This is a genomic window from Sphingobacterium lactis, from assembly GCF_011046555.1.
Classification (GTDB): domain Bacteria; phylum Bacteroidota; class Bacteroidia; order Sphingobacteriales; family Sphingobacteriaceae; genus Sphingobacterium; species Sphingobacterium lactis.
Map to the genome: position 1 here is coordinate 346,028 of NZ_CP049246.1, position 57,671 is coordinate 403,698.

At 44.3% G+C, this 57,671-nt stretch carries 56 protein-coding genes and 1 other RNA gene (2 of these 57 running past the window's edge); 21 read left to right on the forward strand and 36 right to left on the reverse strand.

Annotation, left to right across the window (positions count from 1 at the left end):
- A protein-coding gene (gene tgt, locus G6N79_RS01515) for a tRNA guanosine(34) transglycosylase Tgt (protein WP_103904847.1) crosses the window boundary here: on the reverse strand, nt 1-611 show its 5' portion. 520 nt of this gene lie to the left of the window's left edge; 611 of the gene's 1,131 nt are visible here — the first part of the coding sequence; it begins with the start codon at nt 609-611; the stop codon falls past the left edge of the window.
- 135 nt (nt 612-746) lie between these two features.
- On the opposite strand from tgt, the gene G6N79_RS01520 reads away from it, so the two are divergent.
- The 3 genes from G6N79_RS01520 to G6N79_RS01530 all read left to right on the forward strand — a co-directional run bounded on the left by G6N79_RS01520 (nt 747) and on the right by G6N79_RS01530 (nt 3,390).
- A complete protein-coding gene (locus G6N79_RS01520) occupies nt 747-1,883 on the forward strand; it encodes a glycosyltransferase (protein ID WP_103905067.1) in 1,137 nt (378 codons plus the stop codon).
- 21 nt (nt 1,884-1,904) lie between these two features.
- Nucleotides 1,905-2,540, forward strand: a complete 636-nt coding sequence (gene rsmG / locus G6N79_RS01525) for a 16S rRNA (guanine(527)-N(7))-methyltransferase RsmG (RefSeq protein WP_103904848.1) — start codon at nt 1,905-1,907, stop codon at nt 2,538-2,540.
- A 475-nt stretch (nt 2,541-3,015) separates the two neighbouring features.
- Nucleotides 3,016-3,390 carry a hypothetical protein gene (locus tag G6N79_RS01530; RefSeq protein WP_103904849.1) on the forward strand — a complete coding sequence of 125 codons (375 nt, stop codon included), beginning with the start codon at nt 3,016-3,018 and terminating at the stop codon, nt 3,388-3,390.
- Nucleotides 3,391-3,734: 344 nt separating this feature from the next.
- Here G6N79_RS01530 and G6N79_RS01535 read toward each other — a convergent pair whose 3' ends face one another.
- Nucleotides 3,735-3,965 (reverse strand): hypothetical protein, encoded by a 231-nt coding sequence (locus tag G6N79_RS01535; protein ID WP_103904851.1) that lies wholly within the window; start codon nt 3,963-3,965, stop codon nt 3,735-3,737.
- Nucleotides 3,966-4,057: 92 nt separating this feature from the next.
- On the opposite strand from G6N79_RS01535, the gene dprA reads away from it, so the two are divergent.
- The 5 genes from dprA (at nt 4,058) to accD (ending at nt 8,043) form a co-directional block, all read left to right on the forward strand.
- Complete coding sequence (dprA, locus tag G6N79_RS01540) at nt 4,058-5,158, forward strand: DNA-processing protein DprA (protein ID WP_103904852.1); 1,101 nt, start codon at nt 4,058-4,060, stop codon at nt 5,156-5,158.
- A gap of 11 nt (nt 5,159-5,169) precedes the next feature.
- On the forward strand, nt 5,170-6,690 hold the full coding sequence (locus G6N79_RS01545; RefSeq protein WP_103904853.1) for an MFS transporter: 1,521 nt from the start codon (nt 5,170-5,172) through the stop codon (nt 6,688-6,690).
- 1 nt (nt 6,691) lies between these two features.
- Nucleotides 6,692-6,919, forward strand: coding sequence for a DUF6814 family protein (locus G6N79_RS01550; RefSeq protein WP_103904854.1), 228 nt, complete (start codon nt 6,692-6,694; stop codon nt 6,917-6,919).
- An 81-nt stretch (nt 6,920-7,000) separates the two neighbouring features.
- Nucleotides 7,001-7,098: signal recognition particle sRNA small type (gene ffs / locus G6N79_RS01555), an RNA gene on the forward strand.
- 99 nt (nt 7,099-7,197) lie between these two features.
- On the forward strand, nt 7,198-8,043 hold the full coding sequence (gene accD / locus G6N79_RS01560; protein ID WP_103904855.1) for an acetyl-CoA carboxylase, carboxyltransferase subunit beta: 846 nt from the start codon (nt 7,198-7,200) through the stop codon (nt 8,041-8,043).
- A gap of 758 nt (nt 8,044-8,801) precedes the next feature.
- On the opposite strand, the gene G6N79_RS01565 is transcribed toward accD, so the two are convergent.
- The gene (locus G6N79_RS01565) at nt 8,802-9,152 is read right to left on the reverse strand and encodes a hypothetical protein (protein WP_234993129.1); all 351 of its coding nucleotides are present in this window, start codon (nt 9,150-9,152) and stop codon (nt 8,802-8,804) included.
- Between the two features lie 104 nt (nt 9,153-9,256).
- Between G6N79_RS01565 and G6N79_RS01570 the strand changes: the two genes are divergently transcribed.
- Nucleotides 9,257-9,592, forward strand: a complete 336-nt coding sequence (locus G6N79_RS01570) for a MerR family transcriptional regulator (RefSeq protein ID WP_103904857.1) — start codon at nt 9,257-9,259, stop codon at nt 9,590-9,592.
- Nucleotides 9,593-9,594: 2 nt separating this feature from the next.
- Here the strand turns inward: G6N79_RS01570 and G6N79_RS01575 are convergent, their stop codons facing one another.
- Together G6N79_RS01575 and G6N79_RS01580 are read right to left on the reverse strand one after the other, a co-directional pair.
- Nucleotides 9,595-10,089 (reverse strand): metallophosphoesterase family protein, encoded by a 495-nt coding sequence (locus G6N79_RS01575; RefSeq protein ID WP_103904858.1) that lies wholly within the window; start codon nt 10,087-10,089, stop codon nt 9,595-9,597.
- A complete protein-coding gene (locus tag G6N79_RS01580) occupies nt 10,089-10,793 on the reverse strand; it encodes a tRNA1(Val) (adenine(37)-N6)-methyltransferase (RefSeq protein ID WP_103904859.1) in 705 nt (234 codons plus the stop codon). The genes G6N79_RS01575 and G6N79_RS01580 overlap by 1 nt, the downstream gene beginning before the upstream one ends.
- Nucleotides 10,794-10,914: 121 nt before the next feature.
- On the opposite strand from G6N79_RS01580, the gene G6N79_RS01585 reads away from it, so the two are divergent.
- Complete coding sequence (locus tag G6N79_RS01585; RefSeq protein ID WP_146060563.1) at nt 10,915-11,307, forward strand: hypothetical protein; 393 nt, start codon at nt 10,915-10,917, stop codon at nt 11,305-11,307.
- Nucleotides 11,308-11,320: 13 nt separating this feature from the next.
- Here G6N79_RS01585 and mutS read toward each other — a convergent pair whose 3' ends face one another.
- Complete coding sequence (gene mutS / locus G6N79_RS01590) at nt 11,321-13,927, reverse strand: DNA mismatch repair protein MutS (protein WP_103904861.1); 2,607 nt, start codon at nt 13,925-13,927, stop codon at nt 11,321-11,323.
- Between the two features lie 141 nt (nt 13,928-14,068).
- On the opposite strand from mutS, the gene mtgA reads away from it, so the two are divergent.
- Nucleotides 14,069-14,812 (forward strand): monofunctional biosynthetic peptidoglycan transglycosylase, encoded by a 744-nt coding sequence (gene mtgA / locus G6N79_RS01595; protein WP_103905069.1) that lies wholly within the window; start codon nt 14,069-14,071, stop codon nt 14,810-14,812.
- A gap of 45 nt (nt 14,813-14,857) precedes the next feature.
- Here the strand turns inward: mtgA and G6N79_RS01600 are convergent, their stop codons facing one another.
- The 8 genes from G6N79_RS01600 to G6N79_RS01635 all read right to left on the reverse strand — a co-directional run bounded on the left by G6N79_RS01600 (nt 14,858) and on the right by G6N79_RS01635 (nt 25,970).
- A complete protein-coding gene (locus G6N79_RS01600; protein WP_103904862.1) occupies nt 14,858-15,208 on the reverse strand; it encodes a VOC family protein in 351 nt (116 codons plus the stop codon).
- A gap of 5 nt (nt 15,209-15,213) precedes the next feature.
- Complete coding sequence (locus G6N79_RS01605) at nt 15,214-16,215, reverse strand: isoaspartyl peptidase/L-asparaginase family protein (protein WP_234993130.1); 1,002 nt, start codon at nt 16,213-16,215, stop codon at nt 15,214-15,216.
- A 145-nt stretch (nt 16,216-16,360) separates the two neighbouring features.
- Nucleotides 16,361-17,698, reverse strand: a complete 1,338-nt coding sequence (locus tag G6N79_RS01610) for a DUF5125 domain-containing protein (RefSeq protein WP_103904864.1) — start codon at nt 17,696-17,698, stop codon at nt 16,361-16,363.
- Entirely contained in the window at nt 17,695-19,188 is a 1,494-nt protein-coding gene (locus G6N79_RS01615; RefSeq protein WP_103904865.1) for a glycoside hydrolase family 30 protein, read from the reverse strand. Before G6N79_RS01615 ends, G6N79_RS01610 begins: the two co-directional genes overlap by 4 nt.
- A 10-nt stretch (nt 19,189-19,198) precedes the next feature.
- Nucleotides 19,199-20,719 (reverse strand): RagB/SusD family nutrient uptake outer membrane protein, encoded by a 1,521-nt coding sequence (locus tag G6N79_RS01620; RefSeq protein WP_103905070.1) that lies wholly within the window; start codon nt 20,717-20,719, stop codon nt 19,199-19,201.
- A gap of 16 nt (nt 20,720-20,735) precedes the next feature.
- Nucleotides 20,736-23,708 (reverse strand): SusC/RagA family TonB-linked outer membrane protein, encoded by a 2,973-nt coding sequence (locus tag G6N79_RS01625; RefSeq protein WP_103904866.1) that lies wholly within the window; start codon nt 23,706-23,708, stop codon nt 20,736-20,738.
- Between the two features lie 200 nt (nt 23,709-23,908).
- Nucleotides 23,909-25,567 carry a DUF6377 domain-containing protein gene (locus tag G6N79_RS01630; protein ID WP_103904867.1) on the reverse strand — a complete coding sequence of 553 codons (1,659 nt, stop codon included), beginning with the start codon at nt 25,565-25,567 and terminating at the stop codon, nt 23,909-23,911.
- On the reverse strand, nt 25,554-25,970 hold the full coding sequence (locus tag G6N79_RS01635) for an RNA-binding S4 domain-containing protein (RefSeq protein WP_103904868.1): 417 nt from the start codon (nt 25,968-25,970) through the stop codon (nt 25,554-25,556). Before G6N79_RS01635 ends, G6N79_RS01630 begins: the two co-directional genes overlap by 14 nt.
- A 102-nt stretch (nt 25,971-26,072) precedes the next feature.
- On the opposite strand from G6N79_RS01635, the gene G6N79_RS01640 reads away from it, so the two are divergent.
- From G6N79_RS01640 to G6N79_RS01665, 6 genes are all read left to right on the forward strand, one after another.
- Nucleotides 26,073-26,897, forward strand: a complete 825-nt coding sequence (locus G6N79_RS01640; RefSeq protein WP_200818742.1) for a 2,3,4,5-tetrahydropyridine-2,6-dicarboxylate N-succinyltransferase — start codon at nt 26,073-26,075, stop codon at nt 26,895-26,897.
- 4 nt (nt 26,898-26,901) lie between these two features.
- Entirely contained in the window at nt 26,902-27,483 is a 582-nt protein-coding gene (locus G6N79_RS01645) for an L-threonylcarbamoyladenylate synthase (RefSeq protein ID WP_103904869.1), read from the forward strand.
- A 1-nt stretch (nt 27,484) separates the two neighbouring features.
- The gene (locus tag G6N79_RS01650; protein WP_103904870.1) at nt 27,485-27,964 is read left to right on the forward strand and encodes a DUF4920 domain-containing protein; all 480 of its coding nucleotides are present in this window, start codon (nt 27,485-27,487) and stop codon (nt 27,962-27,964) included.
- A gap of 69 nt (nt 27,965-28,033) precedes the next feature.
- On the forward strand, nt 28,034-28,876 hold the full coding sequence (folP, locus tag G6N79_RS01655; RefSeq protein WP_103904871.1) for a dihydropteroate synthase: 843 nt from the start codon (nt 28,034-28,036) through the stop codon (nt 28,874-28,876).
- 6 nt (nt 28,877-28,882) lie between these two features.
- Nucleotides 28,883-30,181, forward strand: coding sequence for a branched-chain amino acid transport system II carrier protein (gene brnQ / locus G6N79_RS01660; RefSeq protein ID WP_200818743.1), 1,299 nt, complete (start codon nt 28,883-28,885; stop codon nt 30,179-30,181).
- A gap of 153 nt (nt 30,182-30,334) precedes the next feature.
- Entirely contained in the window at nt 30,335-30,874 is a 540-nt protein-coding gene (locus tag G6N79_RS01665) for a hypothetical protein (RefSeq protein ID WP_103904873.1), read from the forward strand.
- Between the two features lie 48 nt (nt 30,875-30,922).
- On the opposite strand, the gene metG is transcribed toward G6N79_RS01665, so the two are convergent.
- Nucleotides 30,923-32,989 carry a methionine--tRNA ligase gene (gene metG / locus G6N79_RS01670; protein ID WP_103904874.1) on the reverse strand — a complete coding sequence of 689 codons (2,067 nt, stop codon included), beginning with the start codon at nt 32,987-32,989 and terminating at the stop codon, nt 30,923-30,925.
- 221 nt (nt 32,990-33,210) lie between these two features.
- Here metG and G6N79_RS01675 point away from each other — a divergent pair, with 221 nt between their 5' ends.
- The gene (locus tag G6N79_RS01675) at nt 33,211-33,606 is read left to right on the forward strand and encodes a DoxX family protein (RefSeq protein ID WP_103904875.1); all 396 of its coding nucleotides are present in this window, start codon (nt 33,211-33,213) and stop codon (nt 33,604-33,606) included.
- A gap of 165 nt (nt 33,607-33,771) precedes the next feature.
- Here G6N79_RS01675 and G6N79_RS01680 read toward each other — a convergent pair whose 3' ends face one another.
- From G6N79_RS01680 to G6N79_RS01765, 18 genes are all read right to left on the reverse strand, one after another.
- A complete protein-coding gene (locus G6N79_RS01680) occupies nt 33,772-34,266 on the reverse strand; it encodes a GNAT family N-acetyltransferase (protein ID WP_103904876.1) in 495 nt (164 codons plus the stop codon).
- Entirely contained in the window at nt 34,241-34,543 is a 303-nt protein-coding gene (locus tag G6N79_RS01685) for a type II toxin-antitoxin system TacA family antitoxin (RefSeq protein ID WP_103904877.1), read from the reverse strand. Before G6N79_RS01685 ends, G6N79_RS01680 begins: the two co-directional genes overlap by 26 nt.
- Before the next feature lie 349 nt (nt 34,544-34,892).
- Nucleotides 34,893-35,351, reverse strand: coding sequence for an ABC transporter ATPase (locus G6N79_RS01690; RefSeq protein ID WP_103904878.1), 459 nt, complete (start codon nt 35,349-35,351; stop codon nt 34,893-34,895).
- A gap of 12 nt (nt 35,352-35,363) precedes the next feature.
- Nucleotides 35,364-35,900, reverse strand: coding sequence for a DUF420 domain-containing protein (locus G6N79_RS01695; protein ID WP_234993131.1), 537 nt, complete (start codon nt 35,898-35,900; stop codon nt 35,364-35,366).
- Between the two features lie 8 nt (nt 35,901-35,908).
- The gene (locus tag G6N79_RS01700; protein ID WP_234993132.1) at nt 35,909-36,547 is read right to left on the reverse strand and encodes an SCO family protein; all 639 of its coding nucleotides are present in this window, start codon (nt 36,545-36,547) and stop codon (nt 35,909-35,911) included.
- 95 nt (nt 36,548-36,642) lie between these two features.
- Nucleotides 36,643-37,020 carry a cytochrome C oxidase subunit IV family protein gene (locus tag G6N79_RS01705; RefSeq protein ID WP_103904881.1) on the reverse strand — a complete coding sequence of 126 codons (378 nt, stop codon included), beginning with the start codon at nt 37,018-37,020 and terminating at the stop codon, nt 36,643-36,645.
- Nucleotides 37,021-37,052: 32 nt separating this feature from the next.
- Nucleotides 37,053-37,790: a cytochrome c oxidase subunit 3 gene (locus tag G6N79_RS01710; protein WP_103904882.1), complete on the reverse strand. Its 738-nt coding sequence runs from the start codon at nt 37,788-37,790 to the stop codon at nt 37,053-37,055.
- 9 nt (nt 37,791-37,799) lie between these two features.
- On the reverse strand, nt 37,800-38,402 hold the full coding sequence (locus G6N79_RS01715; RefSeq protein ID WP_103904883.1) for a cytochrome c oxidase subunit 3: 603 nt from the start codon (nt 38,400-38,402) through the stop codon (nt 37,800-37,802).
- Nucleotide 38,403: 1 nt separating this feature from the next.
- On the reverse strand, nt 38,404-39,312 hold the full coding sequence (gene cyoE, locus G6N79_RS01720) for a heme o synthase (RefSeq protein ID WP_103904884.1): 909 nt from the start codon (nt 39,310-39,312) through the stop codon (nt 38,404-38,406).
- A gap of 15 nt (nt 39,313-39,327) precedes the next feature.
- A complete protein-coding gene (locus G6N79_RS01725; RefSeq protein ID WP_103904885.1) occupies nt 39,328-40,386 on the reverse strand; it encodes a COX15/CtaA family protein in 1,059 nt (352 codons plus the stop codon).
- Between the two features lie 50 nt (nt 40,387-40,436).
- On the reverse strand, nt 40,437-42,311 hold the full coding sequence (locus tag G6N79_RS01730; protein WP_394341692.1) for a cytochrome c oxidase subunit I: 1,875 nt from the start codon (nt 42,309-42,311) through the stop codon (nt 40,437-40,439).
- 25 nt (nt 42,312-42,336) lie between these two features.
- The gene (locus G6N79_RS01735; protein WP_103904887.1) at nt 42,337-43,692 is read right to left on the reverse strand and encodes a cytochrome c oxidase subunit II; all 1,356 of its coding nucleotides are present in this window, start codon (nt 43,690-43,692) and stop codon (nt 42,337-42,339) included.
- Between the two features lie 41 nt (nt 43,693-43,733).
- A complete protein-coding gene (locus G6N79_RS01740) occupies nt 43,734-44,969 on the reverse strand; it encodes a quinol:cytochrome C oxidoreductase (RefSeq protein ID WP_103904888.1) in 1,236 nt (411 codons plus the stop codon).
- 19 nt (nt 44,970-44,988) lie between these two features.
- On the reverse strand, nt 44,989-45,627 hold the full coding sequence (locus G6N79_RS01745) for a c-type cytochrome (RefSeq protein WP_234993133.1): 639 nt from the start codon (nt 45,625-45,627) through the stop codon (nt 44,989-44,991).
- Entirely contained in the window at nt 45,611-46,147 is a 537-nt protein-coding gene (locus G6N79_RS01750; RefSeq protein ID WP_103904890.1) for a DUF3341 domain-containing protein, read from the reverse strand. The genes G6N79_RS01745 and G6N79_RS01750 overlap by 17 nt, the downstream gene beginning before the upstream one ends.
- A 5-nt stretch (nt 46,148-46,152) precedes the next feature.
- A complete protein-coding gene (gene nrfD, locus G6N79_RS01755) occupies nt 46,153-47,634 on the reverse strand; it encodes an NrfD/PsrC family molybdoenzyme membrane anchor subunit (protein ID WP_103904891.1) in 1,482 nt (493 codons plus the stop codon).
- Nucleotides 47,635-47,661: 27 nt separating this feature from the next.
- Nucleotides 47,662-50,673, reverse strand: coding sequence for a TAT-variant-translocated molybdopterin oxidoreductase (locus tag G6N79_RS01760; protein ID WP_103904892.1), 3,012 nt, complete (start codon nt 50,671-50,673; stop codon nt 47,662-47,664).
- Nucleotides 50,674-50,713: 40 nt separating this feature from the next.
- Nucleotides 50,714-51,997 (reverse strand): cytochrome c3 family protein, encoded by a 1,284-nt coding sequence (locus tag G6N79_RS01765; protein ID WP_103904893.1) that lies wholly within the window; start codon nt 51,995-51,997, stop codon nt 50,714-50,716.
- A 242-nt stretch (nt 51,998-52,239) separates the two neighbouring features.
- Here G6N79_RS01765 and G6N79_RS01770 point away from each other — a divergent pair, with 242 nt between their 5' ends.
- Nucleotides 52,240-52,701, forward strand: coding sequence for a methionine-R-sulfoxide reductase (locus tag G6N79_RS01770; RefSeq protein ID WP_103904894.1), 462 nt, complete (start codon nt 52,240-52,242; stop codon nt 52,699-52,701).
- Here G6N79_RS01770 and G6N79_RS01775 read toward each other — a convergent pair.
- A complete protein-coding gene (locus G6N79_RS01775; RefSeq protein ID WP_103904895.1) occupies nt 52,670-53,695 on the reverse strand; it encodes a LacI family DNA-binding transcriptional regulator in 1,026 nt (341 codons plus the stop codon). The genes G6N79_RS01770 and G6N79_RS01775 overlap by 32 nt on opposite strands.
- A 157-nt stretch (nt 53,696-53,852) precedes the next feature.
- Between G6N79_RS01775 and G6N79_RS01780 the strand changes: the two genes are divergently transcribed.
- Together G6N79_RS01780 and G6N79_RS01785 are read left to right on the forward strand one after the other, a co-directional pair.
- Nucleotides 53,853-56,105, forward strand: coding sequence for a GH92 family glycosyl hydrolase (locus G6N79_RS01780; protein ID WP_103904896.1), 2,253 nt, complete (start codon nt 53,853-53,855; stop codon nt 56,103-56,105).
- An 80-nt stretch (nt 56,106-56,185) separates the two neighbouring features.
- On the forward strand, nt 56,186-56,512 hold the full coding sequence (locus tag G6N79_RS01785; RefSeq protein WP_103904897.1) for a DUF493 domain-containing protein: 327 nt from the start codon (nt 56,186-56,188) through the stop codon (nt 56,510-56,512).
- Nucleotides 56,513-56,552: 40 nt separating this feature from the next.
- On the opposite strand, the gene G6N79_RS01790 is transcribed toward G6N79_RS01785, so the two are convergent.
- Complete coding sequence (locus G6N79_RS01790) at nt 56,553-57,416, reverse strand: hypothetical protein (protein ID WP_103904898.1); 864 nt, start codon at nt 57,414-57,416, stop codon at nt 56,553-56,555.
- Between the two features lie 215 nt (nt 57,417-57,631).
- Nucleotides 57,632-57,671, reverse strand: the 3' end of a protein-coding gene (gene pnp, locus G6N79_RS01795) for a polyribonucleotide nucleotidyltransferase (protein WP_103905072.1). The gene runs 2,117 nt beyond the window's last position; the window shows 40 of its 2,157 coding nt (coding positions 2,118-2,157); the start codon falls outside the window, past its right edge — the gene reads right to left on this strand; it ends in the stop codon at nt 57,632-57,634.

Below are 57,671 nucleotides of genomic sequence, written 5' to 3' on the forward strand. Positions count from 1 at the left end.
TTCTCGCGCAAATCCTTGTACACGGAGCCTTGAACGATAGGAAATAGGGTTTGGTCATATCCGTACAGTGGTTCTGTGGAATCGAAACGGTCACAGCACCGCTTTAACCAACGGTGGGTCATATCCAGGGATCTGCGCGCATACCGATAATCACAAGGGTATGGTGTACACTCATCAAAGGCCATAATGATATCCGCACCGATAATGCGCTGGGTATCCATCACGTTTTCTGGTGTGAAGAGGTGCTTGGAACCATCGATGTGCGACCGGAAAGTTACGCCTTCTTCCTTGATCTTGCGCACTTCCGTTAAAGAGTACACTTGGTAACCTCCCGAATCTGTTAAGATTGGGCGATCCCAATTGATAAACTTATGCAAGCCTCCCGCCTTATTCAACACGTCCAATCCCGGACGAAGGTACAGGTGATAAGTATTCCCCAGGATGATCTGGGCCTGAATATCATTCACCAATTCCTGTTGGTGAACGGCCTTTACCGTACCTGCCGTACCAACCGGCATAAAAATAGGCGTCTGAATTGTTCCGTGGGCGGTTTCAATCTCTCCCGCTCGTGCGCGTGAAAATTTATCTTGTGCTTGAAGCGTAAATTTCATAGTTCTCCTTAATCAGGCGCAAAAATACTATAAAAATCTCAGCACGCATTATTTCCCGAACTTAATTCGCATTTCTTAACAATTCAACCACTATTTACTCCGATAAGCCTTATCTTTGGCGCTACTTTTATGCGCATGGAACACCTACAGGATATCGATATTAGGCTCCTCCCTTATGGGATTGTGGTGCTATTCCTGCTTATCCAGCTCTATTTTATCATCTTTGTCTATGGCAAACTCTCGCGGTACCAGGTGGCATCCTTTCAGGTTCAGCCCAACTTCCCGCCGGTTTCCGTCATCATCTGCGCACATAACGAACAGGACAACCTTCGGGAAAACCTCAGCAGTATCCTCGAACAGGATTATCCGGAATTTGAAGTCATTGTCGTGAACGATTGTTCCTTTGATGACACCAAATGGGTCCTACAGGAATTTGCCGCAAAATATCCGCACCTGCGCATTATCGAGATCAAAGAACACATCAACCTCAAGCACAGTAAGAAATTTGCCCTAACGATGGGAATCAAGGGCGCAAAACATGAATACCTCCTGATGACCGATGCAGACTGCTTGCCCAACAGCAGCAACTGGCTGAAGGAAATGGCTGGAGCTTTCCAGGGGCGCACTGAAATCATCCTTGGCTATTCGCCCTATTTCAAGCATCCTGGCTTCCTGAACAGACTGATCCGATTCGAGACCACACATACTGCCATGAGTTACCTTTCTTATGCCCTATTGGGTGACGCCTACATGGGGGTTGGCCGGAATCTTGCCTACAGCAAGGCCCTCTTCTTTAAGGCCCGTGGGTTTACGGAGCACATGCACATCAAGTCGGGAGACGATGACCTTTTCGTCAATGCCAATGCTACCAAACAGAACGTACAGATTTCCATTTCCGAGGATGCCATGATGTATTCGGCACCCAAGATGACTTGGAAGAGTTATTACAAGCAGAAAGCACGGCATGCCGGCGCTTCGGTAATCTACAAGGGACGTCACCAACGCATGCTCGGCACGCAGTTGATAACCGCGGTTCTTTTCTACATCAGCGTGATCGCGGCGATTGCCATCAGCCCGGCGTATTGGTATATTGCCGTAGCAGCCTATCTCTTGCGCTTGAGCTGTCAATTCCTCGTTTTCCGATCCATCTACCGCAAGCTCGCTGTATCGGATTTGTTAGCCTGGTTACCGATTTTAGATCTATATTATTATTTTTACATCTGTTTTAACGGATTGTTCAATCGTTCCAAGAAGCAGGTTTCTTGGAAATAGTTCACCCTTAATTATCATCTCGTGAATCCAACTGTCGATATTATCTACCACTATTTTCCGAAGCTTTCGGAAACGCAGAAGCAGCAATTTGCCCAATTAGCAGAAGTATATCCCCTGTGGAATGACCAAATCAACGTCATCTCCCGCAAGGATATCGAGAGCCTATACCTGAAGCATGTGTTGCATTCCCTGGCGATCGGTAAGTTTATACAGGAGTTGGCCCCGAAGACGCGTGTGCTGGATGTAGGAACCGGGGGCGGTTTTCCCGGAATTCCACTGGCGATCTTATTTCCGGAAGTTCAATTCCACTTGGTGGATTCCATTGGCAAGAAGATCAAGGTTGTGCGGGAGGTCGCTGCAGCCATCGGACTAACGAATTTGGAAGCCGATCACATCCGCGCCGAACAATTGGATTACAAATATGACTTCGTGGTATCCCGTGCGGTAACCAGACTAGGCGATTTTATCCCTTGGATTCAGAACAAATTCGAAAGAAAAGATAAAAACGGGATCCCAAATGGCATTCTATACCTCAAAGGCGGAGACCTTAAGGAGGAAATTAAGGAAGCACGCGTGAAGGCTGAACTACACCCAATTTCCGATTATTTTAAAGAAGATTTCTTTGATACAAAATATGTGGTCTATGTGCCCATGTAAACATGCATAGTGCGTGCTATTCATTTAAATAACTTAAATATCTTCCAGGTGCAAGGATTTTCTAAATCTTGGTACGATTTTAAATCTATTGAAATATGTTTTTTATAACTAAAAGTTACAAAAGATAATTTCAGATAGAATTAAATACCATTATTTCAAAATTGCTGCAATAATTTTAAAGCCTTATAATCGATTCGATTGTTCGAAAGAAACAAACATTCATTTTGACATAGATGTTAATCTGTAAGCTATGAAAAGTGGATTAATTTAAATTTCAGTTATCAACATAGTAGTTCATAAAGCTGCAGTTACTAAATTAGAAACTAGAGAAGGTATAGTAATGTTTATTGTTCTTTGTATTGGACATTGTCAAAATATCACTATGTTTGGTGAGGATAGGTTTTAAACGTGGACGGAAAAATAATCATGTTTATCACTTATTTACAATTAATTATAAAAATATTACAACAACACAATGGCGAATAAGCGATTTAATGCAACTTATGAAAAAATAGATGCAAGAATCAAAGTTCAATCAGATGTGTTTACTTGGACTGAAGATGGCATGCACTTTTATTTTGCCCCAGCCTTGGATTTAGTGGGTTATGGCGAGAACGATATTGAGGCGCAAAATTCGTTTGAATTAGTTCTAAAAGAATTTATCGAATACACGCATAACAAGAAGACGTTATTTGATGAATTGGAAAGACTTGGATGGACAATTAACAAGAAAAAGAAGAGGGCCCTGCCCCCTACCACTGAGCAATTAATAGACGACAATGAAGATTTCAAGCGTCTACTCCAACGAAATGATATAAAAAGTCATTCTAGATCTATTCAGTTCGCTTAGCGAATATGACTATTAGAAGCCTTAAAAATATTTCTATAGCTAAGTTTGAATCATTTTTAGTCCTAGCAGGCTGTAAATATATTAAAACTACTGGCGGACATAAAAAATATAGTCGATGTGATTTGAAAAGGCCCATCGTATTTCAGTCGCACATTGATCCAATTCCAGAATTTATAATTAAGAATGCTTTGCGACCATAGAATATTTCTAAAACTGAATTTTTTGATGTGCTGGATGGTAAACTTAGGCTTGAAAGAGTCGGAGATATTTATATAAAGAGATGATCAAAAAGAAAACAGCGACATCCCCTCCTTACCGAGGGGATATCGTCTATAAGCAGGATTCTATTTTACGATCTTCTGAATTTCAGCACCGATCAGATTAATTTCCTCATCCATACCGAACAGTGGCAATCCCGTTTCAGGGCTCAATTTCAGCCAAGTGGTCTCTGTGTCCTTGATGATCTGGACGTATTCCTTACCGTCCTTAAACACCGTGTATGTATCTTTTTCATCTGGGAATACCGAGTAGGTATTTCCGCCAATTTCAATATCAAAAGGTTCTTGCATTTCCATAGTCACTAATTTTCCCAAAGTTAATCATTTAAGTTCAACAGATTTTGAAGTTAGTCTGTCGAATCCTTATATTTAGTGCTAAGCTAACCAGTATGAATGCAATAGAGAAGATTGCTTTGACCAAAATTAAAGGGATCGGGCCAAAGACAACCAGGCTATTGCTAGCCTATTGTGGGAGTTTGGAAGAGATTTTCAGGAGTACGAAAAAGGAATTGTCATTGATTCCGGGCATCCATAAATCCAGCATAGACCTATTACTTTCGAAATCATATTTGGACGATGCAGAATGGGAATTCCGTTTTGTGGAAGAGAATGCCATCGATGTGCTGTGGTTCGAGGACGCAGCCTATCCGAATCGGCTTCGCCATTGTGAGGATTCGCCTTTGCTGCTGTATAAGAAGGGAAATTGCGACCTGAACAACAGCAAGATCGTGAGCATCGTCGGCACGCGGAATGCCACACATTATGGACGGAAGCTTACGGAGGAGCTGATTGCAGAGCTGAGACATCTGGGGGTATTGGTGGTCAGCGGTTTAGCAATCGGCATTGACCATGCTGCCCATCGGGCGGCCATGCAATGCGGATTGGAAACGACCGCTGTACTCGGCCACGGCTTGGATAAGATCTATCCCTACCAGCATGCCGATATGGCGCGGGAGATCTGTTCGAGAGGATGCTTGCTGACGGAATATGCATCAGGAACGAAACTCGACAAGACCAACTTCCCGATGCGAAACCGGATCGTAGCGGGCTTGTCGGATGTGACGGTCGTCGTGGAAGCGGCTAACCGTGGCGGTGCCCTGATCACGGCAGATATCGCCAACAGCTATAACCGAGATGTATGCGCCTTTCCCGGCGCCGTGGATTGGCCCTATTCGCAGGGATGCAATGAACTGATCCGCAGCAACAAGGCGCATCTGATCAACAATGGTCAGCAACTGCTGCAACTTATGAGCTGGGACGAGGATCGGGAAGCAGTGACCAGTACGGGCATACAACTGCCCTTGATTATGGAACTGGACGCAGACGAAGAATTTGTCTACCGATACCTGAAGGACAGCCAAGAGGTCGGCATCGATGACCTTGCCGCCTATTGCCAATGGCCGCAGAGTAAATTGGCAATCATCCTGTTGCAACTGGAAATGTCCGGACTGATACGGGCACTACCCGGAAAAATATATACAATCATATAAACCTAACACCTATGCAAGAACAAGTCAGTAAAAAAGGAATCTGGAAGGTCATCGGTGCGTCCTCCTTGGGCACGCTGATCGAATGGTACGATTTCTTTATTTTCGGTAGTCTATCTATCGTCATTTCCACCAAATTCTTTCCCGCGGACAACCCGACGGCGGCCTTTCTATCCACCTTAGCAACCTTTGCCGCCGGATTTGTGGTACGCCCCTTTGGCGCACTCTTCTTCGGTCGATTGGGGGATCTCATTGGTCGAAAATACACGTTTATGGTTACCCTGATGCTGATGGGTGGAGCTACCTTCCTGATCGGCTGTATCCCCAGTTACGAAAAAATAGGCTTCATGGCGCCCCTACTGGTGCTGATCCTGCGGTTGCTGCAGGGCTTGGCACTGGGCGGAGAATATGGCGGCGCTGCAACCTACGTTGCGGAGCATGCCCCTCCCGGCGAACGTGGCTACTGGACCTCCTGGATTCAGACAACGGCCACCTTCGGTTTATTCATCTCACTCGTGGTCATCCTCTTGACGAAGTTCTTCCTAACGGATGTCCAGTTTGATGATTGGGGCTGGCGTGTGCCTTTCCTGCTTTCCATCCTGATGGTCTATGTTTCTTACCTCATCCGTAAGAACATGGATGAGTCGCCTGAATTCAAGAAAGCAAAAGCTGAGGGAAAAACCTCCACCAATCCATTAAAGGAGAGTTTCGGCAACAAATATAACCTGAAGTTTGTCCTATTGGCGCTATTCGGTGCAGCCATGGGGCAAGGAGTGGTATGGTACACGGGACAGTTCTATTCGATGAGTTTCATGAAAACGGTCATGTTCCTCGATTCGGATCAGGCGGATACCATCTTGGGGATCGCCCTGCTGTTCGGCACGCCATTCTTTGTGGTATTTGGGAAACTTTCGGATCGATGGGGCCGTAAATGGGTGATGCTCGTGGGGATGCTGCTGGCGGTGCTGACCTATCGGCCAATCTATCAAGCAATGTACCAGATTACCGATTTCACCACGAAGGAGGAAGTCATCGGCGAAAGGAAGGTTGAACAACAAGAAATTCGAGGTGGAACGGATGATGTGACCACGCGTTATTTCACGGATGGCTCCAGTTTGAAACAGGAACACATCCTGAAAGCAGCTATTGGTGAAGATGGGCAGACAGTTGAAAAGCGCTCCGAAAAGCTTACGGCAAAGATAAGTGGCGGCAATTACGTCAAACTGGTCTTCCTGATCTTCATCCAGATCATTTACATCACCTTGGTATATGGGCCTATTGCAGCCTTCCTGGTTGAGATCTTTCCTGTTAAGATCCGGTACACCTCGATGTCGCTTCCGTACCACATCGGTAACGGAATCTTCGGTGGTCTACTTCCAGCAGTTTCGACTTACCTGGCCACAAATGCACAGGTGGCCGGCAATCCGCAGTTCTATCTGGAGGGTTTATGGTACCCCATCATCATTTCGGCGGTCTGCTTTGTTATCGGCGCAATGTACATCAACAAGAATATGGTAGCTAAAGATTTAAACTAACATGGAAAACATCAAAAAAATATTGGGCATCGTTTGGATTATCCTCGCCGTGCTGACGGCATACTTCTGTATTGCCAAGTTTGGTCTCCCGAAGATCGTCTCCGGGAAGCAGGAAGATGTCGTATTCGGCATCATCATTCTCTTTATTTTGACGCCGATCATCTCGATCGGGCTTGGGATTTTCGGTTTTTTTGCGTTAAAAGGCGAATATGGGCGTGATAAAATGTAATTTTTAAGCTGAATGTCAGCGGAATACGGCTAGAATGCGATTTTCTTTTCCAGAAGATTAAAAATTTGTTAATTTTGCCGTGGGTAAGTCCTCTACGACCAGCTCCCATTGACTCCCCCAGGTTGGGAACAAAGCAAGGGTATTTGGTTGAGCGGTGCGATAGAGGTAGCTTACCCATTTTTTATTCCCTAAATTTTCCCATTCCCGCTTCATTTCGAATTCTAAATACACATATTAGATATTTTTCGTTTATTTGTAAACCGAATTATCACTAGTCTATGAGTTGGTTTAAAAGAAATAAGGCAGGTATTCAGACTGCAACAGAAAATAAGAAAGAGGCTCCAGATGGGATGTGGAACAAGTGTCCGAATTGTAAGAAGCCCCTTTTGAATGTAGAACAAGTTGAGAATAAGTACGTTTGCCACTATTGCGATTACCATATCCGCATCGGCTCCATCGCTTATTTCTCCATCTTATTCGACAACAACGAATTCACTGAATTATTCCCGAATCTTAAAGCCGGTGACCCATTGAACTTTGTGGACACCAAACCTTATAAAGATCGCTTGGTAGATAGCCAAGCAAAAACTGGTCTGAACGATGCCCTACGCTCTGCAGTGGGTAAAGTTGATGGCCAGGATCTTGTTATTGCCTGTATGGACTTTTCTTTTATCGGCGGATCCATGGGGTCGGTCGTTGGGGAAAAGATTGCACGCTCCATCGATTACTGTATCGAACATAAACTTCCGTTTATGTTGATCTCCAAATCTGGTGGTGCCCGCATGATGGAGGCCGCGTTCTCCCTAATGCAGATGGCAAAGACCTCTGCCAAGCTCGCCCTTTTGGCGCAAGCAAAACTTCCTTACATCTGTCTATTAACGGACCCTACTACGGGTGGTGTAACCGCATCCTACGCGATGCTCGGTGATATCAATATCGCAGAACCAGGTGCACTGATCGGTTTCGCAGGACCTCGTGTCATCAAAGAAACCATCAAAAAAGATCTTCCGAAAGGATTCCAAACCTCGGAATTCGTCCTCGAACATGGGTTCCTCGATTTTATCGTCGACAGAAGACAACTCAAACAAAAGATTTCTACTTTCTTGAAAATGGTCAAGGGATAACGAAAAAAGGAAAGCAATAGCTTTCCTTTTTTCGTTATCAGTATTTAGATGTTAGTATGAAGTATTAAGACCTATGGCGGGCTATTGGGCGTGAATAAGCTGGTGCTTTGGGGATATGAGTATGGAGATGTGCGTACGGGATCTGCTGATGAGACGTTAAAATAATTTTCCTTTTTGGGATAGTTTTAAGGAGATTTAAGGCCTGACACCAAATTATGGTCTTGGTTTTTGGGGACGTACCTATTTCTTGCAATAAACGCTTATCAATCCTTTTACTTTTTGGGTAATTTCTTATGCAAATAGCTGAATTATAGCTTTTTATTTGTTTTTACATTGGATTTTGGGTTTAGGATGGGTCTGGACCTTGTTCGACATGAGAGCGTGGTGAGAGCGTACTGAGAGCGTGGTGAGAGCGAGTCCATAGCACGCTCTCACCACGGTTCCACTTCGGACGCATCTCGGATGCACCTCGAACAAGGTCCAGGCATTAGTAAAACAGGATTCCGAGGGAATGGGAAATTATGGGAATTTGAAAGTATTTGGGAATTCATCGAAAACATGAAAACGGGAGAGCGTGTCATGGGTGTAACTTTTCTTAGAAAATCATTGAAAAAGTATGAATTTGGCAACATGGACATGTTGCTGGTGTTCTGGTGTTATGTTGCTTAAATATAAGAAAATCTGATCTATATATCTATCTATTACTTTTATTTAAACGAATTGGTAATCATTTTCAGGGGTTTTTTAGCCATTACCTATCACCGGCGGATATAGCGTACGAAACTCCACAGTTTCCGTTTTTTGAGGTAGTTCAGATTGCGTTCGTTCCGAAAGGCTTCGCGCTCAAAAGATATATTGAGGTAGGCGCGCGTGAAATTGCGGTACTGTAGCAAACGACATACAAATTCCAACAGGTAGAGGACATAGAACGGCAGGATCAGCAGTTCGATTGCTTGCAGGATATGAATGCGTTCATGGTTGATCAGGACCTTATTTTCCCGGTCCAGGGGATGTTTTAGGAGGATAAATGGAAAAATAGTAATGGCCTGCGCCTTCCCCATCGAGAAGAAGCGGGTCCAAAAACTGCTTACAATTACCTTTCCTTTCATCTAAAGGATAAAATTACGAAATCACGTTTAACTTTATATCAATCATGCTTTTTTGAATATCAAACATAGATTGTATATTTGTTATTACACTAAAAGAAAAATTCATGCCGTACAAAGAACGAGAGATCAATAAACTGTATTACACAATGGGTGAGGTGACCGAAATTTTCGATGTGAATGCCTCTCAAATCCGTTTCTACGAGCGAGAATTTGATATTCTACAACCTAAGAAGAACAAAAAAGGAAACCGCTTATTTACTCAGAACGATATCGCCAACCTTAAAATTATCTTTAATCTGGTAAAGGAAAAGGGATATACATTGCAGGGTGCACGTGGGTTTTTACGCAGCAACAAGAATGAAGCCCGTGAAAACCAACGTATTATCGACTCTCTGGAGAATTTGAAGACCTTCCTATTGGATGTACGCGATAGCCTATAGGCTTATTTCGGTCCGAGTTCAATCACTTCCAGATTCTCGATACGATCCGCATGGATGTCAAAGCGCATCATGGTGCGGATCTGATGCCAACCCTGTTTTCCAGCAGCGCCAGGATTGAGGTGCAAGAGTTGCAGCTTCGGATCGAATTGCACTTTCAGGATATGCGAATGTCCTGAAATAAACAGCTTGGGCGGATTCTTCAAGATCTCAGGTTTCACCAATGGATTGTATTTTCCGGGATAGCCTCCAATATGGGTCATCCACACATCCACCTGTTCACACGTGAAACGCAAATGCTCCGGAAATTGCAACCGGATATCTTTCCCATCAATATTGCCGAACACACCTCGCAACGGCTTGAATGCTTCCAACTCTGTGATGATTTCCATGGATCCAAAATCACCGACATGCCAGATTTCATCACAGCCGTCAAAATGTTTGAAGACCGCCTTATCCAAGTAACCGTGTGTATCTGATAGTAACCCTATTTTCATGATTAAAAAGCTAAAAAGAAATCCTTAAGCAAATGCCTGTACCCCTCGGCGTGCACGGCCTTTTCCTGATAGATGACAAAGGAACTGCACCGCAGCGCTTGAGGCGAATGGGCGAAGGTCAGTATGGTGCGGAATACCTCCGAATCAGCGAAGGAGCGGATCTGCAGCTCTTCCACCAGGTGTAGCCCCACAGCATTCGCTTCGGTACTTAGCGCCTCCCTTAATTCTATCGGAACGATCAATTGCATTTTCCCCTCCTGCTGCAGCCTGGCCTTTCCAAAAGCAAACAACCCGGTAAAGAACTCCACGTCGGTATGTTTGGCCATCTTTCGCCTTTCATCCGGATTATGCAGGGAATTGATATAAAAGGGCGGATTGGAAACGATCAGATCAAATTGCAGGTCGGTTTTCCAATGGAAAATATCCGAATGGACACCATACAGTCGATCTGCAAATGGAGACGCCTCGAAATTCAGTGCTGCCCGTTGTGCGGCCGGTCCATCCAATTCCACGGCCCATACCTGCGCATGAGGGAACCGCTGCGCCAACATCAAGGCAATTACGCCGGTCCCGGTACCAATGTCCAATATGCGCTCGGGTGCCGCAGTGGAAGCCGTAGCCCCCAGCAAGACCCCATCCGTATTGATACGCATCGCACAATGCTCCTGGTTCACTGAAAATTGCTTGAATTGGAAGATATTCCCCATATCCAAAGGTAACTTAAATATATTTTTCGGCCTGATTTAATTGGTTTTATTAAAAAAATCAGAAATGCAATTAATCTAAATGAAAAAAGCCAAGTCTATCTCAATAAATAAGCAAGAAGATATGAAAAAGATAGCCTTAAGAATTTTAGCCGTAGCCATGGTATTCCTGGTGTTTACCTCTTGTTCCAAAGAATTCTTTGAACCGATCGGGGTCTACGAAGAAGAAATAAATATAAACGTAACGAAGGTCTATCAGATCAGTCCGGCAGAAATGCGCGTTGACTTCATGGTGCAGAATCTTTCGGATTATGACTACTCCCCATCCGTGGACGGTCAGTTTTTCGTGGAGTTCTCCATATTCAGCACCTCAGGCTATGAAACCTACAATGAGGTTCCCATTGATCGGCTGTATTCCGGCGAGGGCTATCGCGACTACATTATCGTACCGATTGACCCGCGTATGAATTACAACATAAACGACTTACAATATACCGTATACAATGCTGGCCGATAGACCAGCATTTTTTTTAGTTCTTCAATAGGCGCTGGATTTCATCCAATTTCATCAGCGCTTCCACAGGCGTGAGGGTATTTACGTCCAGGTTGTTCAGCATATCCCGGATCTTTTCCAGCACAGGGTCATCAATGGCAAACATCTGCAATTGGTAGGCCTGTTTCTGTATTTTACGCATGCTGTCCTTGATCTTCTCGCCACCGGTACGTTCCTGTTCCAGGCGTTTCAGGATCTCTCCTGCCCGACCGATCAGCTTCGGCGGCATACCGGCAAGTTTCGCCACATGTATACCGAAACTATGTTCGGAACCTCCGGGCACCAATTTACGCAGGAATATCACCTTATTGTTCACTTCCTTAACACTTACATTAAAGTTCTTAACGCGCGGCATGGAATTGCAGAGCTCATTCAGCTCATGGTAATGCGTGGCAAACAAGGTTTTTGCACGGCAAGCAGGGTGGTTGTGCAGGTATTCCGCAATGGCCCAAGCAATGGAAATTCCATCGTAGGTACTGGTTCCCCGGCCAATCTCATCCAAGAGGATCAAGCTCCTGTCGGAGAGGTTGTTCATGATGCTTGCCGTTTCGTTCATCTCCACCATAAAGGTCGACTCCCCCGAGCTGAGGTTATCGGATGCTCCCACGCGGGTAAAGATCTTATCGACGATACCGATCTCTGCCTCCTTCGCCGGTACGAAACATCCAATCTGCGCCATCAGGACAATGAGTCCGGTTTGGCGCAGCAATGCCGATTTACCGGCCATATTCGGCCCCGTAATAATAATGATCTGCTGCCCTTCCGGATCCAGGAACGTATCGTTGGTGATGTAATCCTGGCCAATGGGAAGGTTCTTCTCAATCACCGGGTGGCGGCCGCCCTTAATATCCAACACTTTGGAACTGTTGACAACGGGCTTCACATAGAAGTTCTTGTCCGCAATAACGGCAAAATTCAAGAGCACGTCCAACTTGGCCAACAACTGGGCATTCAATTGGATCGGCTTGATATATTCTGCGATTGCCAATAGCAATTCGGCATACAACCTATTCTCGATGGCCTGTATCTTCTCCTCTGCTCCGAGGATCTGTTCTTCATATTCCTTTAGCTCTTCAGTGATGTACCGCTCGGCATTGACCAGGGTCTGTTTACGGATCCAACCTGAAGGCACTTTGTCCTTGTGGGTATTGGTCACTTCCAAATAATACCCGAAAACATTATTGAAGGCAATCTTTAGGGAAGGTATGCCCGTAGCCTCCGATTCGCGGCGTTGAATTTCCACCAGGTAATCCTTACCGCCGAAAGCCACTTTGCGCAATTTATCCAGATCGGGATCCACGCCCTCTGCAATAACATTCCCTTTGTTCAGCGCCACTGGAGGTTCCGCCTGGACAGTCCTTTCAATCTTTTCACGGATCAATAAACAAGGATTTAACTGCTCTGCAATCACATTCAAGGCTTCCGAATCCTGGGTCTGGCACAACTCTTTTAATTTCTCCACGGCATAGAGGGCGCGCTTCAGCTGTCCGACCTCTCGCGGATTGGCTTTTTGGAGACCGATTTTACTGATCAGTCGCTCCAGATCGCCCACCTGCTTGATCTCGTGGATCAATTGGTCCCGCAACTCCCTGTTGTTATGGAAGTATTCGACCACCTGAAGACGTTCATTGATGGATTTCTCATCCTTCAACGGCATCACGATCCATCGCTTCAGGAGGCGTGCACCCATCGGTGAGGATGTTTCATCCAGCACATCCGACAGGGTAGTGGCATTCTCATTCGATGAACCGATCAATTCCAGGTTGCGGATTGTGAACCGATCCAACCACATGTAGCGGTCCTCCTCAATTCTGGAAATGTTGGAGATATGCCCCAAGTTCCGGTGTTCGGTTTCATTAAGGTAGTGGAGCGCCACTCCGGCCGCAATGATGCCCACTGGCATGCGGTCGATCCCAAAACCTTTCATGGAGTTCACCTCGAAATGTTTCAGCAGCGATTCGGTGGCATAGTCACCGGTATACGGCCATTCATCCAAGGTGTAGGTATAGAAATTATTCCCGAAGTGCTCCAGGAAATCCTTGTATTGTTTTTTGGGAAGAATAACCTCTGTAGGTTTGAAGCCCTGCAATAATTTATCCACATAACCGATCGACCCCTGTGCTACTAAAAACTCGCCGGTGGAGATATCCAGGAAGGAAACACCGATGGTTTGCTTATCGTAATAGAGGGAGGCTAAATAGTTATTGGATTTCTGTTGGACAATATTCTCATTGTAGGATACCCCTGGTGTAACCAATTCGGTTACTCCACGCTTGACAATAGTTTTGGTCTGCTTGGGATCTTCCAATTGATCGCAGATCGCCACCCTTTGTCCTGCACGTACCAATTTGGGGAGGTATGTTTCCAGGGAATGGTGCGGAAATCCCGCCAGCGCCGTTTCCGATTCCGAGCCGTTGCCCCGCTTGGTGAGCACAATCCCCAATATCTTCGCCGCCTTGACGGCATCCTCTCCAAACGTCTCGTAAAAATCTCCAACCCTAAACAGTAATAAAGCACCAGGATATTTGGCTTTAATGGTATTATACTGCTGCATTAAAGGGGTTTGTTTCTTCGCTTTTGCCAAGGTTCTCCAATTTTTGTATAAGTTGTAAAAATAGCAGAAATGTGGCGATTTGCCAAACGCGATGCCGAATCAAAAAACACCATCGGATTTGACACAGAAATTAAAAAATACATCTTATGTTTGCATAAAATTTCAAGAGCAATGGCCATTAAACGTTCTACAGCAAAGAACAGAAAGAAACAAACCAGCACAACATTCGGAACCTTTTTGAAGAAAAGGATCCTCCCTTGGTTTGTGAAAGGCCTCATTGCCTTTTTCGTACTGACCATTCTTTGGGTCATTGCCCTGCGTTTCACGAATCCTCCGATCACCTACCTGATGGTGAAACGTGGTTTCGAACGGAAAGCCGCCGGCAAGGATTTTAAAATTGACAGGAAATGGTTGGATTATGCGGATATGTCGGACAATTTAAAGCGTGCTGCCCTTGCTGGGGAGGATGCGCACTTTATGGAGCACAATGGCTTTGATACGGACGCCATCCGCCAAGCCATTGAAAAGAACAAGGCTGGTAAACCCCTCCGCGGTGGAAGTACCATCAGTCAGCAAACCGCCAAGAACGTATTTCTATGGCCCGGCCGATCCTGGCTCCGGAAAGGTTTGGAAACCTATTTTACCGTGCTGATCGAGATCTTCTGGAGCAAGAAGCGTATACTCGAAGTGTACCTCAATGTCATCGAGATGGGGCAGGGCGTATATGGAGCAGAAGCCGCTTCGCAGTATTATTTCCATAAATCTGGCCGCAGCCTAACGAAAAAGGAAGCTGCCTTGATTATTGCCGTTCTACCAAGTCCTCAGAAATGGGATGCAAGAAGGCCTTCAGCCTATATCAACAGACGGGCGAACAGTATTGTCCGGTATATGAATTATTATAAAATCCCTAAATAGGAAAGTTAAGAAAAGAAGGAATAATCGCCCAAGCCTCCAAGGGGATTACGTGTGGGCAAGGATATTCACCAGGGTTCCGAATGGATCTTGCACATAAAAACGTTGAACGCCCCAAGGTTCCTTGGTTGGACCATAGGTTATGTTAAACCCTGCGTCTTTCATTTTAAATAAGGTCTCCTCGAAGTCATCGACTTCAATAGATAGGTTTGGGACATCGGTCCCTGAACCACCTTGGGTCGCAAAACTGATCTGTACCGCCATTTCCGCATCGCTTCCATAAGTGGTAATCCATCCGTGATCCATGATGATGCTTAATCCCAGGACATCCGAATAGAACTTTTTCGCTGCTTCTAAATTTTCCGCTTGAATATTGGTGACCATTCTCAAAACGCCCATGCTATTTAATTTTTAGGTTCCTTATAAATCTCTACGGTAATCTTTCCATCTGCAGTTACGGTACCGCGGTACATACCTTCGGTATTGAATGGCATGGCCACTTCGCCATTTTTATCGATGGCAATCATACCGCCATCACCTCCCATCTTGCCGATTTCCGCAATCACTTCCTTGCTTGCTTGATGCACATCCATTTTCCCATACTGCATTTTTGCCGACACATTATAGGCTGCAACAGCACGGATGAAGAACTCCCCCCATCCGGTACAGGAAATTGCAACCGTGGCGTTGTTCGCATACGTGCCGGCACCGATGATCGGTGCATCTCCCACCCTTCCGAATTTCTTGTTCGTCATCCCGCCGGTAGAGGTCCCTGCAGCAAGATTGCCTGCTTTATCCAGGGCCACGCAGCCCACAGTTCCAAATTTCTCGTCCTTATAAGGCGGCAGGAAAGCTTGTTGATCATCATGATCCAACTCCATCCGCTCCTTATCACGCTCCAATGCCCTTTGCAATCCATCCCAACGTGCTTTGGTCCAGAAGTACTGCGGATCAACGATCGTTAATCCCGCTTGGCGGGCAAATTCTTCGGCACCTTTGCCGACCATCATTACATGTTCAGATTTGTCCATTACCGCACGGGCGGCAACGATTGGATTTCTTATCGTGGTCACCCCTGCTACGGCACCTGCCTTTAGCGTTCCGCCATCCATAATAGCTGCATCCAGTTCATTCTTTCCTTGATTGGTAAATACAGCACCTTTTCCGGCATTGAATAAAGGAGAATCTTCCATCACATAGATCGCGGCCTCCACCGCATCCAAACTGGATCTCCCTTCTTGGATCACGGCATATCCGGCCTGTAAGGAAGCGGTAAGCACATCAATATAGGCTTTCTCCAAAGAGTCTGTCATGTTCTTCTTCAGGATGGTGCCTGCTCCGCCATGAATGGCCAGTACATATTTTGGGTTTTGGGCGTTTTGCGCTTGTGTGGGTATCGTATTCATAAGGATGCTAATTAGGGTTAGCAAAATGATGTGGGTACTTTTCATAAGCTATGATTTATGACAAAGTACGAATAATCCCTATAAATAACAAAAGGGGTGAAAACGCCTAAAATCCACCCCTAATGATTGAAAATTAATTGTAAGCTTATAGTTTAGTAACCGTAAGTTTCGCTTTATTATTCCCTTCGGACAAGTCTACAACAAAGACATAGGTTGCTCCTGCTTCCAATGTTTTCCCTGCACTTAGTCCAAGGTTTCCAGAATCACGGCCGTTTGATCCATCGCCGACAAAGACAACGTCACTGTTGGTCGTAATATCTGTATGTTTAAATTCACCACCCCAATTTTTTTGGTGGAAGAACTTAAAGTTGATGTTATCCGTTTTTATAGTTTGTCCTGCAACCACGGTAACTTGGTATTTCTTATTGCCCATTGGCGCCAAACTGATGGCCTTGCCGGTATCCCAGCCGACCTCATTCGCCGCAACGGATGGCTTACCGATTCCCTCACCAATGATCCAGATTGCTCCGGTTCCGTCAGCATTCAAGTGCGCCAAGTCATTTCCAGACATCGGTTCGATCTTCATGTATTCCTTATCGAAGTCCGCAGTGAATCTGTATTTACCAGTCATGGCATTGACATAATATTTTCCACCCTCTTCACGGATGAAATCTTTATCCAACCACCATGCATTGAATCCTTCGATACCTTCGATTTCCAATTCTTGGCCTTGTGTTACATTCAAGTCAACAGCATACTGGTTCTCATTCACCATCTTCATGCTTTCACCATTGATGGAATATCCGATCAGGAATGGACTTGCTTCATACGTCAAGGTATTGAACGCAATAGTGTACACACCGGCAGATGTATTCGAGAAAGGAATTGGGGTATTGATGCCCTGAACAACCGCGTTATTCTCGTAGCCAAATTGGATGATATTTCCAAGGTTGCCCACTTTAGGTGCTTCAATGTAACCGGAAACCTTCATCGGAAGTTCCTGTGTCAATTCATATTGATTCGTAGCCACGCGTTCCATGCGGTATTTGGTCGTACCGGCAACTAACGTCAGATACGGAAAATCCGGTCTACTTAGCGTAATCTGCTCTTCGTGTACTTCCTTGACCCTTTGTACATTCTCTAAAGTATAGCGCAAAATGGCTGTACCGTTGGGAATGTTCTTTTTGAAAGGAACGAATAGCTTTCCGGAATATTCACCGTTTTCTTTGGTGCGGATCTTGATTTCGGAAACATTTTCTTCACTGAAAAGCAATTCTACTTTCAGGGTCGATAGATCAATGCTTTGGTCTGCCACATTCACGGTAAACTGCAAACTATCCCCAAACAAGGCCGTTTTCGGGCTTTGCTTCAATTCAATCGTTGGGTCCCCTTCCCCATATGGCACGATTAACTCGTCCTCTTTGCATGAAAACAACAAGGCAAACAGGACCAATAAGGCTGAATAATTGATTACTTTTCTCATTTCTTCCAAGTATATGATACAACCGCTCCAGCTGGAACTTTGTATGTAAAATGATTCTTACCATCTTCAAGCATAATGTGCTTAGACTCCCCTCCTGAGTTCATCAACACAAATGCGTATGAACCATCAGCATTCTTGAATGCGGTATATACCAAGTCATTATCTGTATAACCCGTAGTTCCAATGCGTACAGCACCAGGTTTCACTACCGATGATAGGTGACCGATGATGTAATAGTGGGAATTTCTGCGGATCGTTTTGTAATCAGATTTGCTGATGTCCACTGCGCCGTAGCAAGTTTGACAGCCACCATCGCGGTTCGGACCTTTTTCAGAATCCAACATCAGGTTCCACACGATTACCCCTTTGCTCCAATTGTTCACGGTTCCCAATGCAACCTCACGCATATCTTCCATCAGGCGTTTTCCCAAAACCTGTCCTTCATTCCACACACCTATCGATGTTTCTGTAAAGATGATGTCCTTGTTAGGAGCTTTTTCATGGATATCCAACAACTCTGCTTTATCACCACCATAGTTGTGGAATGCAGAACCTGCGAAATACGCTGCTGCTGCAGGATCTTCAAAAATCTTGATCGGGTAATCCTGTTGCTCAGGCATATCGTCATAATTGTAGTTATGATCAAAGGCATAGATTTTTGTGTTCAAACCTGCGGCTTTCAATTTTGGGCCCAACGCTGTTTTCACAAAAGCTTGTTGCTCGTTCCAGAACATCACCAAGGATGCTGAGTTCTTATCGTTCAATGGCTCATTCTGAGGTGTAATGGAATAGATGTTTATCCCGTGCTCCTTCATGGCCTGAATCCATTTCACGAAGTAAGTTGCGTAATCCTGGTAGAATTTAGGATTCAAATGACCGCCTGTCCAGGAGTCATAAGGCTTCAGTTCGGTTAGGTTGTTCACCTTCATCCATTTCGGTGGAGTCCATGGCGAACCCATGATTTTAATCGTAGGGTTGATCGCCAAGATTTCCTTCAGAACCGGGATCACATATTTCAATTCTTCTTCCTGTAGGGCGAAGTTTTCAATGCCTGGTTTATCGGCAAGTGTATATTCATCCAAAGAGAAATCTGAACAGCCAATTGCGATACGGATATAGCTCTGGCCCATTCCCTCCGTTGGGGAGAATGTTTCTGTTAAGAATTTGGTCCGGTCAGCTTGGTTCATCTTCAACAAGTTATAAGCTGTAGAACCGGTTATTGCCGATCCAAATCCATCCATGGTCTGAAAAGTCTTGCTTTCATCCAATTTGATGGTCATTTGCGACATATTGGTTGTCTTGCTGAAATTCACAAACGTTTTTGTGAAGTCATGGCTCTGAGAGCCTGTCGTGGTGTAGATCTTGACGTCTCCGGAAGTAGGTCCCACAGGAACCACCGGATCGCCACCGTTTATATTGTCATTGCCACAAGCTGTTAAAATTGACGAGAACAAACTTGCTGCAAAAATGTATTTCTTTAACGTATTCATATGTTATTTCTTAATAGCCTAAGTTTTGTTTAATACCTTCTGGATTCTGATCGATGACCGCCTGTGGAATAGGCATGCGATACGAGTTTTCATTGAACTGGTACACCTGTGCTTTTCTTCCTGAATCTTTTGCATATACGGCGTTCATTACGGATTCTACCTTATTCAAACGGACAAGGTCGAACCAACGCTGCCCTTCAAATGCCAATTCCAATCGACGTTCGGTCAGGTAGGCATTCAACATCGCATCCTTACTGCCTTTTACGGCGCTCGATAGACGAGGTAATTTCACGCGTTCGCGGATTCTATCGATAATGCTTGCTGCACCAGCTAAATCCGGAGCGTCACGCATGATCAAGGCTTCCGCTTTCAAGAGCAATAAATCTGCATAACGGAATTTGATGATATTGCTGTATGCCGAGCGCGTTTTATACATAAAAGGATAATTCGCAGCAGGATAGTAATTGCTCCAAGAAGCTGCATAATACACGACAGACTCGCCAAAACGGATCTGATCATTCTCTCTATTGAAGGCACTGATTAGATCGCGGGATGGCGTAATCCACTTTGCCCAGGTGAAATTGGAGTTGTAATTGGAAAGGTCACGACCGAACATCCAGGTTACCCAGTTTCCGTTTCCGGCAAAGAATTGTGCTTCCAGGATACTTTCCTTGGAGTTACGGACTTTTGCATCCGCGGAGCCTTCAACAACACCGAATAGATTGGTGAAATCAGCCTCCAATGCGAAACCATCTGCAGTAAGATCATCCACATACTGCACCACCTTCGCGTAGTCGCGAAGCGGTTTTTCCGCATATACCTTCGCAAGTAATGCCTTGGCTACGGATTTGGTGAACTTCGTTTTATTCTGGCTATCGTTAGAAGGTGCTGCAGGAATGGCTTCCAACAGGTCCTTTTCGATCTGCTGATACACTTCCTTCTCTGGTTTCTGATCCGGGAAGTAATCATCATATACATCCTCAATGGATTCTGCAGTGATATCACCCGCTACAGTAGTGACGATTGGAATATCGCCCCACAAACGCACCATATCGAACATGATCATCGCACGGAAGATCTTTGCCTCAGCTTTATACTGTGCACGCAATGCCGATGTCAAGCTGTTATCCTGTACGGAGTCTACATTGACAATCAGGAGATTTGCACGGGCAACATCCTCCAGAAAGCGATTCCAGTCACGTTCCACAACGGAGTTGGAACCTTCGATCCCATTGGTTTCGAATGGCACAACCTCAGCTCCTGTAGTTCCCGCATAGGCATTGTCCGAATGGGACTCTGCGATCAGCAACTGATCCAGGTACCAATGCTCCTGACGATCGCGCATCTGGTTATAGATGGTCCTCAAGTGGGATTCCACGGCTGCACGATCTTTGAAAACAACTTTCTCGCCTTCTTCATTCACCCCTTCCGTCACATCAGAATAAGCATCTAGGGGATCCTTATCTAAAGAACAGCTACTCACTGTCAGCGTAAGCAAGACCAGCAGTTGATATATATAGTTTCTTTTCATGATTTCCTTCATTATTCTAAAATTCTACACTTAAGCCCAAGATAAACGACTTACTCTGTGGATAGGTTCCCCAGTCGATCCCTTGAACCGCTCCGCTATTACCATACTGGTTCACTTCAGGATCTAGACCTGTGTATTTGGTCCACGTCAATAGGTTGGAAGCCGAAATAAATGGCTGCAATTTATTGATGCCCAATCGGCTCAATCCAGGTGCTTTGATATTGTATGATAGGGATACGTTTTTCACACGCAGGTAGCTACCATCTTCAATAAAGTAAGTAGAGTTCAACATGTTGTATCCTGCACGTGGCACTTCGGTAATCTGGCCAGGTACTCTCCAACGTTGCAATACGCGTGTGGATTGGTTTTTACCGTCGTACATTCCTTCGGTATCCATACGGGATGCGTTGAACACATCATTACCGTAGCTTCCTTGTAGGAATATGCTTAAGTTAAATCCTTTGTAGGAGAAATCGTTGGTTAGACCAAATGTGAAATCTGGATTCGGATCACCGATAAAGGTACGGTCAGAAGAAGATACACGGCCATCGCCATTGATGTCCTTATAGATCATATCTCCAGTTTCCGGATCCACCCCTTCGCTGATATACCCAAAGAAACTTCCCATTGGCATACCCGGCTGATTGCGTACCACATAATCATTCACCACTTCCACGGTTCTCGCTGCAGGGTAAATCTTTTGAAGCGCCAAGCTTTCCAATTTATTTCTGTTCACGGAAATATTGAAGTTGGTGTTCCATTTGAAATCATCCTGTACAATGTTCTTACTGTTCACATTGGCTTCAAATCCACGGTTGGACATCTCCCCTTCATTACGGGTAATTGTGCTGGACACCTGTCCTGGAGGAAGCGTCACATACATCAACATGTCTTTGGTGCGCTTGTAGTAATAATCCAAGTTCACGGTCAAACGCTGGTTGAAACCTGTAAAGTCTACCCCGATATTCGTTTGCGTGGTTGTTTCCCAGGTTAAATCCGGTGTTCTCAGGTTCGCTGCGGAAATGGTCGGCACCGCCAAGTCGTAGTCTGTTTCAAACCACGGCAAACGCGTGATGTTGTACAATTGCAGGTAGGAGTAATCGCCAATACCGGACTGATTACCTGTTTGTCCCCAACCACCACGGATTTTCAAGTCGTTCAACCAAGATACGTCTTTTAGGAAGTCCTCGGAAGACAATCTCCATGCTGCAGAAACAGAAGGGAATACTCCCCAACGATCATTTGGATTTAATTTTGACGAACCATCCGTACGTAGATTGGCAGTTACAAGGTATTTACCGTCAAAATTATAGGATAGACGTCCGAAATAAGACATGATTGCCCAGTTCGACGCACCCGATCCAGTACCTGTCCACGATATTCTATTCGCTGCATTCAATGTTTGGATCAGATCATTTCTGAAGAATGAACCATTGATATAACTGTTGGTATACTGTGAACTGGTCCACGATGAACCTGCCATCGCTTCAAACGTATGCAGACCAACTGTTTTATTGTAATTCAATACATTATCAAACGTAAGGACCGTATTCATGTTACGGGAGTCAGAAGCTTCACCATATTGGTTTCTCCCCCATGTCGTGGATAACGGATCCAAGAACGTGGTAGAAAGAGCGTTCCTTCTGTCGAAAGCAAAAGATGATTTAAAGTTCAACTCCGGTAAGATATGAATCGTTCCGCTTGCTGCACCAACCAATCTGTTTTCACGGTTCTTGTTGTTTGCCGTGCGCGCCATGTTTTCCAATGGGCTTGTAATATTCAATCCGTAGAACTGATTGTAATATTGACCAGCGGCAAAAGGATCCCAAACAGGCGCATAGGTTGGCGTATTGATTGTCGCCATGACTACACCACCTCTGTTGGAACCTGTTCCTTCAACGATACCATTGCCGTTGTAATCTGCATACGAGAAGTTCGCATTCACTGTTAACCAGTCACGAACCTTATTCTCCACATTTGCACGGAAATTATAACGTTTATAGAATGCGGTATTGATAATCCCTTTTTCGTTGATATAACCTCCGGAAAGGAAGTACTTTAACTTCTCCGTACCATCAGAGATAGAGACCTGATAATTTTGGATCGATCCATTCTGGAACGTTTCATCGAACCAATTGGTTTTATCGCTTAAATTGGAAGGTAGATTGATCATGCCAATCTCATCCATAAGGTCCTTGTACTGTGCATAATTTAAAGGTTCCAACTTATGGGTTACACGGTTCTGTGTTGCCAACATGTTGAAGGAGATTTTTGCATCACCTACGCGACCTTGTTTTGTAGTGATCAATACCACACCATTTGCTGCCCGAGAACCATAGATCGCTGCCGAGGAAGCATCTTTCAATACTTGCATATCGGCGATATCGGTTGGGGAAAGGAAATTGATGTTATCTACAGGTACACCATCTACAACATATAACGGATCGTTACTTCCGTTGAATGACGTGGTACCCCGGATTCGGATGGATGTTCCACCACCTGGTGCTCCTGAGGGTTGCGTAACGGATACACCGGCAGCCCGACCTTGGATGGCCTGACCAGCATTGACAACCGGGCGCTCATTTAAATCTTCCAAGGAAACGGAAGAGATCGCTGTTGTCACATCCTTACGTTTTACGGCACCATAACCGATGACCACGACATCTTCAAGTGTGTTGGTGGAGGATGTCAAAGCAATCGTCATTTCGCCATCTTGTGCGATCACCTCACGGCTTTCATAGCCCAAATAGGAAACACGAAGTTTAGAATTTGCAGGAATCCGCTCCAGCGTAAAATCCCCCGAGTTCCCCGAGGATGTAGATGCTGCTCCCCCGATGAGCGTAATTGTTGCGCCAATGATTGGTTCATTGGTAGCCTCGTCGATAACTTTACCATTTACGTTGATCGTACTCTGTGCCATGGCAACAGAAAAACAAACCGTAATGAAATAAAGCAAAAGACCAGTAGTAACTTTGGTAAAAAGCTTCATAGGACTTATAAGTAGTTATTAGATTAATAAAACAATTCAGGATACACCTAAACTTCTTTAGCACAAAGTTAAGTAGGGATGAAGATGATATTAAGCTTTTGTAAAGGTCGAAATCAAAAAAGTAAACCAAAAACAGCAATAATCACGCAATAACAAGGAATTACGGGCTATTTTGATTTAAAAAAGTAAAGGGTTTTTTGCTAAAATTTGAGGTTTCCTATGGCTTTTATCTGCTCATCGAAGTCTTCTTTGGATCCCAGCACCTTGTTTCTCACCTTCACACGGTAGTTGTAAACCGTCCGCAGGGAGTACCTTAGGAAGCGGGCAATCTTGGTGGAGTCCGAAATTCCGAGGCGGATTAGGGCAAAGATACGGAGCTCCGAATTCAGGAGTTCATCCGGTTTCAGGTGCAACTGTTCCTCTGGTTTCAACAGCTTATTGAATTCCTGGATAAAGGTCGGGTATAAATTCAGGAAGATCACATCAAAATTATGATAGAGATCATCGAGTTCGGTATTGATAAAATCCTGAGACTTTAATTCCTTATTCAGGTCATCGAACTGCTTATTGGAAATTTTCTTGAGGATCCCCTTCCGGGTATTGTCCAATTTATCGATATAGGCGGAGCACAATTCAAAGAACTGGGCCATGTATTCTTCTTTAATGTGGTTGGCTTCCTGCAGATCTTGGTTCACTTTTAGCAACTCACCGTTCAATCCTTGGAGTTCCGAATTCAGGGCTTTCAAATCTTGACGGGTCTTATTGAGCTTTTTCATCTGCCGATAGAGGACGGCTAAGGCCAGAAGCAACAGCACCGCCATGATACTGATGATGTACAGGAAGGTCTTCAATTGATTTTTCCGGGCAGTTTCCTTATCCTGGAAGGCAGAATTGATGATCGGATAGAAAGAAGAGTTCTCGATCGTACGGAACCGTACATTACAGAAGAGTGCATCTTCCATAGCTTGCTGAATAAAGAGGTAAGCTTTGTCGATGTCGTTTTTCTCAAAATAAACCAGGGCCAGACTCTGCAGGGATGCATTATCCTTTACGGTATTCTTGATATCGGTGATAGCTGAAAGTCCCAAGTAATAGATTTCTTTTTCGCGGTTACCTTTGTTCTTGTGCAATAGCCCCAAGAAATAGGCAATTACGGCACGCTTTGGATGCGGCTCTTTATATTCATTCAACAGCTGCAACAATTGCCGCTCCGCTTTGTCATAGTCTAAGCTAAAAAGGGCACGTGTGGCCGCACTGATTCGATATTCCTCGGAATCCTTTGGAAGCACGTTCAGTAGCGAATCCCGATAGATTTCACTCTGGCTAAAATATTGGTAGTGATTTGTACTTTGCCCATAATGGGAATAGAAATCGGAATAGGCTCTGTAATAGTCCACCAGCTGGTAATCGGGTATCCCCGACCGGCGGATATTCTTTAGCATATCATTGGCTTCGATAAATCGTCCTGCCGAAGAGTAAAGGCCCGCCAAGTTGATGGCGACTTCATTCTCTTTATCATCATCTTTCAGCCCCTCCGCAATTTTTCGGGCCTCGCTGACATAGTAGATGGCAGAATCGATTTGATAGGGACGGTAGGCTTGGTAGATGCTCATGAGCACATCATACCGTTGCTCGGGCATGGTAGTATTAAGTTTCAATTGGCTTTTCAGGTCGAAGATTTCCATCAGCTTGACCTTCTCGAATTCCAATTTGCGTCCCAGTGTCTTCTGGAGCTCCCGCTCCACGGAGTCGGTCGGACTGATGTCAATATCCTCTGCCCTCACCTGCAAACCTGCAAGTGAAACAAAACACCAAATACTATATAGGATAAAAAATTTAAGTTTTCTACTGTTTTTCATTGCTCTCATCATCCCACCAATCGCTACGCAGATCATCGATTTCGCGACGATCCTTTTTTGTAGGTCTTCCCGTTCCGCGATCCCTTTTCAGGGCTGGCGCATGGAAAGTAGATTTAAATGCATAGGTTTCTTCTACTGGTGTTTGGTCTTCATAAAACTGTACCGCTGTTTTTGCATCGACACGACGCTCCAACAAACCCGTTACGAAGATAACCTTTCTTTCGATACCTTTCTGTATCGAATATGTTTCACCAATTTTGACGACTGCCGAAGGCTTCACATTCTGCCCGTTCAATTTCACCCGCCCGGCCTTACAAGCTTCGGTTGCCAGACTCCGTGTTTTGAAGATCCGTATCGCCCATAAGTATTTATCAATCCGTAGTTTCTCTCCTGCTTCTGCCATAGTACAAAAATAGGGATAAATCTCAATTTTGCGACTCATCCACACCTACATATCAGCAAAATTGCTCATATTTGCGATTATTTAATTTAGTTCAAGAATATTATGATAGACTGCAGCATTTTAAAGAAACATGTTGAAGAAGCTTGGGAAAATAGACAATTATTAGAATATAAAGAATATTATGAAGCCATTGAATTCGTAATTCAGCACCTGGACAAGGGGGAATTGCGTGTTGCGGAGCCAATTGGTGAAACATGGCATGTCAATGACTGGATCAAGAAGGCTGTAATTCTGTATTTCCCTATTCGTAATATGGAAGTTATCAAGAATGACCCTTTTGTGTACCACGATAAAATGAAGTTGAAAACCAACTACAAGGAATTGGGTGTTCGTGTGGTACCTGGAGCTTCTGCTCGCTACGGTGCTTACTTGGCAAAAGGCGTAATCATGATGCCTTCATACGTGAACATCGGTGCTTTTGTTGACGAAGGCACGATGGTTGACACCTGGGCAACGGTAGGTTCCTGCGCGCAGATCGGCAAGAATGTTCACCTTAGCGGTGGTGTTGGTATCGGCGGTGTATTGGAGCCTGTACAAGCTGCTCCGGTGATCATCGAGGACAATGTTTTCGTGGGTTCCAGAGCCATTGTGGTAGAAGGCGTACGCGTGGAAGAAGAAGCGGTATTGGGTGCAAATGTGGTCCTTACGGCATCCACCAAGATTATCGATGTATCGGGTCCTGAACCTGTAGAATATAAAGGGTATGTACCGGCTCGTTCCGTTGTGATCCCTGGATCTTACACAAAGAAATTCCCAGCGGGAGAATACCAGGTGCCATGTGCATTGATCATTGGTCAGCGTAAAGAGTCTACAGATAAAAAGACTTCTTTGAACAATGCATTACGCGATCATAACGTAGCGGTTTAAGAAAATGCAACGGGTAGCGATCGATAGAGCAGATCTGAATGCGGCTTTGGAAACACTGAAGGCTGGCGGCTTGATCTTATATCCAACGGATACCATTTGGGGCATCGGTTGCGATGCGACGAATCCGGAGGCCGTGGAGAAAATTTTCCAGTTGAAGGGCCGCGATAAAGGCAAGAGTATGATCGTACTCCTAGGCACGGACAATCAATTGCAATCCTACGTACAGGAAGTACCAGAGGTCGCTTATGAATTGATAGAAGCAACGGATAAGCCCCTGACGATCATCTATTCCAATGCGAAGAACCTTGCGCCAAATGTGGTAGCGGAAGATGGCAGCATCGGCATCCGTGTCGTGAACCATCCTTTCTGCGAGACTCTGTTACAGCGATTCCGGAAACCCATTGTTTCTACCTCGGCTAATATCAGTGGTCAGGCTTCTGCAGCAAACTTCCATGAAATTGCGCAGGAGATTATTGATGGTGTTGATTATGTGGTCCAATTTGGGCAACATGAAGCAACGAAGGGTACAGCTTCAACGATCATGAAGTTGGATCCGAGTGGTAAATTTGAATTTATACGAAAATAATATGAAAAAATTCATCGCATTATTTGTAGCTGCGTTCGCGTTCATCGCGATCAGCAACGCACAGACTTCCATCCAACCTGCAAAAGTTGGCGTAAGCTATGGCAAGAAGATTGACAAATCAGGTGCTATTTCCGTTAAGCAATTGGAGAAGGCCCTTGCCAGCAAAGACAATTACACCGGTAAAATCGAAGGTGAAGTTATTCAGGTCTGCAAGAAAAAAGGTTGTTTCATCACGTTGAAGCGTGAAGGCGATCAAGAGCCTATCATGGTTCGCTTTACCGATTATGCTTACTTCCTTCCTCAGGATATCACTGGAAAAACAGTGGTTTTGGAAGGACGTGCAAAAGTAAAGGAGACGACTGTCGAATGGCAGAAACATTATGCAGAGGATATGGGCAAGAGCAAGGAAGAAATTGCTAAGATTACCAAACCTCGAAAAGACATTTCCATCGTTGCTGATGGGGTTCTAGTTGTAAAGTAAGAACAAAACACTTATTTTGGCGGCTGCAAATGAAAATTTGCAGCCTTATTTATTTAAAAGCATATGTAAATGACAGTCTTTAAGACCACTTCCTGCCAAAGCATCAATCTTCGCGGCACGCTCATGACTTTTGAAAAACCGAAAGTAATGGGTATCCTGAACCTGACGCCCGATTCGTTCTACGATGGTGGTCAGCATCAGGGCGCAGCGGCAGCCTTGGCACATGCACAGCACTTGGTGCAGGAAGGGGCAGACATCCTTGACATCGGCGCCTATTCCAGCCGGCCAGGTGCGCAGGAAATATCGGCACAGGAAGAGATTGACAGGGCCTTACCTGCTATAGCAGCCATACGGACCGCCCTACCCCATGTCATCCTTTCCATCGATACCTTTCGTGCGGATGTTGCGGAGGCATGCGTTCAGGCAGGAGTCCACATCATCAACGATGTATCGGGGGGCACTCTTGACGAGCGGATGTTCGATACGGTCGCAAAACTACAGGTACCCTATATCCTGATGCACATGCGGGGCACACCAAAGACCATGCAAACCATGACGGATTATACGGACGTCGTGAACGATGTAGCGGTCAGCTTGGGACATGGTGTTGCCAAATTGCGCTCCATGGGCGTAAGAGACATCATTCTCGATCCCGGTTACGGTTTTGCCAAGACCATTGACCAAAACTATGACCTATTGATGCGTGTCAATGAACTCGCCTATTTCGGACTGCCCATCTTGGGGGGCATATCCCGGAAATCCATGCTCTACAAGAAATTGGGCACAACACCAGATCAAGTCCTCCCCGGCACCATTGCGCTAAACACCTTACTCCTCGAACGTGGTGTTCAGATCCTTCGGGTGCATGATGTGAAAGAAGCCAAACAATTAATTGATATATTTTATAACTAACCTATTTTGAAGAAAACCAGAGATATTGTCACCATTGGATTTGCCCTATTTGCCATGTTCTTTGGCGCCGGCAACTTATTACTTCCGCCCTATATCGGCGTACAGATTGGAAACCACGTATGGATTACCATCCTCGGGTTCGGATTAACCGGAATATTATTGCCCTTCTTAGGAATTCTTTCCGTAGTGAACTCCGGTGAGGATTTTCAAGACCTGGGCAATAGGATCAACAAATTCCTTTCACCAGTCCTTGGGACGGTGATCATGCTCTGTATCGGTCCTTTGATCGCAATCCCGCGTACCGCGGCCACGACATTTGAAGTGGGCATCCTCCCCAATTTCCCAGGTTCCAGCCCGATTTGGACATCAATTGCCTTCTTTGCGATCACCTGGTTGCTTACGATTGCACCCTCCAAAGTGGTTGATATCATTGGCAACCTATTAACGCCTTTATTATTAGTACTGCTTGTCAGTCTCATTGCCGTAGGAGTTTTTGCACCGATCGCAGGCTTCAGCGAAAAAGCATTAAATACCGCAGAATCCTTTACTCTGGGTTTTGTAGAAGGGTACCAAACATTGGATGTTTTGGCCTCAGTAATCTTTGCAGGTATTATCATTACCGCTTCCCGGACAAAAGGCTACACCACAATGAAAGCCAAAAACCAAGTGGTGATCACGGCTGGCTTACTTTCCGCTATTTGTCTGTTTATCATCTATGGGGGGCTGATTTATTTAGGAGCAACTTCAGGCATCGAGGATCTCACGATGAAAAGATCTGAACTGTTGATCCATATTGCCAAATCTATTCTTGGCCCGTTCGGGATGATCGCCATTGCGATCAGTATCGCCTTGGCATGTCTGACTACAGCTATTGCCTTAACCTCCGCTGTAGGTACCTTTTTTACAGATCTAACTCAAGGTAAACTAAGCTACAAGCTATTGGTTACGGTTTGCTGTATTGTTTCCTGTATCCTATCCATTACCGGTGTGGATAACATCATCACATTTGCCTATCCGATATTAACTTTTGTATACCCTATCGTCATCACTTTAGTGTTATATACCGTATTCTTTGGTGCTTACGTGAAGAACAAGAAACCATATGTGGCCGCATTGATTGCTGCAACGGTGGTCGCTTGCCTCTCGCTAGCAAAACATTTCAATGTCTTTGACGAAGCCGGTCTGAACACCCTACATCAAATTCCTTTCTTTCAATATGAATTGGGCTGGGTAGTACCTTCCCTAGTGGCTTTCGGTATAACCTGGTTGCTCACGAAAAATGAAAAAATAGCAGATAGCATCTAATTCAATATTTTATTGGCACTATAAAGCAGCGCTTGGACATCCAAGCGCTGCTTTTGTATATACTACATCTACAAAATTTATTTCCAGAAATTATTTTATGATTAAAACTTTTAACTTTAATCGTAAAGATCTTGAAATCAAAAGTAAGTTCGTATGAAAAAGAAAGATGTGTACCATTTGGCAATTAAATGTATTGGCATATGGATCATCATGTATGCTTTAAATGATTTAAAAAATATATTGTCCTTTTATCACAGCATGGGGAGTAATTCATTTAGTGTAGACGATGCTATCCTATTTCCGTTAAAGCTCAATATTGCTTTTGCAGCGTTTTATTTGATCATCGGGTTCAGTTTGCTTTTCGGCACGTCCTACCTTATCAAACTTCTTCCTAAATCCACTTTAAACAACGATGAATCCATTACTTTCCCAACAGAAAAGGTTGGTTTTATGCACGTCCTGCTGACCGTATTAGGGCTGTATTTCGCTGGAACTGAACTGCCGATATTCCTATTGGGGATGGTGCAACAAATTATGGCTGTTCAAAACGGTCCATCAGAGCCCAATGCCGACCATACCTACTTTTGGGCAAGCATACTCAAATTGGTCTTTGCCTATTTCCTGATATGCAGGGGTCGAGAACTTGCCGCATTCTTTATGCGGGACAAAAAGTCCAAAATAGAAAACCCATAAAAAAAGCAGCAAGAAAATCTTGCTGCCTTATGGTATGATTAGCGGGCATTATCTGACGATACTACCTGCGGAAATCTCTGTAGATGGTCTTACGAAATCCAGGCGTCCATCGGCATCTTCTGCCATCAGGATCATCCCTTGGGATTGGATTCCTTTAATTTCACGGGGTTCCAGGTTGACCAAGATGGAAACCTGTTTACCCACGATTTCTTCCGGGGTAAAGTATTCCGCGATTCCGGAAACGACTGTGCGTTTATCAATACCGGTATCTATCGTCAATTTCAGCAACTTCTTGGTCTTGGCTACTTTTTCTGCTGTAAGGATGCGTCCCACACGAATGTCCATTTTCATGAATTCATCGAAGTTGACATTGGCTTTCTGCGCAGCCTTAGGTGCAGCAAGTGCATTCTGAGCTTTTGCCTGTGCCAGTTTATTCAGTTGGAATTCCACTTGCTCATCCGTCACCTTTTCGAATAGCAATTGGGTTTCGCCCAATTGATGTCCGGAATCCAATAGATCGGATCGGCCAGCGTCGTCCCACGCTTTGGCGGAAAGATTCAGCATTTCGAAGATCTTCGTGCTACTGAACGGCAGGAATGGCTGTCCCAATAGTGCCAAGTTGGCCACAATCTGGGAAGCGACAAAAAGGACGGTTTTTACGCGCTCTTCATCTGTTTTGATCACCTTCCAAGGTTCCTCATCTGCCAGGTACTTGTTACCCAAGCGTGCCGCATTCATAAATGTCGCCAAGGCTTCACGGAAACGGTATTGGGATAACGACTGCTTGATCTGCTCCGGGAATCCCTGTAGTTCCTTCAATACGGCCTCATCGCCAGGAGTTAGGGAAGAACCCAACAACACCTTACCATCGAAATATTTGTGCGAAAGCACCATCACACGGTTGATAAAGTTCCCCAGGATAGCGACAAGTTCGTTATTCACGCGTGCTTGGAAATCCTTCCAGGTAAACTCACTGTCCGAGGTTTCCGGAAGAATGGAGGTCAGCATATAGCGTAACTCATCCTGCTTACCCGGGAATTCCTCCAAATACTCATGCAACCACACCGCGTGATTTCTGGAAGTGGACAATTTATCTCCCTCCAGATTTAAGAATTCATTAGCGGGAACATTTTCCGGCAGGATATATTCACCATGTGCATGCAGGATCGCAGGGAAGATGATGCAATGGAATACAATATTATCTTTTCCGATAAAGTGGATAAGTGTCGAGTTGTCTTCGGGATTATCCTGCTTTTTCCAATAGTGTTCCCAGTTTTTACCCGCATCGATAGCCCATTGCTTGGTTGCGGAAATATAACCGATTGGCGCATCCAGCCATACATATAACTTCTTACCTACGGCCTCATCCAATGGCACATCTACTCCCCAGTCCAGATCGCGCGTCATGGAGCGTGGTTGCAGGCCTGATTTCAACCAGGACTGGCACTGTCCGAAGACATTGGATTTCAGGACATCTTTTTTTCCTTCAATCAACCATTTCTCCAACCAAGGCTGGTATTTGTCCAATGGAAGGTACCAGTGTTTTGTTTCTTTCAAAATCGGTGCCTTGCCACTCAAGGTAGATTTGGGATTGATCAAATCTGTAGGATTCAAGGAAGTACCACATTTTTCACATTGGTCACCGTAAGCACCTTCGTTTCCACAGTGCGGACAGGTACCCACGATATAGCGATCCGCCAAGAACTGGTGGTATTCCTCATCGTAATATTGCTCCGAAAAGCGCTCGATGAACTCACCCTTCTCGTACAGGTTCAAAAAGAACTCTTGTGACAGTTGGTGGTGGATAGGCTCGGACGTTCTGTGGTAGATATTGAAGGAAATCCCAAATTGCTCAAAGCTTTCCTTAATCTGCTGGTTGTAGGTGTCGATGATCTGTTGTGGAGTTACCCCCTCTTTCTTCGCCTTGATGGTAATGGCAGCGCCATGTTCATCCGAACCGCAGACATAGACCACATCTTTGTTGTTCAAACGAAGGAAACGAACGAAAATATCACCGGGAATGTATGCACCTGCAAGGTGGCCGATATGTAAAGGACCATTGGCATACGGCAAAGCCGATGTAATGGTATAACGTTGTTTACTGAAAATATCCAATTTGATCTAGAATTAATGTTTATGGGCTGTGTATCACAGCTTAGTTTGCAAAGATAAGGCAAATTGAAGTATTCTTCATGCATTCCCACAATTTCCTATAGAAATAGCACCTAAATTTTTATCCATCCCCGAAAAACGCAGCACTTCTTGATATAGGATAAGGTGCGGATTTTGAAAATCGTTTATCTTTGTCCCATAATCACCAACAATACTATCATACAATGAAGAATTCAAAAATAGATTTAGGTTTGCTGATCATCCGTGTCGGCTTTGGTTTAACAATGATGTTGTTCCATGGTTTACCAAAATTAATGGGTGGACCGGAAGGTTGGACAGCAATAGGAAAATCCATGGAGGTCATGGGCATTAATTTTTTACCGACCGCATTTGGCTTTACTGCAGGATTAGTGGAAACTGTAGGCTCGCTTTTGCTCATTTTAGGATTGTGGACACGTCCGGCAGCCATTTTATTAGCCATGACCATGCTTGTTGCAGCAACCAAGCACTTGATTCAAGGTGATGGATGGTCTGTAGCTTCGCATGCCATCGAATTCCTTGCCGTTTATGTGGCATTTGCCGTTATGGGCCCAGGAAAACTCAGCGTCGATAAGAAATAACGAATTTTACCTTGCATAATATCGTAAAGGATCTTTTCTAGAGGAAAAGGTCCTTTTTTTTGGGGGGGGAGATGACTTAGCGAGTAGATACTCCGGATACCGCTAGCCCAGATCGTCAGTTCATTAAAAAATGTAGAATACCTATTTAGCATGCATTTTTAGGGACTACATTTCTTTTATAGTTTTCATCGGTAAAAACATTTTCCCAGAAGTTGGAAGTAAAATAAATCCGTATTGTGAATAAATTTTTTTTGCGAAATCATCAATTGGATCAACTACGACAGCGATTGAACCCAAACTTTCCGATATAACTAAACTACGATTTAAGGCATCCAATAAAATCATTTCTCCATATCCCATCCCTTGTATAGATTTGTCAATGGCCAATCGACCTAATAGAATGGTTGGAAGTTCAGCATAACTTGGTGGAAGTTTTTTGACTAAATCATCTAAAAATTCTTCTCTTTTTATAGAATTTGCAGATAGTGTATAATAACCTTTTACAATATCATTATCATCCACTAGCACAAAACAAGCAGATAGATCACGGTTTACATCTTGCTTAGCTAGCCTTTTAATGTAATTGTCTAAAAGTTCATACCCACAGGTGAACTTCAATTTATTGTATTTTTTTTCAAGTGGTACTATTCTTAGGTCCATTTGATTCAATAAATTTCAAATAATTTAATTGAGCCTTTTTAAGTTTGTTATTCGGTTTTGGTGGATTTAATAGTGCATTCAAAAAAACCTTTTTATCCTCTATACTTTTTAAAATCTGGTTGTTTTCAATGATTATCCTATTTGCTTCATTGTTTATACAAAAAACAACAAATTCAGTAAGACTTTTAAATCCTTTCAATTCGCTCGCAAACTTAATCAACTCCTTCTGTTCTTTGCTAATTCGAACATCAATTCTGTCATTAATTGGAGTTGCCATATCCTTGTTTTTATTAATTAATTCTTGTTTTCTAAATGAATTGATTGTTTATTTCAGTTCTTCTTCTTGATTTACTTGAAGTTACGCAATCTGAATAAATTACACAAATGTACGTATAAATTACGTACAAAATACTTGCGTTTATAATTCCTCTGTAACTAAACTTATACTGTTGAAATAACGATTTAAGTCAAAAATTGACTGTTTTTCAAACTCTTCTGGAAATATTAAATAACATACTTCCCCCAACACGTAACAAAGCCAAAAGATCAACAAAAGCAGGTAGCCAAAAAAAGCGGCTATAAAGCCGCTTCGTATGTGCTGTAAAAATTAATTCTCTTCAGGTTCCCTATTTAAAGACCGTGGCGTGCCAACTGTCCTTGAAAGGTACTTCCCAATGCTGTTGGTATTCAGATTCAGTCTGCGCGAGGTTATTGAATACAATGGTATCTTGATGTACTTCCCCTTGCTTGCAAAGTTCTTCGAATACATCACGGGATACAAGCTGAATATTCCCTTCAACATCCCGATAAGGGATCAAGGTGCGGTTGAAGAAGCCAATATTCAGGGACTCTTCCAATTCCTTCAATACGCGAACAGATTTATCAATGGAACAACCCGTTACTTGGGCAACTTCCTCATCTACGGTCAGGATAATGAACAGGTTATACTTAATTTCTGCCTTTCCCGCCAGTTGACTCCCATGCGCGGTCCATTCCTGGATGAAATCCTGCAGGCGTGTGGAAGCTTCCTCATATTCTGGCTGCGTAAGGAAACGATCAGCCTGATAAATCCATACTTTCTTCATAGCTCTTCTTGATTAATGGGCGTAATACGGGGAGATCATCAAATAGACAATCACGCCGGTTACAGCGACATATAACCACATCGGATAGGTGATCCGAGCAAGTTTCTTATGACGTTCGTAGGCGCCCGCAATGCCTCTTACAAAAGTAAACAATACGAATGGGATAATGACCACGGACAAAATGATGTGCGTCACGAGAATGAAATAATACACATACCGAATCGCACCTTCTCCACCAAATGAAGTGGACTGGGAGGTCATGTGGTATGCCACGTACATCAGCAGGAACAAAGACGAGAAGACCATACATAATTTGATCAGGTTCTCGTGCAATTTTACATTCCCACGTTTAATGGCAGAAACTGCAACAAACAGACAAACGGCAGTCAGTCCATTGATGGTTGCATAGATTGGGGGCAAAAAGCTTAAAGGTTTCACATCATACCCCATTTTCGGCAGGTTGATACCAAAAAGTGCGGCTACCGCTAAAGGAATAATAATGGATAAGGCCCAGATAATCCCTTTATACTTTTTTTCTTCTTCAGTCATCGCCATGATTACTTCCTCTCTACTTTTATTGGCTTATTTCTAAATTCTTCTACTAACTGTACTTTGATTTCATCTTCCAAGCGGTCAACTTCCGTGCGCAGACTGATGTCATATAAGCCACGGATGCGTTTCTTGGAGTCGATAAGGACCAGTTGATTGCTGATCACAAATTTATTGCTATCCCCTACTACAGGCATGGCTTCGATCAGCATGGATTCCCTTGCGTAGGAAAAGATATCTACGCTAGGTTTGCTGACAACGTCCCAATGCGGGTTCATGCTTTCAGCAAAAGGCTTGATGAATTCCTGCAACTCCTTGGGACCATCGTGCGGATCCACGGAAATGGAAAACAGCTCCACCTGCGGATTCGCCTTGAATCGGTTGGCGATGGTACTCATATCTTGCATCAATTGTTTGGAAAGCCCCTCGTCCTTGGTATAGAACAGGTGAGCGACGTAGATGCTAGTATCATTTCCAAGAAAGGTAATGGGTTTCCCATCGTAATTCTGAAATTCGATAGGCTTGAGTTGATGGAAAACGGTATCGGGAATTTCACGACCCATTACACGGTTCATCTTTCCGGAGAGACTCTTCTCACCGAATACGGGCAATTTAACGTACTCATTGGAGCCCATTTTATTGACCATTATATATAAAAATCCTGGCACGAAAAGTACAAGTGCCAGGATTATTAATTTTGATATATTTCTTGAACGAGTATTTTTACTCATTACGAATCAGCTTATTTGTGAGGGAAAATCGGTTGATGAGTGAATGAATCATTTAAGTGACCACCTTCAATCAATAATAATACGATAAAGTAGATAATAAATAGGAATACTATACTACAGGTTATAATAAATCCAGATTTCTCAAACTTAAGGTGCATAAAGAAGGCAACAATGTAATATGCTTTTACCAAAGTAAGCGCGATATAGATCACATTGACCAACATTCCTTTCTGTAGGATTCCCCAGTGGTGAACAAATCCCAAGGCGATTAAGAACTCAAGTGCTGTTAAAGCTAATAATACAAAGAATACGGACCAGATACGTTTTTTATCCATTCCTTCGCCATGCGCGTGTGCGTCGTGACCTGCTGTATGTTCGTGATTGCTCATGTTCGTGTGTAATTAAAATGTTCTTACAAAGATTAGATTAAGTAGAAGAAGGTAAATACGAATACCCAAACTAAATCGACAAAGTGCCAGTAAAGACCAACTTTCTCAATCATCAAGTAGGTTCCTCTTCTTTCGAATGTATTGTTCAGGGTCATGCAAAGCACGATGATATTCAATAATACCCCGATGGATACGTGGAATCCGTGGAAACCGGTGATGGTAAAGAACAAGTTAGAGAACTGCAATGCAGCTGTGTAAGAAATGTCTTTGGTGAAATAAGGTTGTAGCGCTTCCACAATGGCGTTCTGATCGGTCAATCCCGTTGCTGGGTTACGTCCGAACCAGAATCCTTGGTGGTGTAAGTGGTTCCATTCAATAGCCTGACAGCCCAAGAACATCAAACCGCCCAAGATGGTCCATAACATCCATTTCACGACTTCCTGCTTTGAATTACGGTGTCCAGCTTCAACGGCAAGTACCATCGTTACGGACGACATAATCAAAATAAAGGTCATGATACCTACGAAAACCAATGGTTGTCCTGATTCTGCGATACCTGGGATAGATTGGAAGATCTTATCCGCATCGATCCAAGTAGGCTGTGCAAATTTCTGAGCACCATAATAAATCAAGAATGCAGAGAATGTAAATGCATCTGACACCAAGAAAAACCACATCATGATCTTTCCATACTCTAAGTTCCAAGGTGATTTACCTCCGCTCCAAGGTCCTTCTTTTACCTTATCCAATTGCGATACTGTTGTACTCATTGTTTACTGTTATTGATTCAAAAGTAAGAAAACATAAATATATATCCATAATAGATCTAGAAAATGCCAGAAGATCGTGGCAAGTTCCATCCGGAAGATGTTATTGTCCAAGCGAATGTTACGCATCACGCCGATATAACAACGTACCAACACCAATACTCCGGCAATGATGTGGGCCAAGTGCATTCCCGTGAACACATAAATGAACGACTGGGAAGCATTACTGTTCACAAACGTAATGTTTCGGTTGAATAGAACCGACCACGCCTGTGTCTGCAGATAGAAGAATACAATCCCCAAAACGATCGTTATCAAGAGAAAGATCTTCTGCTTGGCAATTTGATTCGCTTTCACAGCATTGAAGGACAAGTGAATGGTCAAGCTACTAATCACGATAACGGCCGTACTGTACATGAAAGCCGTAGGAAGAATGGTTTTGATCCCTTTATCTACGCCACTGGCTGTATATACAATAAAACCACTTGTCAAGGCTGCGAACATCATGAACATACCAATCATGCCCAACCACAGATTAAATTTCTTGGCTTTGCGTGATTTGATCAATTCTTCGTTCAACAACTCTTGGTTATTCATTGTTATCTGTAAATCCATGTTATTTAAAAGGTATAAAATCTAGCAATAACACCAACTGGGTTATTGGTAAATACGCGAAAGAAGTAAACATTATCTTCTTTGCGGTACTGATTTCCATCTTTTGCAGATGTTGGAAGCCATACCAAGTAAACAGCAGTGCGCCCAATAGGGACAGCCCCGTGAATACCCAACCTCCGATACCGTAGTACATCGGTAAGAATCCTATAGGAATCATCAACACACAGCTTACGAAAATAAACCAGGCTGATAATTTATCCTTTCGTGTCGTTGGCAGCAACCTAAATCCTGCACGTTTGTAATCATCATCCGAAACCCATGCAATCGCCCAGAAATGCGGGAACTGCCAGAAGAATTGGATGGCGAACAGAACGAATGGGGTAATCACGATTGCCTGCTCCGAAACTGCTGCATATTCCAATCCAAAACCCATGGATTTAAATGCTGCATAATATCCGATCAGGGGTGGCAAGGCACCAGGAATAGCGCCTACCCAAACCGCAATCGGCGATTTCTGTTTCAAGGGAGTGTAAACAAATGCATACAGGAAGATGGAGAACACCGAAAGCAAACCCGCTAGGAAGTTCAAACGAACCAATACGAGTGTGCCGGCAATACCCATGAAAAGACTCAGGATCAATGCTTGTCCCGTTGTCATTCTTCCGGCAGGTAGTGGGCGATCCATCGTACGCTTCATCAGCTTATCCAGGTCGCGTTCAATGATCTCGTTGAAACCATTTGCGGCACCCGTCACCAAGAATCCTCCCAATGTTAACAATGCCCAGTTAAACCACATGATGTCACCTTGTTGTTTCGCTCCAATCAAAAAAGCAATGGAAGCGGAAAACACCACCGTCAGTGTAAGACGCAGTTTAACAAGTTTGTTAAAATCTGAAATAAACTCCTTCATAATCAAAATATTTCCCTACACATGCTGCGTAGCATTCACTTTTGGCTTGTTGAGGAGCAACAGTAGATAATACTGTGATCCGACCAAAAGACTGGCTAGGACAAGATGTGCCGTTTGTGCAACGGCGGGAACATGTAACCGTGCTAAAATAATCCCTGTTAACATTTGAAGACAAACCAACACCAACGTTAACTTCGCGTACTTGAACTGAATACCTGTGGCCAAATTTGATGATCTCAACTTGAAATAGAGGAAGAACGTCAAGGCCAAAGTTACATAAGCCAAAGCACGGTGGATATAATAGGGCATGCCTAAAGAATCTATCCAGTTTACCCGTTGAATTTGTTGCTGATTGAGGTGATCAATTGCTTCCCGAACCTCCGTTCCATAGACCACTTGGATGACCAAAATAACGATTGACGCTACGGATATCCACGTGAAACCTTTATCGGTATTCTTTAAGAGGGTATTGTCTCTCAGGGTGATAGCCCAAAAATACGTCTGGATGGCTATACATACAATCACCAATGCCAAAAGCATATGAATGGTGATGACCCAGGGAGTCAGGTTCGTGGATACAACGATTGAACCCAACCAGGCTTGTATCACAACGACAATAAGATTAAGAACGCTCCATATTGCTATGGACTTTTTCTTTTTCCAATAGGTGAAAGAAAAGATTGCTGCAAATAGCATACAAAAACCGGCAACTACACCAGTCAAACGATTCACGTATTCCGTCCAAGTTTTCGCGGCATTGAACTCCTCATGAACGAGGATGGATTCATCATGACGAATCTGGTCGGCAAGATGCGCGTAGCCAAAGGCTTCGATCATCTTGGCAAACCGTTCATTCTTCTTGATTCTTCCCTCCACATAATGCTCTTCATAACCCGGGGGCAATTGCGAAACATCTGTTGGCGGGATAATCCTGTTGAAACATTTTGGCCAGTCCGGACAGCCCATTCCTGAACCTGTACTCCGAACGATACCACCTGCCGTTATTACTAAAAAAAGAACGAGAATGGTGATCTTATTTATCCGTATAAAACGCTTTTCAGCTGCTGGATACATCGATCTCTCCTTTTACAAATTGTTATATAAAGAGAGGTAAGGGTAAGCCCTTACCCTTCTTCTTCTCTGTTATGCTCACGATTGTAGGCGCGTTGTGCCTCAATACCTGCTTCATTACCTTCCCAATCGTGGATCAGGTTGGAGCTCATTGTCTGGGACAATGGAACATCCTGAGGGATGAAGTCTGTATCGTGACCTGGCTTACTGTAATCGTAAGGCCAACGGTAAACTGTAGGGATCTCTCCTGGCCAGTTTCCGTGAATATGTTCTACCGGAGTAGTCCACTCCAAAGTATTGGAATTCCAAGGGTTTTGCGGAGCACGCTTTCCACACCAGATCGATGCGAAGAAGTTCCACAAGAAAGCTACCTGACCAATTGCAGAGATAATCGCTGCCCAAGTGATCAATAAGTTAACAGATACCCATTTCTCCATGAAAGGGAATGCTGTAAATGCGTAGTAACGACGTGGCACACCATCAATACCCATAAAGTGCATTGGGAAGAATACCAGGTACGCACCGATGAATGTCAACCAGAAGTGGAAGTAACCCAAGCGCTCATCCATCATACGGCCGAACATTTTAGGGTACCAGTGGTAAACACCACACAACATACCGAAGATCGAAGCAGAACCCATTACCAAGTGGAAGTGAGCAACTACGAAATACGTGTCGTGTAAGTTGATATCCAATGCCGCATTACCTAAGTAAAGACCGGTAAGACCACCGGATACGAAGAAGGATACCATACCGATTGCGAACATCATCGCTGGAGTGAAACGGATGTTACCTCTCCATAATGTTGCAATATAGTTGAAGGCCTTAACAGCTGATGGAACCGCAATGATTAACGTGGTAATCATGAACACCCCTCCTAAGAAAGGACTCATACCCGTTACGAACATGTGGTGACCCCATACGATAAAGGACAATACCGTAATACCCACTAGGGAATAAACCATCGCGTGGTAACCGAAGATCGGCTTGCGCGAGTTGGTTGAGATAACTTCGGAAGTTAAACCTAATGCAGGCATAACTACGATATATACCTCTGGGTGACCTAAGAACCAGAATAAGTGTTGGAATAAGATCGGTGAACCACCTTCGTTCGGAAGGATTGTACCACCAACAACTAAGTCTGATAAATAGAAGGAAGTACCTACGGAACGGTCAAAGAATAACAACACTACCGCTGATACCAATACCGGGAATGACAATAGACCTACGATAGCTGTTAAGAAGAACGCCCAGATTGTAAGAGGCATTTTCCATAACTCCATACCTTTGGTACGCATGTTCAACACGGTAGAAATATAGTTTACACCACCCAATACCTGAGAAGCGATAAACAAAGCCATACTGATTAACCAAAGTGTCATACCCAATCCTGATCCAGAGATCGCTTTAGGTACTGCCGACAATGGTGGGTAGATGGTCCAACCTGCTGATGCCGGTCCACTTTCCACGAAGAAAGAAGCAACCATGATCACACACGCCGTAAAGAAGAACCAGTAAGATAACATGTTCATCAACGGCGATGCCATATCACGTGCACCAAGTTGGTAAGGGATCAATAGGTTACTGAACGTACCGGAAAGACCCGCTGTTAATACGAAGAATACCATCATGGTACCGTGAATGGTTACCAATGATAGGAAGAAGTCAGGTCTGATACGTCCTCCCTCAGCCCATTTTCCTAAGAAAACCTCTAAGATTGGAAATTCAGCATCAGGCCATGCTAATTGAATACGGAATAAGATCGAAAGGATCATGGCAAATACTGCCATAATGATACCAGTGATCAAGAATTGCTTAGCAATCATCTTGTGATCCTGACTGAAGACATACTTCGTCAAGAACGTCTCATGATGATGGTCATGTGAGCCGTGATGAGCTGCGTCGTGCGATATAACTGTAGTTGACATATGCTATTATAAATTCTCTGTTATATTAATTTAAAGAAGCTGCGATACGATTATCCTTTGCAGTGTTTTCACCTTCTGTCTGAGCGAACTCTTTCTGAAGATCCTCTGTAAAGAATTTACCTTGTTTACTTAACCACTCTTTGTATTCAGCTTCAGTAACTACGCGTACATTTTTCTGCATGTTGTAGTGAGATTCACCACAGATTTTTGCACACAACATCACGAAATTATATTGCGGATCATTCATCTTATCGCGCATTTCATCGGTCGTGATGGTTGGAGTAAACTGGAAATAGTTCGTCATACCCGGTACCGCGTTGATTTGCACACGGAAATCAGGAATATAGAAAGAGTGAATAATATCTTTTGACAAGATGTGGAAACGAACAGGTTTGTTAACCGGAATTACGATCTCTTCACCTTTGATGTCGTCCCATGCTGTTTTATCGTTGAAGTCGATACCGTAAGAGTTCAATGGAGTCGTCAACTTGTAGTTACGTTTTCCGAACTCACCGTCAGATCCTGGGTAACGAACGGTCCATTGGAACTGCTCACCCAATACTTCGATCTGCAGGGCAGATTTCTTAAGCTCTTCAGGAATGTTGGTGATTGAACGCCATGTAAAGAAACCGAACAATACCAAGATAGTCAATACGACAGCAGGTACAATCGTCCATAAACGCTCGATAGCATCATTGTGTGGGTAGAAGTACGCCGTACGTTTTGCGCGCATTCTGTATAGGAAAGAGAAACCTAATAATAGGATGTGTACCAATACCAATACGATCGTAATGATCACGGTGGTGATGATAAACATTCTATCGATGTCCTTACCATGTTCGGTCGCAGCTGGACGCCAAGACCAGTCACCCCAAACGGCATAACCGTAGTAAACGAATCCTAGGAATACCACTAAAAAGACAAGCAATAATACCGCTTGCACGTTATTGTTTGCCAATGGGTTGTATTTACCGTTTACACGTTTTGTCAACACATAAATGGAGTGTACTTTTCCGATTACGGCAAATACAGTACATACTACCAAGAAAAGTAGGATGTAGTAAGTGAGGTTTTTGTAAACCTGTGGGTCAATTTTCTTTTCTTCTTTCGCTGGAGCAGCTGCAGTAGTGCTTCCGGAAGTGCTTGATGCCGATACGCTTGCCGAATCGGTTGCTGCAGGAGCAGCCGCAGAATCTGCAGGGGCAGTAACAGCTGAGTCAGCAGCAGCGGTATCCGTTGCCGCAGGAGCAGCTTGCTCAACCGTAGCCGTATCAGCTGCCTGGTCCTGGATGGAAGCCATTGCAGGAGCGGCAAAGAATAGGTTAATAGCTAATAAGCCTCCTAATAAGGACTTAAATCTGTTATGTAATTTAAACTTCATCTCTTATAACACGTTTGAACGTTATTTCAACTTAATCTCTATTAAATTTGGTGGTGTAAACTTTCATCCAAGAATGGGTGGTTTTTCGGTGCTAGCGCATGCTTGCTTAATTTCGAAAGAACCAAGAAAGTGAATAAACCAACAAATCCTATTGCTGTACCGATCTCGATAAAGCCAAATCCTCTGTGAGACTCAACTGTACCTGGCATGACCATGATGTAGTAATCTAACCAGTGACCTGCCAATAACAAGATAGCTACGAATAACATCACGTTTTGCTTACGTTTTGCATCGCGGTCTACCAACAATAGCAATGGCGCCACAAAGTTAATAATAATGCTCAACCAAAACCAAGGTTTGTATTCCGGTTCCCAACGTTTGTAGAAATAAACGGTCTCCTCTGGAATGTTTGAATAGTAGATCAACATAAATTGAGCGAACCATACATACGTCCAGAAAATAGAGAAACCAAATAACAACTTACCTAAGTCATGCAAGTGGTTTTCATTAACCCAAGCCATGTATCCAGCTTTCTTCACCAATACCAAGATGATGATGATCGCGGCGATACCACTAACCCACATTGCTGCGAAGTTGTACCAACCGAACATGGTGGAGAACCAGTGTGCCTCTAGGGACATGATGGTATCGAATGACCAGATTGGTGTAGTGAAACCAAAGATTACCAAGAAGATCGCCGAAAGCTTGAAGCTTTTCTTGTAGGAGTTCAAGCCACCTGCAAGGTCTTCGTTGTATGATATTTTCGCAAGGATGAAAGCAAAGATGCTGTAAGTACCCATGAACAAGATCTGACGGATCAAGAATCCAGGTACATTCAAGAATGCAGCTTTACCGGCAACCAGTTTATCATAGTTCGGGCTGTTCGGATCTGTCAATCCTTCAGCGTGCCAGTGGTGGTATAAATTGTGTGTAGTAAGTCCTAGCGCAACAATGATCAACAAGATGATCGATGCGATAGGCAATACGCTAGCCATTGCTTGCGGAATACGGATCAAGCCTGCTGACCAACCGGATTGAGTTACCATCTGAAGGGCAACGAAAAAGGCGCCAGCAGCACATACGCAGGTAAAGTAATAACCCATCAATAATAAATTGGCATATGTACGCTCAACCATGATATGGTCACTAGAAAGTAAACCGATTGCAATTGCGGCTATCCCGACAACGATCGCAACTAAACTCAAGACCTTGGCGATACCTGAGAATTGAAATTGCTCGCTGAAATTATAATCGTTATGATGATTGTGAGTTCCCATTTATAATATCGATGTTAGATTATTTTTTTTGTAATTCATGAACAAACATTACCACTTTCCAACGCTCCTCTGGAGTAAGTTGAGAGGCATGTGAACCCATCGCGTTATATCCATAAGTAATGGTGTGGAAGATTTTTCCATCAGGAAGTTGAGACATCTGTCCACCTCTTGAGGATGGTGTTCCAGCCGATTGATGGAAAGATGGCGGCGGAGGGAAATTCTCCAACGCACGTTTTCCGCGAGAATCCTCAACGGATCTATCTTTCGTGATCGTACCATCACCAGCACCTTCTTTACCATGACATACCGAACAGTAGGTTTGGAACAATGCCTCACCTTGTTTCAAGTTCACCTCAGTCATCGCTAGAGGGTTCTTCAACTCAAGACCGGCACGTTCGTACTCCTCTACCGAGTTTCCGTATTCAAAACGCTCGAATCCGATTGGATTGGAACCTTGTGGTGGCGTTTGTGCAGTAATTTTATTAGTAAAGTTATCGTTTGGCTGATCCGGATTGAAAGCAATCGGATCATACATATTACGCGAGAATTCCCAACCAGCACTGCGTGTAGTACCATCCCCGCAAGCAGATACAACCGCTGTCAATGCGACAGCTGCACATACAGTTCCAAGAAAATTCTTCTTATTCATAGCTAACATATTTTCTTTCATTGTATTTAACTTCTACTGCTCCGGCATCTTTCAATAAATTATCGATCAACGCATGGTCAGTATTCTCTTGAGCATCGATTGCGATGATGAAACGGTCGTCCGTAGCTCTTAGGTCCATAACGCGCGGTGCACGTCCTGGGAACAAGTGGTTACGGAAGAAAAACGTTGCAACCATACCCAATGCACATAATAAGATGGTCACCTCGAAAGTTACCGGCACAAAGTTCGGTAATGGCATAGATGGTTTACCACCGATGTTCATCGGCCAGTCATAAGACATGGTGTAGAACAATAAACTGAATCCTAATGTCGTACCTAACGCACCAAAAATAAAGGCTGCAATCGGTAATCGTGATGGCTTCACCCCTAGCTTCGCCTCAATCCCGTGGATAGGCATCGGTGTGAAACAATCGAAAATGCTAATATTATTTGCTTGCAACTTATCGATCCCGTGCATCATTTCATCAGGATCAGCAAAACTACCAAGTATATATTTTGTATTGCTCATTGCTATTATTTTTGATGTAATGCTTTAATATCCTCTTCTGTAACTGAATCGTATTTCTCCAATGAATTAGCGAAGAAGTCAACCTGATCCTCAGGGAATGCGCCTTCTTTAACCAATTTCGTCTTATGCTGTAAGCTGGAGCTTTTCAACAATAATTTCACCTCTGCGATTGCAATACCCGGTAAGAAACGGATGAACAATAAGAATAAGGTAAAGAATAGACCGATGGAACCTACGAAGATACCTACATCCACCCACGTTGGGTAGAACATCGCCCATGACGATGGAAGGTAGTCACGGTGTAGGGAAGTTACGATAATTACGAAACGCTCGAACCACATACCAATGTTCACGACGATAGACAACACCCATGAAATAGGGATACTTGTACGGATCTTCTTGAACCAGAATAACTGTGGAGAGATTACGTTACAGGTCATCATCGCCCAGTAAGCCCATGCATACGGACCAGCAACACGGTTAGCGAATGCGTACATCTCGTATTCTGAACCTGAGTACCATGCAATGAATAACTCCGTTAAATATGCGATACCTACGATTGAACCTGTAGTCATGATGATCTTGTTCATGGACTCGATGTGGAACATCGTAATGTAGTCCTCAAAGTTCATCACCTTACGAAGGATCAACAATAAGGTTTGTACCATCGCGAAACCGGAGAAGATCGCTCCAGCAACGAAGTACGGAGGGAAGATCGTGGTGTGCCATCCTGGAATTACGGATGTCGCGAAGTCCATGGATACGATCGTGTGTACCGAAAGTACCAATGGTGTGGAAATACCTGCTAAGATTAAGGATACAATTTCAAAACGCTGCCAAGTTTTTACCGAACCGTTCCAGCCGAAAGAAAGGATCGAGTAGATTCTTCTTTTCAAACCAGTCGCACGGTCACGAACTGTTGCGATATCCGGTAATAAACCACAGTACCAGAATACCAATGAAACCGTAAAGTATGTTGAGATCGCGAATGCGTCCCATACAAGTGGGGAGTTGAAGTTCACCCAAAGTGATCCGAATTGGTTAGGCAACGGGAAAATCCAGTATGCCAACCACGGACGTCCCATGTGGGCAACAACGTATGTTGCGGCACAGATAACGGCAAAGATTGTCATCGCCTCAGCCGATCTGTTAATGGAGTTACGCCAGTTCTGACGGAATAGTAATAATACAGCGGAGATCAACGTACCGGCGTGACCAATACCTACCCACCATACGAAGTCGGTGATATCCCAGGCCCAACCTACTGTTTTGTTCAATCCCCAAGCGCCGATACCCGTCCAGAACGTGTACCCAACACTCACAACCCACAACAAAGCGCCTAAAACAGCAACCGTAAAACCGATCCACCAGGCTTTGTTGGGCTTATTTTCAACCGGAAGTAAGATATCATCTGTAATCTTTGCATAGGTGATATCCTTGCCGGTGATTAATGGTTCTCTTAATATTGATTCGTTATGCGATGACATAGTTATTTTATTTCAGTCTTGAATAAATTATGCTTCAAATGTGTTTCTTACCTTCGTCATGTAACCAATATTTGGTTGTACGTTGATTTCTTCCAACACATAGTAAACGCGTTCGTTACGCAATGCTTTAGAAACTTCTGACTCTGGATCGTTTGCATCACCAAAGATGATTGCATTTGCCGAACAAGCTGCCTGACAAGCCATTTTGATATCCCCGTCTTTAACTTTACGGTTCTCCATTTTCGCTTGCAGTTTACCTGCTTGGATACGTTGGATACACATCGAACATTTTTCCATAACCCCGCGTGAACGTGTAGTTACATCTGGGTTCAATACCAACTGCGTGAACTCATTGTTCAAGTAGTTGTCGAAACGGGAATCATTCCAGTAGTTGAACCAGTTGAAACGACGTACTTTATATGGACAGTTGTTCGCACAGTAACGTGTACCGAAACAACGGTTGTAAGCCATGTGGTTTAGACCTTCAGAAGAGTGTACTGTTGCCAATACCGGACATACCGTCTCACATGGAGCGTGCTCACAGTGCTGACATAACATCGGTTGGTGAACAACGGTTACATCTTCGTAATCCAGACCATCTGCCTTAGCGATATCATTTTCTTTCGTTAATCCTGTTCCACCATTGTTGATCGTGTAGTAACGGTCGATACGCAACCAGTGCATTTCACGACGACGGCGAACCTCATCGCGACCTACAACAGGAACGTTATTCTCTACGTTACATGCAACGATACATGAACCACAACCTGTACATGCGTTCAAGTCGATCGCCATCACCCAACGGTGACCTGGCTGCTCAAACTTGTTCCACAAATCGTACGTTTGGTGCGTATCGGCGAAACGTCCGGATTCTGAATTCGGATCTTTCAAATATTTAGCGAACGAAGTCTCACGGATAATGTTACGACCTTCGATCGTGTGGTGTGTCTGCGTCTGTGCCAATTCGTAGATACCAGCAGCTTTGGATACGCTTGCTTTCGCTTGGAATTGAACAGTACCGTTGATAACGCTAGCAAATGGGAAGGCATTTACACCGACATTGTTACCTGCTTTACCAACTTTGGTACGACCATAACCTACCGCTACGGAAACTGTTCCTCTAGCTTGACCAGGTTGCAATACCACTGGAAGATCAACTTTGTAGCCATTCGCTTCAACAGTTACTTTTCCAGTTTCCTTCACACCAAGTTCCTCAGCATCTGCTGGGTTAATCGCTGCAAAGTTATCCCAAGTTACTTTGGAAACTGGATCAGGCAATTCCTGCAAGTATGCATTGTTCGCCCAACGTCCGTCTCTCAAGTTTGGAGATTCGTATAATTTCAATTCTACACCGCCAGCAACTTTCTTGCTTTCTGCAGTCAATGCCGCAGCAGCAGCATTTACATCTACATTCGCAGCATACGCCGAACCAGTAGCTGATCCTTTGTATACAAAACCTTGCTGCAATACATCTTTCCACAACTTACCAGTTCCAGCCAAGATGTTCGCTTCCCAGTTTTCTTTTACGAAATCGTGGATCGGCTTGTTCACACCTGCCCAGATCAATAAACTCTGCTCAACCTGACGTGTGTTGAACACTGGGTTGATGGTAGGTTGAACGATGGTGAATAAACCTTCTTTAGCGGATGAGTCACCCCAAGCCTCTAAGAATGTACAGTTAGGCGCAATCGCTTTCAATTCAGAAGCTGTTTCATCAGCACGGTCAGCGAAAGATACCGTATAATCGATTTTCGCTAATGCGGCTTTCACGTCATCTGTCTTGAAGTAGTCATAAACAGGGTTGCTGTTCAAGAAGAACGCAACGCCTACCTGACCTGCTTTCGCAGCATTCAAGAATGTTTGGAAACCTGCATCGGAACCTTGGTATTGCTTCGAGAAGTTATCCAAGTCGATTACCGCTCCATACGCACCTAAAGCTGTATTGATTGCGTTTGCCAACAACTGCGCATTGGTGTCGTTAGAACCGGCAACAACAACTGCTGCACCTCTATTGTTCACCAATTCTTTCGCTGCTAAGGCAATGGCTGTTTTTGCTTTTGCATTGGTTGTACCACCTGCTACGTTCTGACCAGTGATTGCATTGTACAAGCTGATCAACACGGCGCCTTCTTCTGAAGGTTTGATGGCGATACGAACGTCCGCATTGGATCCGGTCATGGAAAGACCTGATTCAAATTGGATATGGCGTGACATCTTACCACCTTTCAGTGATTTGTAGTCACGGTTCTTGATGTAATCTTGTGTATGTTCTTCACCCGCTACCCAAGTACCCAAGAAATCTGCTGCTACTGAAACAACAACTTGAGCCTTATCGAAGTGGTAAGAAGGAACAACAGCTTTACCGAATGCCGCTCTGTTGGCTTCGATAATACCGCTGTAAGATACCGCGTCAACCTGTACCAATTGGGTTGCCGGATATTTTGTAGTCAATGCAGCGATAGCAGCCAATGTAGATGGGCTATTCACTGTATTTGAAACGATCGTGATCTGTTTTCCTGCTGCTTGCGCTTTGTTCAATGCGTCAACAACAACCTGATCCAATTTCGACCATTCTACATCTTTACCACCGATTTGTGGATTCTGTAGTTTGGACATATCGTATAGATCCAAGACAGCTGCAGAAGTATTTGCGTCTGTACCTTGGTTCAAGCCGATTGAATTCGGGTTAGCCTCCAAAGAGATTGGTCTTCCTTCTCTCGTTCTTACGATTACACTCTGACCATTGAAGGATGAAGCATAGTAGTTCGGGATACCTGGAGTTACCTCTTCCGGCTTGATCACATAAGGCACAGCCTTGTGAATTGGTGTACGGTTACAAGCTGCCAACGTAACAGCTCCTAAACCGAAACCTAAAGCTTTCAAGAAGTCACGACGAGGCGTCTTAGTACTTAAACCCGCTTCATTTAACACATCTTCTACGGGAATAGGCTCAGCAAACTCACTCTTGCTTCCTTCAACGAAAGCAGGAGTTTGATTCAATTCCTCTAAACCTTTCCAATATTTTTTATTGCTTTCCATTTAAGCTATATATAAGATTCCGTTATTCTAAATTAATTTATTAATAGTGACACTTACCACACTCTAAACCACCGATCATCGCAGCAGTCATCTTCTCACCCTTCTTCAACTTCTCGTGTGCTTCGATCAACTGATCGTAGTAAGCGTTGTCTGTATTGACAGCCGTTTCTCTGTGACAGTCAACACACCACTTCATCGTCAATGGCGAGTATTGGTAAACCTCTTCCATATCTTGGATCGGTCCGTGACAAGTCTGACACTCTACACCTGCAACAACAACGTGTTGAGAGTGGTTAAAGTAAGCGAAGTCAGGCAAGTTGTGGATTCTAACCCATTCAATAGGTCTTGTGTTCGTTCCGTACGTTCTTGTATCTGGATCCCAGTCAACGGCACGGTATAATTTAGCGATCTCTGGAGAGATTTCACCATCGTAGTGATCCGCAGCAGTTACTGTGTTGTGACAGTTCATACATACGTTCGCTGAAGGAATGGATGCATTCTTGGATTTGAAAGCTCCACCGTGACAGTACTGACATTCAATTTGGTTAACACCCGCGTGGATCTGGTGCGAGAATTTGATCGGTTGTACTGGTTTGTACCCTTCGTGAACACCTACGTTCCACATGGTTTTCCAACCAGCAACACCTAGAAGACCAACAAGCATCAAGACTACGAAGAAGACTAACTTCTTGTTTTTCAAGAATGCTCTCGCAAATTTAGCGCTGTCGCTTTCACCTGCTTCTTCATTTCTTGCTTGCGCTTCAGCAATGCTTGCTTTGTTTGTTTCGATAACTTTTTCTAAAGTTTTCGTCACACGGTTCAAAGCGTAGATAACGGCAACTGCAACGACGAACAACGCGATCAATCCGAAAATCATCAAGTTGTTGGCATCGGAGCTCGCAGCACCACCACCTGCAGCACCTGCAGCTTCTTTCTTTTCAGCATTTTTAACTTCTTCAGCTTTCAAGAACGCTACGATGTCCTTAATGTCACTCTCTGATAAGTGCGCATAAGGAGCCATTGTAGTCGGGTATTCAGCTTTCAAAGCTACGGCTTGCTCATCGCCAGAGTCAATCATTCCTTGCGGATTGTGAACCCATTTGATGATCCATGCCTCTTCCCGGCGCTCAGACAGCCCGGCCAAATCTGGCCCTGTCAATTTTCTACCTACAGCGTGACACGAATTACATGCATTCGATTTAAATAGCGCTGCACCATTCGCAACATCTTGCGCCTGCGTGGTAGTCGTAACGGCAAATAACAATACCAAACTGATCGATATTGACTTCGCAAGTCTTCCCAAAACGGATGAGATATTTCTCATATTTAGCACTTTATACTATTTTATGTGTAATAATTAATTGTTGACTCTCCAGTATAGGTACACAGTACCGTACAAAACAATGCACAAAAGTATAACTTATTAAGCAATCCCTGACAATTTGATGACGTAATTTGTCAATTTATAATCATTCTAAATTATACCCCGAATCCCCCTCCAAAGCCATAATAAATTAACATTCCCCTGATTTTTCCTTAATTCCTTTTTTGTAAATTAGCTAGTCTATGAAAACATTCTATTCAATATTAATTTTATTCATTATATCAGGTTGTGCACACTCACAATCGAACTCAACAACGCATACTATGGATAGCACAAAGAAATATAACGAACTAACTGCCGAAGAGGAATACGTTATCCTCCATAAAGGCACAGAAAGGCCTTTTACAGGCGAACTACTAGACAATAAGGAAACCGGCACCTACGTGTGCAAGCGCTGTGATGCGCCGCTGTACAGCTCTCAGGACAAATTTGAATCTCACTGTGGCTGGCCGAGTTTTGATGATGAAATCCCTGGCGCGGTAAAAAGGGTAACGGATGCCGATGGAAGAAGGGTGGAAATTATCTGTAACGCCTGTGGCGCCCATTTGGGCCATGTTTTTGAAGGCGAAGGATTCACCTCCAAAAACACCAGGCACTGTGTAAATTCGGTATCTATGAAGTTTGTTCCAGCGACTCCGCAATAGCAGAGGAACCACGGACCAATAACTCACTAGGAATTACAATCTGTTGTAATTCCTTATTTTTTCCCTTGATCTCATTGAGCAAGGTATGGATCAGCTCATTCGCAATAGCTGATGTATCCTGGGTCACCACGGAGATGCCAGGCTCATACAGACTGAATAGCGTATGGTCATCGAAAGCCACCATGTGTGGCAGATCCATATTATATTTCTTCACGGCCATCAATCCCTTGATTGCCAAATAGTTTGTCGCAAATAGAACAGCGTCCAAATTGTTGCTGCTGATGAATTCATGCAGTTGCTCGATGGCAAGCTCCTCGTCCTCATCGATCTTGATCTTCTTGATAAAAGCTTGATATTGATAATCATCGATCGCCTTCATGTACCCTTCCAATCGGTCGCGCATCTGCGTCTGGTTGGAATAGAGCGAAACAAATCCTACCCGTTTGTTGTTGGGGTTTTCCAGCAGGTGCTTGGTTGCATCAAAAGCCCCATTGAAGTTGTCGAGAACAACATAATGGGTTTCCAACGATGGAATGTACCGGTCAAATAAAACCAACGGCACATTGTTCTTGATCAGGTTGGATAGCGTGTCTTCCAGGCCTTCCGGCGGTGTAATGATGTAACCATCGACTTGTCGGTCATAAAACAGCTGGATCAGCTCCTTCGCCTTGGTCTCATCATTATCCATGCTACAGTAGATGATGTGGTATCCATTGTCATAGGCAATCCGTTCGATATATTTAGCCACATTGGAAAAGAAAGGGTTGGAGATATCTTCCACGATCAGCCCCAAAATCTTGGATTGACCGGTGCGCAGGCTCTGCGCCAGCTGATTGGGTTTATACCCCACTTTCTTCACATAGTCCAATACGCGTTTCGTCAACCCTTCACTGATCCGCTTTTCCTTTGCCTTCCCATTCAGGATAAAGGACACGGTGGTCACAGAAACGCCCAAGTTCTTTGCAATGTCACTAATTAAAATACGTTTTCTCATGCTAGGTCAATAAAAATTTCCAATCAAAATCTACCAAATATAAAAATATTAGCTAAATTTTAGCTATTAATTGCTAAATATTATGCTAAAAATTTGGCTAAAAGGGTTTATTAGGTTTAAAAATGTACATTTGTAAGACACTAATATAACGTTTTTTATGAACTTGAATTATAAAAGCTGGGCAATTATTTTTGCCGCCGCAGGAATAATCTGCAATTCGAGCAGTCTAAACGCCCAACAATTGACAAAATATGTCGATCCCTTCATCGGTACCGGCGGCCACGGACATACCTATCCCGGAGCAACCGTACCCTTTTCATTAGTACAACTTTCCCCCGACAATGGCAAGAATGGGTGGGACTGGGTATCCGGTTACCATATCAGCGCAGATTCCATTGCCGGATTCAGCCACATGCACCTGAGCGGAACAGGCATCGGCGATTGGCTGGACATTGCCATCATGCCCTTGGTCAAACCCGTACAGCAGAAAAAAGTGGATACCCGTGTCAAATTCTCCCACGATAACGAAAAGGCAAGCCCGGGATTCTATCAGGTCTCTTTGGACAACGGTATCCAAGCCCAGCTGACCGCGACCGAACGCGTGGGTTACCACCAATATCAGTTTCCGGCAGGTAGCCAGCCGACCATCCGATTGGACCTCCACCATGCACACAATTGGGATCGCCCAACACAGACAGAGATTCGCGTCATTGACAACCAGACCGTTGTCGGAAAGCGCTATTCTACGGGCTGGGCGACGCAACAGCATATCTATTTCGCCATCAAATTCGACAAACCCTTTGCTGAGATCCTGTTGAACGGCGAAAAAAGCCAACTGGCCGGCGGAAAAATCAATTCTGCTGACAAGAATGAACCAGGCGTCAATGCGCAGTTTATCTTTCCAGGAAATCAGGAAGTGGCCCTCAAGGTAGCTCTTTCCACCAGCAGTGAGGATAAAGCATTGCTCGCCATGCAGGAGATTCCGAATTGGGATTTCAACACCGTGCGTACAGCAGCGGAGCAGAAATGGGAAAAGGAATTGGGCAAGATCAAGGTGGAATCGTCGGACGAAACCCTCAAAAAGATTTTCTACTCAGCGCTATACCACACCGCGGTATCCCCTACCCTCTATTCCGATAGCGATGGGGCGTACAAGAATTACAAAGGCGAAAGCAAGAAGATGGCAAACGGCCAACGTTATACCCTATTCTCCCTTTGGGACACATTCCGGGCGTTAAAACCGCTATTTACCATCACTCAAGGCGAACGCTATACCGATATGATGAATTCCATGCTGGCCTTTTACGATGAAAACGGCCTGTTACCGGTATGGGATCTCAGCACGTTTGAAACCAATACCATGACGGGCTACCATGCCATTCCGGTGTTGGCGGATGCCGTATTGAAAGATGTACCGGGCATTGATCAGGAAAAAGCATTCCAGGCGATGCTTGCCAGCGCCAACCAGTCCATCCGACAGGTTCCAGATTATATCCAGTACGGCTATGTACCGCAGGATGTGTACGGCGGATCCGTAACCTCGACCTTGGAATACGCCTTCGATGATTACTGCATCTCCTTGGTAGCCAAGAAACTGGGTAAGAAAAAAGAATATGAAGAGTTCACGAAGCGTGCAAAAAACTATACGCACCTGTTCGACCCGAATTCTGGATTTATGCGCGCCAAACTGAAGAATGGCAAGTTCGTAGAACCGTTTGATCCATTCTATTCCGAGCATGAATTCTCCAAATCCCAATACATCGAAGGGAATGCCTGGCAGCACTCCTTCTTCGTACCGCATGATGTCCGTGGCCTTGCCAAGCTCTTCCCGAAGAAGGATGGTCTGGAAAAAATGTTGGACACCCTGTTTACGGCTCCTTCGTACATGACGGGCGAGAACCAGTCACCGGATGCCAGCGGATTTATCGGCCAATATGCGCACGGGAATGAACCGAGCCACCACATCGCCTATATGTACTCCTACTTGGGAAAACCTTGGAAAACGCAGGAAAAGGTACGTGCCATTATCGACTCCATGTACCATGAACGCCCAGATGGGTATGCAGGGAATGAGGATGCCGGCCAAATGAGTGCCTGGGGCGTATGGTCCATGATGGGCCTTTATCCAGCCTCACCGGTGAACGGCGAATATGTCTTTGGTAGCCCTGTACTGGACCGCTCCGAGATCACCATGCCCAATGGTAAGGTCTTCACGATCGTGGCCAAGAACAACAGCAAACAGACACCTTACATCAAATCAATAAGATGGAACGGTAAGCCCTACAACAAATTATACATTACCCACAACGACATGTTGCAGGGTGGAACACTGGAGTTTGAGATGAGCGATAAACCGAACTTGAAGCTGGGCAAGAAGAAAAATTCATGGCCGACTTCCATGGAAAACTAAACAAAATCGAGCGGCTAACGTTTTGTCATATAAAGTCCTTGGGTACGCTTATTGATACACAAGGGAAAGGAGATTAAACAATGGCAGATTTAAACAACAATATCAACATCAAGGATATTCAAGACAATACAAACAACCAGGATTTCTACAAAAACTTCAAGGAAAAGTTAATCGAAGTGGAGCAATTCCCGAGCATTTACACCTTTAAGTTCATTGTAAAAACCGACTCAGATCAGGCAGAACAGGTAAAAGCGCTATTCACGCATGCCTCTGCTAAGTTTTCGGAGAAAAGCTCTTCAGGTGGTAAGTACACGTCCATTTCGATCGAAAACTACGTGAACTCAGCTGATGAGGTCATTGATTACTACAAAAAGGTCGGGGAAATCCCAGGAGTTATGATGTTATAAGAAACGAAGGGTGCCAAAATGGCACCCTTTCTTTTTATGCTTACAATTCCAATTTCTGGATCGCCTTCTCCACGGCGAGCGGATCGCCAAAGTCAACCTGTTTATCTTTCAGTGCTGTATAATAATTCCCTGGAATAATGACATAACGGTATTGTATGCTACTCCCCAACATCAGCAATGCGCCTCCATCATATACCATCCGGAAGATCAGCAATTCCCTTAATTTCAGTTTAAATCCAATGGTCGACATACGTCCTCCCGGTCTGCTGGTGAATGGCAACGGAAATGGACCGCCCCCATAATCCAAATACATCAGGACCACGGCCGAATTCATGACCGTTTCGCTGATTTGTGGGGCATAGATATGTGCGATCCGCAATTGTGTTCCATCCATAATGGTATCTTTCACGCGGACTGCCGACTTCCAGCCCGAATAGAGAACACGTGCGTCCGCTTTGAGATTCGTGCCGACACCCCAACCGGTTGCCGTTTTCGGACCGTACAGCACCATCGCTGCCGTGTTGAAGTAGAAATCCCCAACAGCGCCAATGTTGACCGCAGGAATGGACGTTCCGGAAAGGAATTGCGAACCATTCTTCCCGTTGGTACCGTTCTTTCCATCTTCCCCTTTGATGCTAACGCCTGCCCCCCAACCTTTATCCGTTTTGGGGCCATAGAGCACACTGGTTGTCGTCCTAAAATAGTAATCGCCGTTCTTGCCCAGCGATGCGGCGGGAACCACCGTTCCCGAATGCATGGTGGAACCATCGGCACCCTTTATACCACGCTCCCCAGCATCTCCCTTTTCCCCTTGGGGACCAACCGCACCTGTGTCCCCCTTCTTACAGGACCCCGCCAACAATAGCAGCACCCCCATAATGATCATTAATAACTTCGCTTTCATAATCTTTCTATTTAAGTTCTTGAAATTGACCACATAAAACTAGGGGATAAATACTGGAGGAAAGCCGGCAATGAGCAAGGTCGGGCGGCTAATGCGCAAAAGGGGGATTCTGCTGAGCGAGCTGGCGGATGCTCCGGATAACCAGGAACCCAAAGGTTGATCCAAAAGAAAAGGGGTTGGCAATGCCAACCCCTTAATTCTATGTTTACCGGTGCTTATGCTTCCGGTTTGTTCTCTTTAGGATTTTCCTTTGGA

Bases quoted from the DNA above. Each gene is read 5' to 3' on its own strand.
- G6N79_RS01570 (WP_103904857.1), top strand. From the start codon at position 9,257: ATGCCGTACAAAGAACGAGAGATCAATAAACTGTATTACACAATGGGT.
- G6N79_RS01530 (WP_103904849.1), top strand. From the start codon at position 3,016: ATGGCGAATAAGCGATTTAATGCAACTTATGAAAAAATAGATGCAAGA.
- G6N79_RS01640 (WP_200818742.1), top strand. From the start codon at position 26,073: ATGATAGACTGCAGCATTTTAAAGAAACATGTTGAAGAAGCTTGGGAA.
- G6N79_RS01680 (WP_103904876.1), bottom strand. From the start codon at position 34,266: ATGGACCTAAGAATAGTACCACTTGAAAAAAAATACAATAAATTGAAG.
- G6N79_RS01535 (WP_103904851.1), bottom strand. From the start codon at position 3,965: ATGGAAATGCAAGAACCTTTTGATATTGAAATTGGCGGAAATACCTAC.
- G6N79_RS01770 (WP_103904894.1), top strand. From the start codon at position 52,240: ATGAAAACATTCTATTCAATATTAATTTTATTCATTATATCAGGTTGT.
- G6N79_RS01585 (WP_146060563.1), top strand. From the start codon at position 10,915: ATGAAAAAGATAGCCTTAAGAATTTTAGCCGTAGCCATGGTATTCCTG.
- G6N79_RS01715 (WP_103904883.1), bottom strand. From the start codon at position 38,402: ATGGATTTACAGATAACAATGAATAACCAAGAGTTGTTGAACGAAGAA.
- G6N79_RS01580 (WP_103904859.1), bottom strand. From the start codon at position 10,793: ATGGGGAATATCTTCCAATTCAAGCAATTTTCAGTGAACCAGGAGCAT.
- G6N79_RS01630 (WP_103904867.1), bottom strand. From the start codon at position 25,567: ATGAAAAACAGTAGAAAACTTAAATTTTTTATCCTATATAGTATTTGG.
- G6N79_RS01685 (WP_103904877.1), bottom strand. From the start codon at position 34,543: ATGGCAACTCCAATTAATGACAGAATTGATGTTCGAATTAGCAAAGAA.
- G6N79_RS01565 (WP_234993129.1), bottom strand. From the start codon at position 9,152: ATGAAAGGAAAGGTAATTGTAAGCAGTTTTTGGACCCGCTTCTTCTCG.
- G6N79_RS01605 (WP_234993130.1), bottom strand. From the start codon at position 16,215: ATGAATACGATACCCACACAAGCGCAAAACGCCCAAAACCCAAAATAT.
- G6N79_RS01790 (WP_103904898.1), bottom strand. From the start codon at position 57,416: ATGAAAGCGAAGTTATTAATGATCATTATGGGGGTGCTGCTATTGTTG.
- G6N79_RS01730 (WP_394341692.1), bottom strand. From the start codon at position 42,311: ATGTCAACTACAGTTATATCGCACGACGCAGCTCATCACGGCTCACAT.
- nrfD (WP_103904891.1), bottom strand. From the start codon at position 47,634: ATGTCATCGCATAACGAATCAATATTAAGAGAACCATTAATCACCGGC.
- G6N79_RS01520 (WP_103905067.1), top strand. From the start codon at position 747: ATGGAACACCTACAGGATATCGATATTAGGCTCCTCCCTTATGGGATT.
- mtgA (WP_103905069.1), top strand. From the start codon at position 14,069: ATGGCCATTAAACGTTCTACAGCAAAGAACAGAAAGAAACAAACCAGC.
- G6N79_RS01775 (WP_103904895.1), bottom strand. From the start codon at position 53,695: ATGAGAAAACGTATTTTAATTAGTGACATTGCAAAGAACTTGGGCGTT.
- dprA (WP_103904852.1), top strand. From the start codon at position 4,058: ATGAATGCAATAGAGAAGATTGCTTTGACCAAAATTAAAGGGATCGGG.
- G6N79_RS01650 (WP_103904870.1), top strand. From the start codon at position 27,485: ATGAAAAAATTCATCGCATTATTTGTAGCTGCGTTCGCGTTCATCGCG.
- G6N79_RS01635 (WP_103904868.1), bottom strand. From the start codon at position 25,970: ATGGCAGAAGCAGGAGAGAAACTACGGATTGATAAATACTTATGGGCG.
- G6N79_RS01600 (WP_103904862.1), bottom strand. From the start codon at position 15,208: ATGGGCGTTTTGAGAATGGTCACCAATATTCAAGCGGAAAATTTAGAA.
- G6N79_RS01695 (WP_234993131.1), bottom strand. From the start codon at position 35,900: ATGACTGAAGAAGAAAAAAAGTATAAAGGGATTATCTGGGCCTTATCC.
- G6N79_RS01765 (WP_103904893.1), bottom strand. From the start codon at position 51,997: ATGAGAAATATCTCATCCGTTTTGGGAAGACTTGCGAAGTCAATATCG.
- G6N79_RS01675 (WP_103904875.1), top strand. From the start codon at position 33,211: ATGAAGAATTCAAAAATAGATTTAGGTTTGCTGATCATCCGTGTCGGC.
- G6N79_RS01780 (WP_103904896.1), top strand. From the start codon at position 53,853: ATGAACTTGAATTATAAAAGCTGGGCAATTATTTTTGCCGCCGCAGGA.
- G6N79_RS01690 (WP_103904878.1), bottom strand. From the start codon at position 35,351: ATGAAGAAAGTATGGATTTATCAGGCTGATCGTTTCCTTACGCAGCCA.
- G6N79_RS01620 (WP_103905070.1), bottom strand. From the start codon at position 20,719: ATGAAAAGAAACTATATATATCAACTGCTGGTCTTGCTTACGCTGACA.
- G6N79_RS01740 (WP_103904888.1), bottom strand. From the start codon at position 44,969: ATGGGAACTCACAATCATCATAACGATTATAATTTCAGCGAGCAATTT.
- G6N79_RS01725 (WP_103904885.1), bottom strand. From the start codon at position 40,386: ATGTATCCAGCAGCTGAAAAGCGTTTTATACGGATAAATAAGATCACC.
- G6N79_RS01705 (WP_103904881.1), bottom strand. From the start codon at position 37,020: ATGAGCAATCACGAACATACAGCAGGTCACGACGCACACGCGCATGGC.
- folP (WP_103904871.1), top strand. From the start codon at position 28,034: ATGACAGTCTTTAAGACCACTTCCTGCCAAAGCATCAATCTTCGCGGC.
- G6N79_RS01700 (WP_234993132.1), bottom strand. From the start codon at position 36,547: ATGGTCAATAAAATGGGCTCCAATGAGTACGTTAAATTGCCCGTATTC.
- G6N79_RS01645 (WP_103904869.1), top strand. From the start codon at position 26,902: ATGCAACGGGTAGCGATCGATAGAGCAGATCTGAATGCGGCTTTGGAA.
- G6N79_RS01545 (WP_103904853.1), top strand. From the start codon at position 5,170: ATGCAAGAACAAGTCAGTAAAAAAGGAATCTGGAAGGTCATCGGTGCG.
- G6N79_RS01625 (WP_103904866.1), bottom strand. From the start codon at position 23,708: ATGAAGCTTTTTACCAAAGTTACTACTGGTCTTTTGCTTTATTTCATT.
- G6N79_RS01615 (WP_103904865.1), bottom strand. From the start codon at position 19,188: ATGAATACGTTAAAGAAATACATTTTTGCAGCAAGTTTGTTCTCGTCA.
- G6N79_RS01665 (WP_103904873.1), top strand. From the start codon at position 30,335: ATGAAAAAGAAAGATGTGTACCATTTGGCAATTAAATGTATTGGCATA.
- G6N79_RS01710 (WP_103904882.1), bottom strand. From the start codon at position 37,790: ATGAGTACAACAGTATCGCAATTGGATAAGGTAAAAGAAGGACCTTGG.
- G6N79_RS01760 (WP_103904892.1), bottom strand. From the start codon at position 50,673: ATGGAAAGCAATAAAAAATATTGGAAAGGTTTAGAGGAATTGAATCAA.
- G6N79_RS01785 (WP_103904897.1), top strand. From the start codon at position 56,186: ATGGCAGATTTAAACAACAATATCAACATCAAGGATATTCAAGACAAT.
- accD (WP_103904855.1), top strand. From the start codon at position 7,198: ATGAGTTGGTTTAAAAGAAATAAGGCAGGTATTCAGACTGCAACAGAA.
- G6N79_RS01550 (WP_103904854.1), top strand. From the start codon at position 6,692: ATGGAAAACATCAAAAAAATATTGGGCATCGTTTGGATTATCCTCGCC.
- G6N79_RS01735 (WP_103904887.1), bottom strand. From the start codon at position 43,692: ATGAAGTTTAAATTACATAACAGATTTAAGTCCTTATTAGGAGGCTTA.
- cyoE (WP_103904884.1), bottom strand. From the start codon at position 39,312: ATGAAGGAGTTTATTTCAGATTTTAACAAACTTGTTAAACTGCGTCTT.
- G6N79_RS01750 (WP_103904890.1), bottom strand. From the start codon at position 46,147: ATGAGCAATACAAAATATATACTTGGTAGTTTTGCTGATCCTGATGAA.
- G6N79_RS01610 (WP_103904864.1), bottom strand. From the start codon at position 17,698: ATGAGAAAAGTAATCAATTATTCAGCCTTATTGGTCCTGTTTGCCTTG.
- G6N79_RS01745 (WP_234993133.1), bottom strand. From the start codon at position 45,627: ATGTTAGCTATGAATAAGAAGAATTTTCTTGGAACTGTATGTGCAGCT.